The organism is Mycobacterium paraffinicum, assembly GCF_001907675.1.
Classification (GTDB): domain Bacteria; phylum Actinomycetota; class Actinomycetes; order Mycobacteriales; family Mycobacteriaceae; genus Mycobacterium; species Mycobacterium paraffinicum_A.
Genome location: NZ_MPNT01000015.1, coordinates 1 through 55,406, shown reverse-complemented (window position 1 = coordinate 55,406; position 55,406 = coordinate 1). Strand labels below are relative to the sequence as shown.

The window sequence follows — 55,406 nt, the reverse complement described above, 5'->3', positions numbered from 1 at the left end:
GTCCTGCCTCTACTGTGCGCCCACTTCGGCGGGGATGTCTATGCCGTAGAGCCGCGCGGCGTTGCGCCAGCAAACCTTTTCGCGCTGCTCGGCGGAGAGCGCCCTGGGCAACTTCGTGGCGTCGCCGAACTGCCAATGCGGGTAACTGGAGCCGAACATCACCATGTCGTCCTTGCCGGTGAAGCCGAACCATTCGCCCGCGAAATCGACGTCACCGGGACCATCGAGGCTGCCTTGGACGAAGTAGACGTGCCCCGGGAGGTAGTCGCTGGGAATGCGCGGCGCCCACGGCGTCTGCTCCAGGTGTGGCCGGCCGAACGTGTCCATCCGCCAGATGAACGGTGTCACGAAGTCGGCGGCACCGTCGGCCCAGACGAACTTGAGGCCGTCGAAGCGCTCGAACACGCCCTCGGCGATCATGTTCATCTGGTGATAGATGTAATTCAGCGCCATGAAGCTGACGTATTGCTCGTACGTGCGGGTGTTGCCGGACGGCGTGGGCGGGAACATGATGCCGTTGCCCACTTCGATGTGCGCGGCCACCGGAAGGCCCGCGTCGACCGCGGCCTCCCACAGCGGCCAGAACTGCGGCTTGCCGTAGAGCTCGCGGGATTGCAGCGGCACACCGATCTGGACGACTCGAGGATGCGCACGCCACTTCTCGATCTCTCGCAAGGCGCCTGGGATGTCGTCGGGATTTACCCGGATGGTGCCGCGGAATCGCTCGCCGAACTCGCTTGACTCCAACCAGTCCGACACCATCATCTCGTTGTGCGCAGCATGCAGCGCGCTGCCCAGGTGCCGGTCGGGCATGATGCCGCGCCCCATCGGATGCAGGACCGCTACGTCGACCCCGTGCTTCGAAAAGAGTTGCTGGGCAACGAATGCCGGGTCTGAGCCGGGGTACCGCCGGTCCGGTCCCTCGGTGTTGGGCGCGTACTCGCCGCCCGGGGCGCCGTACCAGTCCATCTCGTAGTCGGGGAAGCCGCGGCTCTTGAACGGCTCGCGCAGCACGCTCCGCAGCGCTTTGTTGGACGGGAAGAAGATGTGCACGCTCGCGTCGATCAGCGGCGTGCGGGTTCCGTCAGCGTGTTCGATCACGAAAGCCGTCCTTCGGCTCGGGCGGCCAAAGTGAGCCCGGTCGGGTCATATGATAGATAACCTAACATTCTTCTCGGTGGCCGATCAATGGGTTTCCGGTAAGCGTTTCGTTTAATCATCGTCGCTGGTAACGGGCAGTTTCGGGAGCTTCGTGCAAGTAGGGTTCTTAAATCTGGATAATACCATTCTCCGGCCGGTGGGTGAGTGCCATCCGTCCCCTTGCCGCCGGCAGGATCTACGGGTTAGGCAGCCCGATGAATCCGACCTCCTAGTCCCGCTCAAGGTCGCCGAATGCCTCGCGCGCGATGCGGAAGCTGTCCACCGCGGCCGGCACGCCCCCGTAGATGGCAACCTGCAGGAAGATCTCGCGAATCTCGTCGCGGCTGACGCCGTTGGTCAGCGCCGCCTTGACGTGCGTGCGCAGTTCGTTCGGCCGATTCAGCACCGCGATCATCGCCAGGTTGAGCATGCTGCGCGTCTTGCGGGTCAGCTCGTCGCGGCCCCACACCGCGCCCCAGCAGTATTCGGTGACGAGATCCTGCAGGGGCTTGGTGAAGTCGTCCGCGTCGGCCAGGGCGCGGTTGACGTACTCCTCGCCGAGCACCTCGGAGCGGACCTGCAGCCCGCGCTGGTAGGTTTCGCGATCCACTGGTCTTCTCCTTCGTCGTGGGAGCATCGCCTGAGCGCAGTCTCGCATCGCCGCCCGTTGGCACGGGTCTACAGGCGGCGATCAATGCGTCCCGCCGGGCTTTCGCGGGCCCACGCCGCGAACCGTCGGGGCTGCGTCGTCGCCGGAACGGGCTGTCCCGCATGGCAATCAATCCTCGACCGCTGGCATCGGCCCGCCGCTGCCCCAGGGGTAGGCCTGCGAACCCGCTCGAGCGGGCGGTCAACCCATAACCCGTTTCTGAGATTACTACTTCCGCGTGCGAGAATGATATTCTCGCACGCGACGGTGGTGACAGGAGGCGGCCTTCATGCTGTTGGAGTTCGATGCCGATCAGCGGCTGTGGCAGAAGACCGTTCGCGACGCCGTCGCCAAGCAATGCCCGCCGTCGCTGGTGCGCAGCGTGGCCGAGGATGGCGTCGACCCCACCCCCCTGTGGAAGTCGTATGTGGACCAGGGCTGGACCGAGTTGAGCGATCCGGAAAGCGCCGTCGAGCTGGCTATCGTGCTCGAAGAACTTGGCCGTGCGACCGACCCCACCCCATTCCTGGCGACGATGAGCCAGTACGCGCCGCTGGCGGCCGAACAGTTCGACCCCCACGAGTCGGGCACCGCCGTCCACACCGGGGTGGCCGCGCACCGCGACGCCGAGGGCTGGGTGTTGGACGGCACGGCCCGGCATGTCCTCGACGGCGACCGTGTCGACCGCCTGGCGGTGGTCACCGACGCCGGGGTGTTCATTATCTGGGCGAACCAGGTGTCGGCGCGGCGCGCCGCGGTCTTCGACCCCGTCCTGCACGTCGCCGACTTGTCGTTCAACGAAGTCCGCGTTCCCGACACCGTCCGGCTCACCGTCGACTCCGAGCGTGCGCACCACATCGCCCTGACGGGCATGGCTCTCACCATGGTCGGTGCCTGCCAGCGCATCCTCGACCTGGTGCTCGAACATGTCGGCAGCCGTCAGCAATTCGGGGTGCCGATCGGCTCGTTTCAGGCCGTTCAGCACAAGGCCGCCGACATGCACGTCGCGGTGGAACGCGCACGGGCGCTGGCCTACTTCGCGGCGCTGACGATCGCTGCCGACGATCCCCGCCGACGGCTGGCGGCGGCGATGGCCAAGGCGTCGGCGGGGGAGTGCCAGTCGCTGGTGTTCCGGCACGGCCTGCAGCTCCATGGCGCAATGGGATTCACGTGGGAGAACGATCTGCAGTTCGCGCTGAAACGGGCCAAGGCGGGCGAGCTGATGCTGGGCGGCGCCGCCGAGCACCGGGCCCGGATCGCGGAGGAATACCGTGCAGCTGACTTTTGATTCCGACGTCGAGGAGTTCCGCGCCGAGTTCTCCGCCTTTCTCGACGAAAACCTGCCTCCCGCAAGCGAAACGCTCGAGCGGCCCCGGTCGGTCTCGCACATGCCGCAGTGGGCGCGCCGGTGGCAGCGGCTGCTGTTCGACAACGGGTGGCTGTTACCCAGTCAGCCGCCGGAATTCGGTGGGCGCAACGCGACCGTCATCCAGCAGTTCGCCTACCTCGAGGAACTCAGCCGCCGCCGGATCTACCACAGTTTCAACCCGCAGGGCGTGAATATCGTTGCGGCGTCGCTGTTGTCGTTCGGCAGCGACGAGCAGAAGCGGCGCTGGGCGGTGCCGATCCTGCGGGCCGAAATCACCGCATCGCTGGGGATGAGCGAACCCAGCGCGGGCTCCGACCTGGCGTCGTTGCGCACCCGCGCGGTGCTCGATGGGGATCACTTCGTGGTCGACGGGCAAAAGGTGTGGACCTCGGGCGCCCACGACGCCGACGTCCTGCTGACCTTCGTGCGCACCAACCCGGATGCGCCGAAGCACAAGGGAATCAGCGCGCTGATCATCCCCACCGACACCCCCGGACTGGTGCGCCGGCCGTTCCCGTCGATCTGTGGCGCCGATGATCTGGACTTCAACGAGGTGTTCTTCACCGACGTGCGGGTGCCGGCGGAGAACCTGGTCGGTGAGATCGACCAGGGCTGGCGGGTGGCCAACGGGTCGCTGGGGCACGAGCGGACCATGATGTGGCTGGGATTCGCCGATCGACTCGAGAACATGATCGACGACTTTCATCCCAGCACCGACGTCGAGCGCGACCAGTACGCCAGCACGATCATGGACAGGCAGGCCCTGCGCCTGCTGGGTTCGGTGGCGCTGGCCCGTGCGGCGCGCGGCGAAGACGACGTGGCCGCGATCTCCGTGCTGAAGCTGCTCGGGTCCGAGGCCGAACTGCGCGGCATGGAGCTGGCGCTGACATCGGCGGGCTCCGACGGGCTCGTCCACCCCGGGCTGACCGGGCCGTACGCGCACATGAACCTGGACCACTATTTCGCCAGCTGGTTCGAGCGTTACGCCCGCAGTTTCTCCGGGACGATCGCCGGGGGCACGTCGGAAATCCAGCGCAACATCATCGCCCAGCGGATGCTCGGCCTGCCGCGCGGCTAGCCCGGGGCTCGACGACGACCGGCGAGTTGCGTTCTATCGCAGCGGCACTCGGTGTCTTAGACCGGGTCGAATTTGGTGATCAGCCACTGGCCGTTGACTCTGGTCAAGCTCACCAGCACACTGCTGGACGCCATCGCGGGGTCCGGGTTGTCCTTGCTGGTGGTGCTCTGATCGACCAACACCAGCACGACCGCCGAGCCCGGATGTAGCTCCGAGACCGCGGCCCCGATCACCCGGGCGCTGGTCTTCAACGCCTTCTGTTTGGCCGCCGGAGCGACGATCTGGTCGGTGAACTGGTTGTAATACGACAGGAAATCCCCGGACAGGTGCGATTTCGCAGCGGCGAAGTCTTTGTCGAGAGTGTCGGGCGAGTAGGACAGCAAGGCGACCGTTCCATCGGACGCCGCGCTGACGACTGCGCTCGCGACGCCGGGATCGGTTTGTTTGTCGGGCCGGTACTGCTTGAAGTACAGCCAGGTCGCCACGCCACCGGAGATCAGCAGCAGCGAAATCAGTAGGACGGGAACGGCTTTCACTCTCCGCCGCGCGGGAGGTTCGCTGCGCGCGCCGTCTTCGGCGCGCTCGGAAGATTCGTTCGCGGCGTCGCTGTCGCGGTCGTCCTCGCTCATGGAACGAACTCCAGTTTGGACATCTTGTATTGCCCGCCGTCGTCGGTGACGGTCACCTTGAGCCGCCAATTGCGTGGTTCATCTTTGGCGCCCGCGGCATTGCTGATCCGCGACGACGCCGCCACGAGCACCAGCGCGGAATTGCCATCCATGGATTGGACGGCCGCCGCGTTCACGGTGCCCTGAGTGACCACCTTGGACTGCTCGACGACGGTGGTGAAATCCTTTGCGCGCTGCTGGAAGTCGTCCCTGAACTGGCCGGTCGAGCTGTCGATCACCCGCTGGACGTCCTCCTTGGCCCGGTTGAAGTCCATCGAGAACATGTTGACGACACCCTGTCGGGCCCCGGCGATGAAGCTGGCGGTGCGCTGGTTGCGCTCGGAGGTTTCGTGGCGTTCCCACATCATGTATCCGCTGGCCGCGACGAAGGCGCAGATGAGCACGATGACGGCGGCTTTCCATGCCACCGACCACGACGGCAACCGGACGCGCCGCCGTGAGCGGGCCGACTGGGAATCCGACGCCGCGTCTTCCCGATCCTCGTCGGCGCCTTCTTCCGGGGTCTCCGCCTCGTCGGCGGCTTCGACGGTGTCGGAGACGTCGTCCTTGGTCTCCGGCTCGTCGGCGTCGGTCGTGTCCTCGTCGGCGTCCGCCGCCTCTTTCGCAGTCTCCGCCTCCGCCTCGGCCTCCTCGGCCGCGGCGGCCGCCTGGGCCTGCGCCTCACGCCGTAGCCGGGCGGCACGGGCGCGGGCGCGGGCCGCGGCGGCCAGCGCCTCGGCCTCGGCCGCTTCGGCCTCGGCCTCCTCGAGCAACGCCTGCATGTCGGCTTTCGGCGTGGCCGAATCTTGCGGTTCCTTCGCCTCAGCCATCCCGCTCGCTGCCCGCCGCCCGCATGATCGACTGACTCGCTGTGTGCCTCACGCGGCTACCATCGCACGAGCGAGAACGGCCAACTGTCGGTGCCCCCCGGTCCGCCCCCGCAGCCGGTGTCGAACGTCGAGTCGACCTGACCGGCCAGCGTCACCGGGTCCCACGAGTACACGTCGTGCGAGGGAAAGAACTGGACGACGCAGCGCACACCGTCGGGCACGTCGACGGCCATGGTGTAGCGGCCGTTGACCAGGTGGGCGTTCGCGTTCCAGAACGCCGCCTGCCCGTTGGGTTGCGCAATCGTCTGGATAGTCAGGCATTCCGGTCCTTGGTTATATCGGCACGGTCGAATCGCCCAGATCCAGCTGTGGCCGGGGTCGCGTGGCGTGTCCAGCCGGTAATTGCCAACCTGCATGTCCGCGTGGGCGGTCGGCTCGAGGGTCAACGCGGCGATGGCGAGCGCAAGGCTCAGCGCGAGGGTCTTCACCGATGCGTCTCCCATCTGTGCGCGCGGTTGCTGCAAATATAAGGCGCGGCCACGTTGAACAGGCCTACTCGTAAAAATTGGGGCGGTCAACGGCCCGCATCGGCCGGCTCACTCGCCCGGGCCGCCGGGGCTGGCTCAATCGATTACCGCGGCTTCCTTGCGTTCGGTGATCGGTCGGGCGAGTTCTTGCTCGTCGCAGATGCACTGCAGCTTCTCCACCGTCTCGTCCAGGCCGGCCCCCACTCTTTGGCCGGGGGTGAAGGTGGCCGGCAGTTTGCGCATGCCCTGGATGACGCCGATGGTCTCGTAGTGGATGGTGCCGTCGGGGTCACACCGGTAGTCGGGCATTCGATCGAGGACCGCCGTCAGCATCGATTTGAACACCGTGCGCGCGACGTTGGATCCGATGCATCGGTGGACGCCGAGACCGAAACTGAAGTGGCGGTTGCCTTTCCGGTCCAGGATGATCTCGTCGGGGTCCGTGAACACCGCTGGGTCGCGGTTGGCCATGGCCCACGAGATCCACAACCGCTCACCCTCTTTGAACTGAGTGCCGTCGAGCTCGAGGTCGTCGGAGAAGGTTCGGCCGTCGCCGGGCGCCGGCGTGAAGTACCGCAGGAATTCCTCGGTCGCGGAGTCGAGCAGGGCGTCGCGTTGCTGGCTGAGCAGCTCGCGTTGGTCGGGGTGCTCCGAAAGCCATTCCAGCGAGTGGGCGGTCAGCGCCGTCGTGGTGTCGAAGCCGCCGCCGATCACCAGCCCGAGGTTGCCGAGGATCTCGAGATCCGGGGCGGGCTCACCGTCGATGCGCATCTCGAGCAGAGCATTGACGATGCCGGGCCGCGGATTCTCGCGAATCTCGATCATGTTGTTGACCAGGTCGAGCCCCATCTGCCGGTGCATCTCCGTCACCCGCTGGATGTCCGGGGAATGCTCGGGCGTGTACACGGCCGCATGGGTCGGCTCGCTGTACATCTGCCAGTTCTTCAGGGGGATGCCGAGCATGGCCAGGGTCAGCACCGCCGGCACGACGTTGGCCAGATCGTCGACGAAGTCGATCTCGCCGCCCTCGATCTTCTCGTCGAGGCAGGCACGAGTCACGTCGTCGATGAAAGGCTTCCAACGCTTGACGGCTGCCGGTGACAGATAGGGGTTGAGCACGTTGCGGTAGATGCGGTGCTCGGGGTCGTCCATCTCCAGGATGCCGCCGCGCACCCCGTTGATCCGGCTGGCCGTCGGAATGGAGATGCCTTTGTAGCCGCGCCGTTGGTTGTTGACATCGTGATCGTTGGACACCGCGGGGCAGCGAGCGAGTTCGAACACCTCGTGGCTGCCGGCCGCCACCCAGTGGCCGCCGTAGGTGTCGCTCCAGGCCATCGGGCACTTCGCGTGCATCTCTTCGGTGATGGCCTTGAAGTTCGACCGGTATTCCGCGGAATGCCGCTCGAAGTGATACCGCTTCTTCTTGCGGTCGCTATCGCTGACCGCGTCGTCGACACTCAACGCTCTGTCTCCCTTTGCGCGTCATTCGGTGATGATGATGGCTTGCTCCGGGCACGATTGCGCCGCTTCGCGAACCTGGTCCTCCCGATCAGCCGGGACCACTTCGTCGATGGCTGACGAACTGCCGTCGATGTCGCTGAGCTCGAACGAATCCGGCGCGATCATCGAGCACAGAGTGTGACCCTGGCAGCGTTCCGGATCGACCCAGACCTTCACGGTGTCTCCTTGCGAATTGATTGCCGACAATCCTCGAGGGGCGCGACGGCTCAGGTGTTGCGACCGCCGTTGACGCCCAGGATCTGGCCGGTGATGTAGCCGGCTTCCTCGGACACCAGGAAGGCGCAGGCCGCGGCGATGTCTTCCGGCTTACCCATGCGGCGCACCGGCGTCCGGGCGATGGTCTCGTCGATGTTGCCCAAATATCCGTTCTTCTCGGCGGCGCGCAGCATCGGGGTGTCGATGAAGCCCGGCGGCACGGCGTTGACCGTGATGCCGCTGGGTCCATACTCGAGCGCCAGGGATTTGGTGAGCCCGTTGACCGCGGACTTGGCCGCCACGTAATGGCTCATGTACGGCGCGCCGGAGTGGGTGCTCGAGGACGAGATGTTGACGATGCGTCCCCAGTTCGCCTCGATCATGTCGGGCAACACCGCCTGGATGGTGTGGAAGACGCCGTTGAGGTTGACATCGATCACGCGCTGCCAGTCTTCGAACGTGATGTTGTTGAAGCGCTTGAATCCGTCCAGGCCGGCGGCGTTGACCAGAACGGTGACCGGCCCGAGCCTGGCGCGAATCGCCGCGAAGGCCGCGTCCACCTGAGCTCGGTCGGTGACGTCGGCGGTGAACGAGTGGTCGTCGTCGGACGGTCTGAGATCGATGCTGGCGACGTCCAGACCGTCGGCGCGCAGGCGTTGCGCGACGGCAAGCCCGATGCCGGATCCACCGCCGGTGACCACCGCAGTCTTCACGTTGAGGCCTCTAATTCGATAGGTGACCGTCTCAGCCATAAAGAATGTCGCTTACAATTATGAGAACCTTACTCTCACGCAAGAGCGCGTCGCAACACACTCTGGAAACCCTGTTTGGCCTGCGTCAAACTGCGGGTCCTGGCGGCCCACGGGCGCTTACGTCGCTGGTCAGCCGCCCGGCCGCATTCCTGAGAGTTTCTTGAATTATCGAGACACGAATGTAAGATTCGCCGGGGAAGAGAATGAAATTATCGTGACCGTCACCACATGAGGGGGTCGGAATGCCTGCCCAGGACACGGCAGAACCCACCGCGACTATCGCGGATGCCGCGCCTGCGTCACGCGTCGACCGTCGACTCCTGATCGCCAGCTGGCCTGCGGACGTCTTCAGCCGCGACCAGGGCCGGGCGCTGGCGGTGGCGCGCCGGATCCGCACCGGCTCTTTCTCGATCAACGGCGGCAACTACTTCGGCGCGGACAGCCCGTTCGGGGGCTTCAAGCAGTCGGGGGTCGGTCGCGGGATGGGGGTGCCCGGCCTCGAGGAATTCTTGGAGCGCAAGACGTACGCGGTGCCGTCGTTGGGGGCCCCGGCGTGAGGCCGCTCGAGGGCATCCGCGTCCTGGAGGTCGCCATGTACGGGTTCGTCCCGTCGGCGGGCGCCGTGCTCGCCGAATGGGGCGCCGACGTCGTCAAGGTCGAGCACGCGGTGACCGGTGACCCGCAACGCGGCCTGCGGCAGACCGGAATGTTGCGCGTCGAGGGGGATCCCAACCCCAACATCGAACACGCGAACCGCGGCAAGCGCAGCATCGGACTGGACATGTCGGTGCCCGAGGGCAAGGAAGTGCTCTACGAGCTGGTCCGGCGCTCGGACGTGTTCCTGACCAGTTTCCTGCCCGGTGCCCGCCAGAAGTTCGGGATCGACGTCGACGACATCCGGGCGGTGAACCCGAAGATCGTCTACGCGCGCGGAAGTGCGCTCGGCCCGCGCGGCGAGGAAGCCACCAAAGGCGGCTACGACATGACCGCCTTCTGGTGCCGGGCCGGAACCGCCGCGACCATCACCCCGGCGGGGACGCCGGGGATGATCGGGCCGCCCGGACCCGCCTACGGCGACACCATCTCCGGCACCAACCTCGCCGGGGGCATCGCGGCGGCGTTGCTCAAGCGGGAACGCACCGGCGAACCGTCCGTTGTCGACGTGTCACTGCTCGGCAGCGGTCTGTGGTCGATGGGGCACACGGTCGCGCTGACGAACCATCTGGGGCAGCGACTCGAGGCCCTGCCGCCGGGCGTGCACGGCGCACCGAACAATCCATTGGTGGGGCTGTACACGACCTCGGATGGCCGGTACATCTCTTTCGTGATGATGCAGCCGACCAAGTTCTGGGCGGACGTGTGTCGACACGTCGATCTGCCGGAGCTGGCCGACGACCCACGCTTCGCGACCGTCGAGGAGATCGCCGCCAACACCGCGGATGCTGTTGAGCTCTTGACCAAAGCCATCGCGACCCGCACGCTGGCCGAGTGGAGCGAGCGGTTCGCCACCCTGGCGGGACCGTGGGCGCCGGTGCAGGACACGCTGCAGGCGGCCGAGGACGCGCAAATCCGGGCCAACGAATACCTGGTCCGCGCGGGCGAGCTGGAACTGGTGGCCAATCCGGTCCAATTCGATGTCGCGGCGCCGAAGACCGGTCCGGCGCCCGGCTTCGCCGAGCAGACCGACGAAGTACTGCTGGAGCTCGGCCTCGATTGGGATCGCATCATCGACCTCAAGACGGCCGGCGCCGTCACTTAAGACTGGAGTTTCTTGTCTATGTTGGTATTACGGCCCGCTGTCGTTGTTGCCGGGACCCGCTCACGGCGCCCTGAGCTTGCGGTTACGGGTTGTTGCATAACGGTTAAGCGTTTTTTGCTCCACCTGGACTCGGCATGAGTCATAATCGCCGAACGCTTCAAGGCGCGGAGCACTTTGTCTTGCGGCGTCAACTCACGCGACTGAACGGAGGCACCGGCGTGAGGATCAGAAGCGCTACCACGCCGGCCGAATTTCGGCCGTCCGCTGGGCGTTTCGTCATCAGACGCATCCACTCGGCCTCGCCGGTTCAGCCGAATCTACCGCAGCTCCTGCGCGACAACAAGACTGGCAGTCTCGTAGCGTGGAAGGGAGTTGGCGCCAATGGCGACTAAGGGTGCCGACCACTGGTCAGCGGGATTGCCCCAGCTGAAACTGAAGTTCGACATCTCGGGGGCGATGCAGGCCGTCGGAGCTCTGTTCGCCATGTCCGCCGACGCGGTGAAGTTTTTGTTCCGCCGGCCGTTCCAGTGGCGGGAGTTCTTGGAGCAGTCCTGGTTTGTCGCGCGGGTGTCGCTGGCTCCCACCCTTCTGGTCGCGATTCCGTTCACCGTCCTCGTCAGTTTCACGCTCAATATCCTCTTGCGCGAACTGGGCGCGGCGGATCTGTCCGGCGCGGGTGCCGCGTTCGGAGCAGTCACCCAGCTCGGACCGCTGGTCACGGTTTTGATCGTGGCAGGCGCGGGTGCCACGGCAATGTGTGCGGACTTGGGCGCGCGAACAATTCGCGAAGAGATCGACGCGATGGAGGTCCTCGGCATCAACCCGGTGCAGCGGCTGGTCACACCGCGCATGCTGGCCTCCGGTTTGGTCGCGTTCTTGCTCAACAGCCTGGTCGTCATCATCGGCGTCCTTGGCGGCTACGTCTTTTCGGTGTTCGTCCAAGACGTCAATCCGGGCGCATTCGCCGCGGGCATCACCTTGCTCACCGGCGTGCCCGAGGTGATCATTTCGTGCGTCAAGGCAGCGCTTTTCGGCCTCATCGCCGGCTTGGTCGCGTGCTATCGCGGCCTGTCGATCTCCGGTGGGGGCGCCAAGGCCGTTGGCAACGCGGTGAACGAAACCGTGGTTTACGCCTTCATGTCCCTGTTCGTCGTCAACGTGGTCGTCACCGCGGTCGGCATCAAGATGACGGCGAAGTAAGGCTGCCCATGGCGCTGAGGGCCACGTATCCGCGACTGTTCCGTCAGCTCGAGCGGCCGATCGCCTTGATGGGCCGGATCGGCGACCACACCCTGTTCTACGGCAAAGCGCTCGCCGGGATACCCTTCGCGGCCACCCGGTACACGCGCGAAGTCATTCGACTGATCGCCGAGATCAGCATGGGCGCGGGCACTTTAGCGATGATCGGCGGAACCGTCGTGATCGTCGGTTTTCTGACGCTGGCGGCCGGTGGCACGCTGGCGATTCAGGGCTACACCTCGCTGGGCAACATCGGCATCGAGGCACTGACGGGCTTCTTGTCCGCGTTCATTAACGTGCGCATCGCGGCACCGGTGGTTGCCGGGATCGGTCTGGCGGCCACCTTCGGCGCCGGCGTGACTGCCCAGCTGGGTGCCATGCGGATCAACGAGGAAGTCGATGCGTTGGAGAGCATGGCCATTCGGCCGGTTGCGTATTTGGTGAGCACCCGCATCCTCGCGGGCATGCTGGCCATCACGCCGTTGTACGCGATCGCCGTCATCCTGTCGTTCGTGGCCAGCCAGTTCACCACTACCTTTCTGCTCGGGCAGTCGCAGGGTTTGTACCAGCACTACTTCAACACGTTCCTGAACCCGATCGACTTGCTGTGGTCGTTCCTGCAGGCCGTCTTGATGGCGCTCACCATCCTGCTGATCCACACCTATTACGGCTATTTCGCTTCGGGGGGGCCCGCCGGCGTGGGCAACGCGACCGGTAACGCGGTGCGCACCTCGCTCATCGTCGTGGTGTCGGTAACGCTGTTGGTGTCGCTGTCTATTTACGGTTCGAACGGCAACTTCAACCTGTCCGGTTAGCGAAGGAGGTGGAACGGCAGTGACGCAGGGTGTGCCAGCGGGTCGCGGCGCGGTCGCCGGGCGACCTCCACGCGCCGGCCATGCGCGACCGCCGGCCGGCAGGAATTACCTGCCGCCCCTGCTCGGGCTGGCCACGGTTCTCATCATTGGCTTGATTTTCGCCGTGGCGGTCGGTCTGTTCCAGGGCTCCTTCACCGAAACCGTGCCGGTGACCGTGATCTCGCAACGCGCGGGCCTGGTCATGAACCCGGACGCGAAGGTCAAAATGCGCGGGGTGCAGGTCGGTAAGGTCGCCTCGGTCGAATCGCTGCCCAACGGCCAAGCCGCCATCCACCTGGCGATGGATCCGTCGCAATTGCGCTTCATCCCCAGCAATGTGCTCGTCGACATCGCGTCGTCGACGGTATTCGGCGCGAAGTCCGTCCAGCTGGTGGAACCAGCCCAGCCCTCGGCCCAGCGCCTGCACGGTGGCCAGACGCTGCAAGGCCAGCACGTCATGGTCGAAATCAATACCGTGTTCCAGCAACTGGTTTCCGTGCTGGCGCAGATCGATCCGCCCAAGCTCAACGAATCACTGGGTGCGCTCGCGCAAGCGTTCAGTGGGCGGGGTCCTCAGCTCGGTCAGTCGCTGAGCGACCTGGATTCGTTTCTGGCCAAGCTGGAGCCGAGCCTGCCCGCGTTCTCCCATGACCTCTCGGTGCTACCGGTGGTGTCCAACGCCTACGCCGACGCCGCACCGGACCTGGTGAAGACCGCGGCCAACGCGACCCGGATCAGCAAGACGCTCGTCGATGAACAGCGCAACCTGGACGCGTTGCTGATCAGCGCGATCGGCCTGGCCGACATCGGCAACGACGTCTTGTCGACGAACCGCCAACCGCTGACGAACGTGATGCACCTGCTAGTGCCGACCACCGACCTGACCAACGAGTATCACGAGGCGCTCACCTGTAGTTTTGGCGGGCTGGTGACGATAGCCCACAGTCCCCCGTTGTCGGAACCGAGCATCAACATCTCGGCGAGCCTCACGTGGGGCGGCGAGCGTTACCGGTATCCGACAAACCTGCCCAAGGTTGCCGCGACGGGTGGACCGAAGTGCCTGGGACTGCCGGCAATTCCGTTCAACTCGGCTCCGCCGCAATTCATCACTGATATCGGCGCCGACCCGGTGGGTTACGGAAATCCGCAGCTGCTGATCAACTCCGATCTCCTCAAGCAGCTGTTGTACGGGCCGATCGCCGGTCCGCCCCGCAACTCCGCGATGGTGGGAATGCCTGGATGAGAACCCGCGCCACGCTGATCAAGTTCACGATCTTCGCGGTCGTGATGGCAATGCTGACCGCCTTCCTGTTCTTCATCTTCGGCCAGTACCGCACTGGTGCCACGAACGGGTATTCGGCCGTGTTCTCCGACGTGTCGCGTCTCAAGAGCGGGCAGTCGGTGCGGGTCGCCGGTATCCGGGTAGGCACCGTCAACAGCGTTTCGCTGCAGCCGGACAAGAAAGTCGTGGTGCACTTCGACGCCGACCGCAACGTCGTCCTCACCGAGGGCACCAGGGCGGCGGTCCGCTACCTCAACTTGGTGGGGGATCGCTACCTCGAACTCGTCGACGGTCCGGGCCCGACCAAGCGCCTGCCGGCCGGCGGCCAGATTCCCGTCAACCGCACGGCGCCGGCGCTCGACCTCGATCTGCTGCTCGGCGGGCTGAAACCCGTTACCCAGGGCCTGAATGCGCGCGACGTCAACGCGCTCACCTCAGCACTGCTGCAGGTCTTCCAGGGGCAAGGCGGGACTCTTGATTCGCTGTTCACCAAGACGACGTCGTTTTCGAATGCCCTGGCCGACAACGATCAAACGGTGCAGCAACTGATCGACAACCTGAACATCGTGATCGGCACGATCTCCAAGGATGGCGCGAAGTTCTCCGGCGCCATCGATCGCCTGGAGCGGCTCGTCACCGGGCTGTCGGACGACCGCGACACCATCGGCTCCGCTATCGACGCCCTGGACCGGGGAACGGCCTCGCTGGCCGACCTGCTGACCAGAGCCCGCCCGTCGCTGTCCGGCAACATCGATCAGCTCAGTCGGCTTGCGCCGATCCTCGACAACGACAAGGACCGCCTCGACGCCGCAATCGGGAAGGCGCCGAAGAACTACCGCAAACTGGTCCGACTCGGAGTGAACGGCGCCACCATCCCGTATTACCTCTGCGAGATCGAGCTCCGGGGCACGGATCTGCAGGGCAGAACGGTCAAGGCCCCCTGGTTCAGGTCAGAAGCTGGAAGGTGCACGGAACCCTGATGCTCAAGTATCGCGGAGCTGGGCTCGTCAAGGCCGGACTCATCGGCGTCATCCTGGCGGTGATGGTCATCCTGGTGGGTTTGTCGCCAGACCGGTTCATCACGTGGGCGACGATGGTCAGGTATCAGGCGTTGTTCACCGAGGCCGGCGGCCTTGCGACGGGCAACCCCGTCATCGTGTCGGGCGTGAAGGTCGGCACCGTGTCGGATGTGAAGCTGCGCCACGGCGATGCTTTGGTGACGTTCGCGATGAAGGGCGACGTCCCGCTCGGGTCGGAGACGTCCGCGCATATCCGCACCGGCACGCTGTTGGGCGAGCGGATGCTGACATTGGAGTCCGCCGGCAGCGGCACGATGCACCCGATGGCGCTCATTCCGGTCTCGCGCACCTCTTCGCCCTACTCGCTAACGGAAGCGGTCAGCGACTTTACGACCGACACTGCAGGAACCAATACCACGACACTGAACCAGTCGCTGGACACCCTGTCGGCGACGCTCGATCAGATCGCACCCCAAATGGGGCCGGCCTTCGACGCGCTCACCCGGTTGTCCCGCACACTCAATAGCCGCAACAAGAACTTGGGCGACCTGTTCAAGAGCGCCGGCGACGTCACCGGGATCCTCTCCGAACGCAGCCAGCAGGTCAACAAGCTCATCCTCAACTCCGACACCCTGCTCCAAGTCCTGGTGGCGCGCCGGCAGGAGATCGTCGACCTGCTGGCCAACACGTCGGCAGTGGCCAAGCAGCTGACTGGGTTGGTGCGCGACAACGAAAGCAAATTGGCACCGACACTGGAAAAGCTCAATTCGGTGACCGCCATGCTGGAAAAGAACCGCGACAACATCAGCAAAGCGTTACCGGGCCTGGCCAAATTCGAGATCACGGTCGGCGAGGCGATCTCCAGCATGTACGCCTATTCCGCGTTCGTCCCGAACTTCCTTGTCCCGCAACTCTTCCAGCCATTCTTCGACTATCTCTGGGGCTTCCGCACCTTCGACCCGGCTCGCGGTCCAGGCAACCCGTCGCCGGTACCCCGGTCGCTGGTTCCCTGGCCCTACAACGGCATTCCGGTGTGTCCCGGCTGCACATTGGGCGGCAGGATCGGGGGATCACAGTGATCCGCCGCAACCGACTGACGGCGGTGGCCGCGATCGTCCTGGTCGGGCTGATCGTTGCCGGAGCCGCCGTGCTCGTCCGCAACACGGTCTTCCGCCAACAGACGATCACCGCCTACTTCACCACCGCCACCGCGATCTACCCCAATGACGAGGTGCGGGTCTCGGGCGTCAAAGTCGGCAACATCAAATCCATCCAGCCGCAGGGCACACAGGCCAAGATGACCCTCAAGGTCGACCACGGCGTGCCCATCCCGGCGGACGCGAAGGCGGTCATCGTCGCCCCGAACCTGGTGGCCGCCCGCTACGTCCAACTCTCGCCTGCGTATCGAGACAGTGGACCGGTCATGCGCGATGGGGCGGTCATCCCGCTCGAACGCACCGCAGTGCCCGTCGAGTGGGACGAGGTCAAGACCCAGTTGATGCGGCTGGCAACGGATTTGGGACCCAAGAGCGGCGTGTCGGGCACGTCCGTGGGCCGGTTCATCGACAGCGCCGCCAATGCGCTGGACGGCAACGGCGACAAGCTGCGGCAAACCCTCGGTCAACTCTCAGGGGTGGGCCGCATCCTCGCCAACGGCAGCGGCAACATCGTCGACATCATCAAAAATCTGCAGACCTTCGTCGCCGCGCTGCGCGACAGCAACGTCCAGATCGTGCAGTTCAACGACCGCCTGGCCACGCTCACCAGCGTGGTCAACGACAGCAAATCCGACCTGGACGCGGCGCTGACCGATCTGTCGACGGCGGTCGGCGAGGTGCAGCGCTTCATCGCCGGGACGCGCAATCAGACCAGCGAGCAGATTGCCCGATTGGCCGACGTCACACAGGTTTTGGTCGATAAGCACATGGCTCTGGAGAATATCCTGCACACCTCGCCGAACGCGCTCGGCAACTTCTTCAACGACTACAACGCCGACACCGGGACCATCGTGGGCGGGTTCGGCATCATGAACTTCGCGAACCCCACGTTCGGGGGTCAGCTTCTGTTGAGCGTCCCCGGATGCACCCAGATCGGCGCCATCGGAAACGTCACCGCGGTCGAATCGGGCAAGTTGTGCAGCCTGTTCATCGGTCCCGGTTTGCGGCTGCTCAACTTCAACAACCTGCCGATTCCCATCAACATCTTCTTGCAGAAGTCCGTGGACCCTTCCAAGATTCTCTACAGCGAGCCCCGGCTGGCGCCCGGCGGCGAGGGTCCGAAACCCGGACCACCGGAGATCCCGCCCGCGGTGTCGGCCTACACCGGCTTGCCCGGTGATCCGGTCGGACCGCCGGGGGCGGTGCCGCCGGCGCGGATACCGGGTGCGGCGATGCCGCTGCCGCCCCCGCCGTCCACCCCGATGCCGCCGCCTCCGCCTCCAGCGCAGAGCACGTCAGACATGCTGCTGCCGGCCGATGGGCCACAACAATGATCACCCGGGTGGCGGCGCGGCGCGTGTTCGCCGTCGGTTGTTGCGTGGTGCTGACCGCAACCGGATGCGCGTTCCACGGCCTGAATTCGCTACCGCTGCCCGGCGCGGTCGGACGTGGTCCGGGCGCGAACATCTACCACGTCGAGCTCCCGAATGTCGGCACGATGGAGTCGAATTCGCCGGTGATGATCGACGATGTCGTCGTCGGCAGTGTCGGCAAGATGCGGGTGCAGGGCTGGCACGCCGACGTCGAGATTTCGGTAAAGCGCGATGTCGTCGTCCCCGCCAACGTGGTCGCCACGGTTGGTCAGACCAGCCTGCTCGGGTCGATGCATGTGGAGCTCAATACGCCGCTGGGCCAGCAGGGGAGCGGACGTCTGCAGCCGGGCGCCACCATCCCGTTGAGCCGGTCGTCCGCCTACCCGTCGACGGAACAGACGCTGTCGTCGCTGGGCGCGGTCGTCAACGGCGGCGGATTGGGCCAGATCGGGGAGATCATCCACAATTTCTCCGCCGCCCTATCCGGGCGCGAGGGCGCGGTACGTGACTTGATCACTCGTCTCGACACGTTCGTCGGAACGCTGGACGATCAGCGAAACAACCTCGTCGACTCCATCCAGGCGCTGAACCGGCTCGCGGGGACGTTCGCCGACCAACGCGACGTAATCACCCAGGCGCTGCAGAAGATACCGCCCGCGCTCGATGTGCTGGTCAAGGAGCGCCCGCGGCTGACGGCCGCCCTGGACAAACTTCGCGTCTTCAGCAACACCGCCACCCGATTGGTCAACGACAGTGAGGACGACCTGGTCAAGAACCTCAAAAACTTGGAGCCGACCATTCGCGCACTCGCGGACGTCGGACCGGAGTTCGGCACGGCGATCGCGGCCGGGTTCGTGTTCCCGTTCACCCAGAACTTCGTCGACCGAGCGGTCCGGGGCGACTACTTCAATCTGCACGTCGATCTGGACCTGTCGATTCCACGGCTCAAGCGAGGACTGATGTTGGGCACCCACTGGGGGCAGCTCGACCAGCCGGAGCCGCCGGCGCCCGGAGAGCCGTATTACTTGAATTACACCCGCGATCCGATGCATACGCCCCTGCGGCCGCCGTGGGTGGACCCGGCCAGCCCTCCTCCGTTGCCGGGTCCGCCGCCGGGCGCGGTTCCGTTGCCCGGGCCGCCGCCGGGTGCAGCCCAGGCACCTGAAGCCGGTCAGACCGCGCCGCCCGCAGCGGCGCCCGGGACGGGAGCGGGTGGATAGATGCTGACGCGCTTCGTCCGAATCCAGTTGGCGGTCTTCGCGATTGCCGGGACCGTTGGTGTGATCGCGATGGTCCTCTTCTACATCCAAGCGCCGACGCTGCTGGGCATCGGCAGGATGACGGTGACGCTCGAGCTGCCGGCCACCGGCGGCCTGTACCGGTTCTCCAACGTGACCTACCGTGGCGTTCAGCTCGGCAAGGTCACGTCGGTGGGCCTGACGCCGACCGGGGCGAAAGCGACGCTGTCGCTGAGCACTTCACCGAAGGTTCCCGCGGACCTGACGGCGCAGGTGCTCAGTGTGTCCGCGGTGGGTGAACAATACGTGGACCTGCGACCCAAGACCGACTCGCCGCCCTACCTGCACGACGGTTCGGTAATCTCGGTGCGCGATACGACGATTCCGCAGCCCGTCGGCCCCGTGCTCGATCAGGTCAATGCCCTCGTTCAAAGCATCCCGAAGACCAAACTGGGTCAGTTGCTCGACGAGTCCTTTCAAGGTTTCAACGGTTCGGGTTACGACCTGGGGTCACTGATCGATTCCTCAAAGACGTTGTCCCGTGACGCCAACGGCGTCGTCGATCGCACCCGGGCCTTGACCGAAGACTCCGGGCCGCTACTGGACACCCAGGCGCAGACCACCGATTCGATCAGGACGTGGGCGCGTAGCCTCGCCGGCATCTCGAATGTGCTGGTGAACGACGATTCCAACTTTCGTACCATCTTGCAGCAAGGCCCTGAGGCTGCTAACGAAGCGTCCCGACTTCTCGAACAGATCAAACCGACGCTGCCGGTGTTGTTGGCCAATCTGACCACCATCGGGCAGATCGGCGTCACCTACCACCCCTCCCTGGAGCAGTTGCTCGTGTTGCTGCCCTCGGCGGTCGCGATCGAGCAGGCCGCTTCGCCCACAAACGATCCCGACGGTCTGGCCAAGGGCGACTTCGCACTCACGATCGACGATCCGCCGATTTGCACGGTCGGCTTCATGCCACCAAACACCTGGCGATCCCCGGACGACCTCACCGACGTCGACACCCCGGACGGGCTGTATTGCAAACTCCCGCAAGATTCGCCGCTTGCGGTTCGCGGTGCCCGCAACTATCCCTGCATGGGTCACCCGGGCAAGCGCGCGCCCACCGTTGAAATCTGCAACAGCGACAAACCGTTCATGCCCCTGGCGATGCGCCAGCACGTCCTTGGTCCCTACCCGTTGGACCCGAACCTGCTCGCCCAGGGCGTCCCGCCCGACGACCGGACCACTTCCAACGACAGGATATTCGGCCCCGTGGAGGGGACACCGCTGCCGCCGGGGGCGGTGCCACGCGGCACACCGGCGGGGCCGCGCGGAGAAAATCCGCCAGCGGGCACGGCCGGGGCGGCCGTGCCGCCGGTCCCGTCGTCGGGGCCACCTCCGCTGGCGCCCATGTCGCGAATGTCGGCTGATCTTCCGCCCTTCGCGCCACTCGACGTCCCTGCCCCCGGGGAACTTCCGCCGCCAGCGCCGCCCGCGCCGCCGGCGGGTCCCGATGCCGCACCGCCCGACGCGACCGGCGGCGCGGGGCCGCAGGCCGCGCCCAGTTCATTCGGGGGCGGGTCCGGGAAGCAGGTGCCGGCCGTCACGATCGCCCGGTACGACCCGCGCACGGGTCGCTATATCGGTCCCGACGGGAAGCTGTACCAGCAGTCGAATCTCGTTGCCCCGAAAGCACCCAAGACGTGGCAGGACATGCTTCCCACCTGAGGCCGGGGCGGAGCGATGTAGGGCGCCGAAGGCGGGGCCAGTGGGAAGGCCGGTCAGCCGATTTTGTCCAGGCGCAACGGCATTGTGATGTCAAGCCACTGGTTTTGCCCGCAGGCACCCGACGGGCCGACCGTCTTGTCCTTGCCGGCGTATGTCGACGAGCCGAGTTGATATCCGCCGTAGTCGTTGACCGGGTAGAAATAGAAGGTCTGCTGGCCGGTGAATGCGGTGCCGTCCTCGCACCGCTCCCAGTCGGGCACTTCGCGTTTGGCCTTCCACATCTCCCCGTCGTTCATATAAACGGGCGTGCTCCATCCCTGGTCACTGGTGAGCGTGCCGTGGCATTCCTGAAACGTGACGCACGACGAGGTGATGGTCCACGTCTGAACGACGGTCGGCTCGCCGAAGTACTGATCGTTGCGCTGGGCCCAGTCGCCGATGGACGTGGCGCGGAACGTCCCGTTGACGGCCACTTCCTCCTTGGTTGTTGCCCGGGCCACGGAGGGCGTCGCCAAACCGCCGAATACGGTGGCAGCGACCAGCGTTGCGGTGGTGAATGCTCGAAATGAACGCATCAGACGCTCCTCCAGCCGCCTCGATTAACCGTCATTGTCACGCGGTTTTCGACACTGCTTGCGGCGTTTCGTGTAATGAGATTAACACCGCTTCGGCTCCGACAAAATGGCGATCGAATGGAAATTGGCAGCGCTCACAACAGCGGGTCCAACTTCGAGATCAGCCAGGTACCCTTGACTTTCGTCAATGTCACCAGGGCGATGCTGGCGGTTGTCTGGGGTTGCGGCTTCTCCTTGCTTGTGGCGGTCTGGTTGATGAACACCAGCACGACGGCTGAGTCCGGATGCAACTCCGATACGGCGGCCCGAACCGCCTGGGCCGTCTCGGTGACGTGTTTCTGCTGTGCCATTGCCGCGATCTGTTCGGTGAATTTGGTGTAGTAGGCGAGAAAATCACCGGTGAGATATGACTTCGCCTTGGCGAAGTCACGGTCGAGGTTGTCGGGACCGTATGACAGCACCGCGACGGCACCGTCGGACGCCGCCTGAACCGCCCGGTGCGCCGCGGCGTCGCCGACCTGCTGATCCGGCCGATAGAGATGAAAGTACAAGCCGATGGGGGCGCCCACCGCGGTGACAACCAACAGTGTCGCCACCACCGATCGCCACCTCGCCACACACCGCCGGAGCCAGCGCTTGGCCGTGGCCAGTCGGCCGGCGGGTGCCGGTCCGGGCGAAGCCGATGGCGATCCGTCGGAAGGTGTGGCTTGCGCGCTGTCCAGCGCCGAACCATGTTCGAGAGTCATTGCAGGAAATCGACTTTCGACATTTTGAGCCGACCCCCGTCGCGCGTCAGGCCCACGCTGACCCGCCACACGACGGGCGGCGGATGTGTGTTGTCTGGATTGCTGACATCGGATCTCGCCGCGACGAGCACGACCGCCGAATCGTCGCTCAACGACTCGACCGCGACGGCTTCCACGGTGGCCTTGCTGCTGACCTTTGATTCCTCCGTCTGCTTGGCCATCAGGCCTGACATCACTGACAGTTGGCTCTTGAAGTCGCCCGTGGAGTCGTCGATGACGCGCTGGATGTCCTCCTTGGCATGGTTGGCGTCGACCGACATCAGCTCGGTGACGCCTTGCCGGGCCGCTGCGGCGACCTCGGCGGCGAGCCGCTGTTTGTGCACGGTGGCCCGGTGCTGCCACACCATGTAGCCGCTCGCTGCCAGCGAAGCGGAGGCAAGCACGATGCCGACGCCGGCGGCGATGGCCTTGCGCCCCGGGCGGCGAAGCCAATGTGGCCGCCCCGGCCGCCGCGGCAACCGCAGTCGGAGCCGGGGCTGCCTGGCGGTGTGCTGCTTGGCATCGTCGGGAGCCGCGTCACCGTCGGCGTCCTCGGTTCCGGCTTCCTCGCGCAGCCTTTTCAGGCGTGCCCGAGCCGCCGCGGCGCGCGCTTCGGCCTTGGCAACTTCGTCGTCCTGGTCTGCTTCCGCGACGGGCAGCACGGCGCCGGAGTCATCCCAAGGCTCGGGGCCAGGGCCCTCCGGATCGTGCACGGAGAAGGAGCTTATCACTCCGGCCCGGGCTCAACGGCCGCATCGGCGGCCGCTTTCGGACCTCTCACATGCGGAAATGCTCGACCGCTGGGTCGCGGCACGGCGCCCCGTCGGGGCGGCCCCGGCCCCGACGACCGTTCGCCTCGTGCGATCTTCTCCAAGGATGAGAATTTTCTTTTCCGGTGTGGCAAAGTAATTGGGTGCGATTGATCGTGGCGATGGCGGCCGCGTTGGTGGGCGCCGGTCTGCTGGCGGCGCCGCCATCCTTTGCGGGGCCGACGGTCTGCGACTACCCCGCCTGCACCCCGGGGATCATGCCGCATCAGGTTTTGGGCGCGCCGTGTGAGAACACCACCTATTACGCCTTCGGTGTCGCCGACGGTTACGTTTCGTTCGCCTCGGAGCCTGGACGCTTGATGTTCTGCGGCTCGCCGAGGAGGTACCAGCCGCGTTGGTTCCGGTCACCGCCGATGGCGGGGGTCAAGGATGAGGGCGCCGCCTGCCAGAATTACGAGAACTACGTCGCGCAGGCTCCCGATGGCCTGTTTCTGATTTGTATAGCCCACGACGGTGTCGCGACCTGGGTCCGCGCCGACACGTAGCCATGGGGTTTCCGTTCAGGCGTAGCCTTCCCGGGGCAGACCGAGCAGGCGTCGGCTCAAATCGGTGACCCTGGCGAGCAACGTCTCGTCGTCGATGTCGGCAACCAGCGGATGCATGACGGCGGTGCTGAGCGCGCCGGAGAACATGGCCGCCTCGATCCGCCCGTCCAGCCCCGCATCGCTCAGCAGCACCCGGTACAGACGGTCCATGAAGACTTGAAACGGTTCGTGCTCGGCCAGCAATCGGACGACCACCGGATCGAATTGCAGCGTGCGCACCAGCCGGCGGTCACGAACGGCCATCTCAATCACGCGCACCAGCAAGGCATCTCGTGCTTGCGGGCCGTCGTCGTACGCCTCGGCCTCCTCGAGTGCCGGCTCGAGCCGGCCGAGTTCCCGTTCGGTCACCGCGATGACGATTTGCTCTTTAGTCCGGAATTGGTGGTAGACAGCAGCTTTCGTGACGCCGACGGCGTCGGCGATCATCTGCAGCGACGTGCCGCTGACGCCGTGCGTGGCGAACAGGTCCAGCGCGGCATCGAGCACCCGCGTCCGGGCCGGGCTGTGCTCGATCAGCCAGAATCGCTCACCGGTGACCGGTTGCCGTGCTGTTCCCACGCACCGAGACTAGACGACTCTATTGACGGAGGCTAGCCGATCGGCTAGCTTCGCTGAGTATTCGTGTTCGGCCAGGCGATCTCGTAGGGGAGGGCCGATGTCTAACGTCGAGGTTGGCGACGCACGGCGTCCGGGGTTGACGGGGGCCGCGCCGCGGCGGACCGACGGCGAGCTGATCCTGCTCTGGACGTTGCCGGCGGCGCTTGTCCTCTGGATCGCCGCGTTCTTCCTGTTCCCGGGCTTCAATCCGCCGATGTCGCCGACGATGTCGGCGGAACAGGTGGCCGCGTTCTATCGCGATCCGGCTCACCTGCCGGAGATCCGCTACAGCATGATCCTGTTCAACTGGTTCGGTGTGTGCCTGGTGCCGATCCTGGCTTTGATCGTCTTGCAGATCCGCCGGATGGCGCATCGAACGCCGATTTTCTCCTATGCGATGTTGGGCTGTGTCGCCGGCGGTCCGGCGCTTTTCCTCGTTGCGAACGTGTGCTGGCTGCTGGCCGCCTTTCGTACCGAACGCAGCCCCGAGCTGACCCAGTTGCTCAACGACTTCGGCTGGATCACCTTCACGATCCTGGTTCCGTTCCTGATCGGACAGAGCGTGATCCTTGCCCTGGCAATCTATTTCGACGATCAGCCGCGCCCGGTCTTCAACCGGTGGGTGGCCCACTTCAACCTGCTGGTGGCCGCCGCGCTGGTGCCCGCGGCGTTCGTCGGCGTGACCCTGACGGGCCCCCTGGCCTGGGACGGCTTGTTGTCGTTCTGGCTGAAGAACCTCGCCATCGCCGTCTGGATCGGCGTGATGGGCGTTGCGTTGGGCCAGGCGATTTACCGCGAGCGGTCCGAAAACCCCAGGTGCGGCACAGAATTGGTGGGCGCGTGAGTGCGGTGATGCCGCCGTCGGCCTCGCCGGCGACGCCCCCTGCGGGGCCGCTGCATCGGCGCATCGGTTGGCACCTGCGGCGCGGGCCTAAGCGCGAATTGTGGCTGGCCTGGGTGGTACTCATCGTCTTTTACAACCTCTTCTTCCCGGTGTTCTTCATCGTGGCGCAAGTTCAGCCGCCGCCGCAGCCCACCTGGGACCTCGCGACGCAGGTCCACTGGTTCCACGAACGTCACCTCGGGATACCCGTCGGTTTCGGCGTCGTCTTCGCCATCAGCGGCATGATCGCGGTCAACAACGCCCTCATCGCGTATTCGATGCGGCGGATGTCGGTCAGCCCGGCGTTCGCGTACTCGTATCTGGTCATCTACTCGCTCAGCGCTATTCCCGGCATGCTGCTGCTCAACATCGCGCTGATCGTCGGAACGCTCCGCCCCGAGCGCGACCCCCAAGCGGTCGGCTGGCTCTACGACTTCGCCTTCTTATCCTTCGACGGAACCATGGGCGTCTTCCTGATCGGCTCGCTGATCTGGATGGTCGCGATCCTGCTCGACAAGAATCGCGTCTTTCCCAAGTGGTTCGGCTATCTCAACCTGTGCAACGCGCTCACCGAGGTCGTCGTGGCGCCCTGCTGGATCTTCCAGCGCGGCGTGCTGGCATGGAACGGTCAAATCGCGTGGTGGCTGGACATGGTCGTGTTCGGTGTCTACCAAGTCACTTTCATCGTCATGCTGTTCCGGATGATCCGGCGCGAGGACTTCGGCACCGGGCCCCTCCCAGAACTCAATCGGCAAAAGGTGGCCGCGTGATGACCGACATGGCCGAGAAGCAACGGGCCAGATTCGTGCCCGGGCAGCCGGACATGTGGGCATTCGTGCTGTTCGAAACATCGGTATTCACGGGCTACTTCGGCTTCTACCTGTTCTATCGTGCCCGTAACCCCGAGCTGTTCCTGCATGCACAGTCGCAGCTCGACCTGCGGGTAGGGGTGGTCAACACCCTGGTCTTGCTGCTGAGCTCCTGGTCGGTGGCGCGGTGTGTCCAGTCGGCCCGGGCGGGTGCCTTTCGTGCGGCCCTGCGGGACGTGTTCATCACCGCTGCGTTCGCCGCGATCTTCCTCTTCTTCAAGGTGTTCGAGTGGGCCCGCTTGGTGCGCACGGGCAATGGATTGGACAGCAACGACTTCTTCACCTACTACTTCTTCCTCACCGGCATCCACTTCGTGCACCTGCTGATCGGCTTCGTCGCCCTCGGCGTAATCGTCTACCAACTTCGCGCCAAGGCGCGAAAGGACCACGAAGCCAAGGAGACCCAGCAGCTCGTCGAAACCTGCGCTACCTACTGGCACACCGTCGATTTCCTGTGGGTGCTCATCTTCGCGCTGCTCTACGTGGTGAGGTGATCTCCGATCAAGTTCAACAAACGACTGCTGGTGGTGTGGGCGATCCTGGCGGGTCTGACCCTCGGCTATCTCTGGCTGGACCACTCCGCAGGCCATGCCGGGACGCTGAGATCCAGCGCGGTGGTGACGTCGAGCGTCATCGTGATCGCACTGGTCAAGGTGCGCATCATCTTTCGCGAGTTCATGGAGGTGCGCGACGCTCCCGTACCGCTATGCCGGCTGACGGACGCATGGGTGCTGCTGATGGCCGTGGCCCTGCTCAGCTGCTACTTCGTCGGCATGAACCTTTGATTCAGCCCGCGACCGCGACCGCGTCGGCGGTGGTGAACGTGAGGTGGAGTTCGCTCAGTCCGCGCAGGATGTACGTCGGCTCGTAGGTGTAGCGACGTTCGGCCGCCGGCCCGTGATGGGCTTCGTTGATCTCGATGTGGGGCATCCGGTCCAGGATGCGCTCGATCGAGACGCGGCCCTCGACGCGGGCGAGCGGACCGCCCGGGCAGGAGTGGACACCACGGGCGAAGGCCATGTGCTCGCGAACGTTCTTGCGGCGCAAGTCGAATTCGTGCGGGTTCTCGAACCGACGCGGGTCACGGTTCGCGGCGCCCGGCAGGACCATCACCACGGTGCCGGCGGGGATGTCAACACCTCCGACGGTGGTAGCTTTGCGGGCCAGCCGTGAGTCGCTCTTGACGGGGCTGTCCATCCGCAGCGATTCCTCGATGAACCCGGGGATCAAGCTGCGGTCCTCGCGCAGCTCCCGCTGGATGTCCGGCCGGTCGCCGAGCACCTGCAGGGCGGCGCTGAGCAGCTTGGCGGTGGTCTCCTGGCCGGCGGCGAAGAGGAACGTCGCCGAGCGGACCACCTCGATCACGGGGGGCGTCGACCCGTCCGGATACTTCGCCGACGCAAGGGAGGTCAGCACGTCGTTGCGGGGCTCCCTTCGCCGGTCCTCGATGTAGGTGCAGAACTTGTCATCGAGCCACTCCAGCGGGTTGATGCCCACCGACTCGTGGTCCAGGGCGCCCACCCGCGCCTCGGGGCGGTCGGCGCCCAGGACCTTGCGGAATTCCTTGTGGTCGGATTCCGGGACGCCCAGTAGGTCGGCGATCACCAAGGTGGCGAAGGGCTTCGAGTACTCGGCGATGAATTCGCATTCGCCGTTTTGGAGGAACTCGTCGAGCTGGCGGTCGGCGAGGCGCCACATGAATTCCTCGTTCTGTTTCAGCCGGCTCGGGGTCAACAGCTTGGCCAGCACGGACCGGGCCTTGGTGTGGTCCGGCGGATCCATGGTGACCATGTGTTCGTACATCGGAAAAGAGCTGCGGTGCGCATCGATCTGGGCGCTGATGTCGTCGCCTTCGGGCGTGAACGGCAGCGGCGGGAACGGGCCGCCCAGCGCGACGATGTTCGAGAACGTGTCGGGGTCTTTGTAGATCTCGCAGGCTTCGTCGTAGCCCGTGACCGCGATGACGCCATAGTGTGGCAGCCGCAGCACCGGGTTCTGACTGCGCAGGTAGTCGAAGTAGGGGTGCGGATCGGGTACCAGAGACGGGTCGGTGAAGAAGTCGATCGACTCGTAATCGCTCATCGGATTGCGTCTCCCTGGGGCTGTGTTCGGCGGCAGGCTGCGGCGCCGGGCGATTCGAAAACCGAAAATGTGCTGAGCACCTGCTTAGCATGGCGGTAATGTCAGGGTCAAGGTCGCAACGCCGCACCGCGATACGATCCGTGTGGTCGGACGGCAGACAGTACGGAGCAGGGACATGACATCGGCTCGCAGAATCGGGGCGCCGGACGCGAAGAACCGCGGCCTGCTGCTCGACGCGGCCGAACAGCTGATGCTCGAAGAGGGCTATGCCGCCGTGACCTCGCGCCGCCTCGCCGGCAAGGCAGGACTGAAGCCGCAGTTGGTGCACTATTACTTCCGCACCATGGAGGACCTGTTCCTCGAAGTCTTCCGGCGCCGTGCCGAGGAGGGCCTGCGGTTTCAGGCCGCGGCGCTGCAGTCGCCTCAGCCGTTGTGGGCGCTGTGGAGATTCGGCACGGATCCAGGATTCACCCGCATCTCCATGGAATTCATGGCGCTGGCGAACCATCGCAAGGAGATGCGAGCCGAAATTGCTTACTACGCCGAGCGTTTCCGTGAGGTACAGCGCGAAGCGGTGGCGGCCGCTCTAGAACGCTACGGCGAGGACACCTCCGAGATGCCGCCGGTGGTCTGGACGGTGCTGATGACCAGCCTGTCGCGGATGCTGGTGCTCGAGCAGGCGATCGGCATGTCCGGCGGGCACGCCGAGACCATGGCGCTGGTCGAGAGCCACCTCCGCCGCCTGGAAGGCGAGCCGCAACCCATCGCGGGTATGCCGCGTGCCTGGACGGTTCACCAGTTGCGCAGTGAGCAGAGCACGCCTTTGGGGCCGTCTTTGGATACGACGACCGCTCCGTCCACCGCCAGATCACAGTGAAGCCCTGGCGTGCCGGGCTCGGTGCCCGTGCTCGCCACGACCATCGCGTAGTCATCGGGGTTCGACATGTCCAGGTCGAAGCTCCACGGTTTGCCCGGGGCGATATCGACATCGACGTGCGGGGTGAACGAGTAGGGGTTGTGGCTGTAGTCGGAGAACCTCTCCGGCTGGTGGTCCAGGTAGTAGATGTCGGTGTAGATCGGATTCTGCGCCGTGACGGTGTACGTCACGTGGTGCATCACCGGGTCGGCCAGGGCGCGGCCTGCGCTCACGACCGAACCGGTCGCACCGACCAGCAACGCCGACAGGGTCGCGGCTCCCACGCCCAACCGTCTGCCCGTCATCTCGCTCCTCCGGCTGCCCGTCCCGCACTCGTGGTGCGGTTCATGACTCGCTCCGCGGCCCGCCAGTGTGCGTCGGCAACCCACAGCCGCGCAAAGGATGCTATCGCTTCGTCGGCCGAAACCCCGCTGATTACGCGCTTTATCTCGGTCGCCGGGTGACGGGCCAGCGACCTCGCGACCGATCGCCATCCTTCGTCGAACTCCGCGCGCGGCAGCACCCGATCGACCAGGCCGACTCGCTGCGCCTCCGCCGCCGTGAGGGCGGTTCCCGTGCCGGCCAGCAACAGCGCCCTGCTCTTCCCGACGAGCGCGGCCAGCCGCTCGGCGCCGCCCCAGGCCGGCATGATCTCCAGCTCCACCTGATTGAAGGCGATCTTGATGTCGTCGGCGGCCAGCCGGATGTCGGCGGCGACCGCGACCTCGGCGCCGCCGCCGAAGGCGTGGCCGTTCAGCGCGGCGATCACCGGCGCCGAGAAGCTGGCCAGTTGGTCGCATATCGCTCGCATCCGCTTGGCCATCGCCGCCGCGTCCTCTTCCGTCCGCAGCGCGCGCAGCTCCTTGAGGTCGCCGCCGGATACGAAGGCCCGATCACCGGCGCCCTTGATCACCAAGGCTTTGGCGCCCGCCGCCGCATCGAGCGCCTTTTCCAACTGCTGCATGGTGTCCAGCGCGATGGCATTGCGCGCTTGCGGGCGATCGATGGTCAGCACCGCCAACCCGTCGTCGATCTCCAGGTCCACCATGCGTTATTCGCTCCTCGGATGAGAACGCACGATATTGGCATTCTCTCGGTGCGACAATAACATCGTCGTCGCAGGCCGAAGGGCTATCGTCAACGAAGACAGGGGTGCTCGGTGCTGGATCGAAGCGTAGCCAGGGTGGCGGCGGCGCTGGCCGTCGCATTACTTGCGGGGTGCGCGTCGCGACCGCCGGCCCAGATCTCCAGCACGGCATCGGTGACCGTCGACGGTAACGACCGGGCCTTCCACATCGTCAAGTGCGGTCAGCTGCAGTGGACCCGGACGATCGATATCGGCGGCAATTTCGCCGGAGCCAAGGTCGTCATCGACGAAAACGCGCAACCCGCGACGGCCGAGTCCGTGCGCATCCAGAACCTGGGCGGGTTCAGCGGGATGTACTCCCGCGGCGACGGCGGCAACGCCGACCTGAGCGTGACCGGTGACAAATTCACCCTCAGTGGCACCGCCAACGGCTACAAGACCGACAAACCCGGTGAGCCGGCCACCGCGACTTTCAAAATCGTCGTGACCTGCTGACCGCTTAGAACCGCAATCGGTGGGCGGCGTTGCGATTCGACGTCCGTAGAGAATAATATTCTCGTAATTAAAGAAGGAGGATTCCATGGGCCAGTTGTCGCATCGTGAAGACGTCCCGTTTCCGATCTTTGACGCGGACAATCACCTCTACGAGCCGCCGGAGGCGCTGACCAAGTACCTGCCCAAGGCGTACAAGGATTACGTCCAGTACGTGCAGGTCAACGGGCGGACGAAGATCGCCATCCGCGGCCACATCAGCAACTACATCCCCAACCCGACCTTCGAGGTCGTCGCCCGGCCGGGCGCCTGGGAGGAGTACTTCAAGTACGGCAATCCGGAGGGCAAATCCAAGCGCGAGCTGTTCGGCGAGCCGATGCGCGCGATCCCCGCGTTCTTCGAGCCCGGCCCGCGTCTGGAAAAGATGAACGAGCTGGGTCTGGACCGCACCCTGATGTTCCCGACGCTGGCCAGCCTGCTCGAGGAGCGGTTACGCGACGATCCGGTCGCCATCCATGTCCTGGTCCACGCGCTGAACGAGTGGCTCGATGACGTCTGGGGCTTCAACTACCAGAACCGCATCTTCACCACCCCGGTCATCACCCTGCCGATCGTCGACAAGGCGATCGAGGAACTGGAATGGGCGGTCAAGCGCGGTGCGCGCTGCATCCTGGTTCGCCCCGCGCCGGTCCCGGGATTCCGCGGCCCCCGATCGTTCGCGCTGCCCGAGTTCGACCCGTTCTGGGAGCGGGTCGTCGAGCACGACGTGCTGGTCGGCATGCACTCGTCCGACAGCGGCTACTCCCGCTACACCTCCGAGTGGGACGGCGCCGAACAGGAGATGCTGCCGTTCCAAACCAACGCGATGGGCATCCTCAACGAGTGGCGCCCGATCCAGGACGCGGTGGGCTCGTGGGTGATCCACGGCGCGCTCTACCGCCACCCGAAGCTGAAGGTCGCGATCGTCGAGGCCGGGTCGAAGTGGATGACCCCGCTGCTCGACGGCCTGGCCGAGGTCTTCCGCAAGGCCCCGGAGGCCTTCCCGAGCGACCCGGTCGAGGTGGTCAAGAACCGCGTCCACGTCAGCCCGTTCTTCGAGGACGGCATCGACGACCTGATCAACCTCGTCGGTGTGGATCAGGTCTTGTACGGCTCGGACTGGCCGCACCCGGAGGGGCTGGCGGAGCCGACGTTCTACGTCAACGCGCTCTCGCACCTGTCCGTCGACGACCAGGCCAAGATCATGGGCGGCAACCTCGGTCGGCTCGTCACGGTGTGACAAGCCGACCGAATCAGGTATGGCAAACCATCCCCGAGATGGTCTTGAGCGCGGCGGACCGCTTCGGCGACGCGGAAGCGGTCGTCGACGGCCCGCTGCGCTTCACCTTCACCCAGATCGTCGACCGAATCCGTTGCGCGGCGGGCGCTTTCGCCGAGCTGGGCGTCGACCGAGGTGATCGCGTCGCGGTCTGGGCGCCGAATTCCGCGGAGTGGATCATCGCGGCCTTCGGGCTGCTCACCGCGGGCGGCGTGCTGGTGCCGGTCAACACTCGGTTCAAGGCGCAGGAAGCGGGCGACATCATCGCCCGCAGCAAGGTCAAGGCCGTCCTGGTCCAGAAGGGCTTTCTGGGCCAGGACTACACCGCGCCCGCCGGCACACCCGTCATCGACCTGAAGTCCGACTTCCTCTCCAGCGGTTCACCGTTCGAGCGAGTGGTGAGCGGCAGCGACATCTCCGACATCATCTTCACCTCGGGCACGACCGGCCGCCCGAAGGGCGCGATGATGAACCATCGGCAGACGCTGCGGATGTACCAGGAGTGGGCGACGCTCGCCGACCTGCGCCAGGGTGACCGCTACCTCCAGATCAACCCCTACTTCCACACGTTCGGCCTCAAGGCCGGGCTGATCACGTCGTTCCTGCGGGGCGCGACGATGCTGCCGGTGCCGGTGTTCGACGTCGAAACGGTGGTGGAATTAATTGCGCGCGAACGCATCACGATGCTTCCCGGGCCGCCGACGCTCTACCACTCGCTGCTCACCGTCGCCGACAAGTCCAAGCTGTCCACGCTGCGGGCCGGCGTGACCGGCGCCGCCGACATCCCCGTCGAACTGGTCCGTCGCATTCATGACGAATTGCCGTTCCAGACGCTGATGACCGGATACGGCCTCACCGAGGCCGGCAACGTCACGCTGTCCCTGCCGGGGGATTCGTTCGAGGACGTCGCCACCACCGCGGGCGTGCCCTGCGAAGGGGTCGAGGTGCGCATCGCCGACGATGGCGAGGTGCTGGTCCGCGGCTACGGCGTCATGCAGGGATACCTCGACGATCCGGAGGGCACCGCCGCGGCGATCGATACCGACGGGTGGCTGCACACCGGCGACCTGGGCCGCCTCGACGCGACGGGTCGGCTGCGGATCGACGGGCGTAAGAAGGACATGTTCATCGTGGGCGGGTTCAACGCCTACCCGGCGGAGATCGAGGGTTACCTGCTGGAGCATCCGGCCGTGGCGCAGGCCGCCGTGGTCGGGGTTCCCGACGACCGCCTCGGCCAGGTCGGCAAGGCCTTCGTGGTGGCGAAAACCCAGGTTTCCGAGGATGAGCTGCTGATATGGTGCCGTGAGCGGATGGCTGGTTTCAAAGCGCCGAGATCCGTCGCGTTTCTGGACGAGCTGCCGCTCAATGCGACCGGCAAAGTGATGAAGGATCAACTCCGTTGAGCGACGGCGACATTCATTCGATGGTCCTCGCGTCGGACTACCGGGTCCCCGACCCGAGCCGGGTATGGCCGCTGCTCGAGCGCAGGAAGGCGGCCCTGGCCGACATCGGCGCCCACCACGTCCTGGTCTACACCTCGACGCACGACCAGGGCCGGGTGCTGGTGCTGATCGGGGTCCACAGTCGCGAGCCGATCGTCGAGCTGCTGCGCTCGCGGGTGTTCTTCGAGTGGTTCGATGCGGCCGGTGTCGACGACATTCCCGCGGTCTTCGCCGGCGAGATCGTCGACAGGTTCATCCCGGAACCTTCGGTGACTCCCGAGGCGCCCGGGGTCGTGGTCGCCACCATCGCCTCCGTGCACGACGTGTCGGCGCTCACCGCCGAAGTCGCTTCGGCCAGGGACAGATTCGTCGCGGCCGGCATCCGCAAGACCTGGATCTTCCAGGCTTTCGACGATGAGCACGAGGTGCTGATCATGTCGGAATTGCCAGACGAAGAGAGAGCCCAGCGGTGGATCGAGCACCCAGATACCGCGGCCGAGTGGATGAGAGGCGCAGGCATGGGCCCCTACCCACCGGTTTTCGTCGGGCGGTTCTCCAACATGATGCGCATCGGGGCGGACTGAGCGGCCCTGGAATGTTCGTGTGCCTGTGCAACGGAGTCACCAGCCAAACGGTGGCCGAGGCGGTGGAAGCCGGGGCCTGCACCACCAAGGATGTCGCCCAGGCCTGCGGCGCGGGCGCCGACTGCGGTCGCTGCCGGCGAACCGTACAGGCCATGCTGCGATCAGCGGATCCGAACGGCGCAGCCACTCGTTCCGGGCCGGGATGATCCTAGCGGCGAACGCTGCCGTCGGGCGATGTCGGCTGGACGAGTTCGACTAGCAGCGGCGGGATTTCGAGCCGCGGCAGCACCACCTCGACGAGCACCATGCTGTCACGGTGCTGTGCGGCGGCGGTCAGGGCATCGTCGAGCTCTCCGTAGGTCTGCACCCGAAACGCCAGGTGATCGGCGACGCCTAGCGCGTTGGGGATCTCGGTCCACTTCCAGTTCACGATGTCGTTGTAGGGCGCCGTTTCTCCGTGGATCGCGCGTTCGACGGTGTAGCCATCGTTGTTGACCACCACGATGACCGGGGACAGCCCTTCCCGACAGAAGCTGCCGAGCTCTTGGACGGTCAACTGTGCGGCGCCGTCACCGATCAGCAACACCGTCCGCCGGTCCGGATGTGCCACCCCGGCCCCCAGCGCCGCGGGCAGCGTGTATCCGATTGAGCCCCAAAGCGGTTGGCCGATGAACGTCACGCCCCGGGGCAGGCGGTGGTCGGCCATGCCGTAGAACGAGGTGCCCTGGTCGGCGAGGACCACGTTGCCCGGTGTGAGGGCCACGCAGAGGCGGTCCCACAGCATCTCTTGCGTCAGCGCTTGATCGCGCGGCGGAGGCGGGGGCAGCGCCTCGGCGGGCGGCGACGCCACGGGCGGCGATGTGATCGCGCGCCGGGTCAGGATGGTGGCCAGCGCCTCGAGCGCGGCGCCCATCTCGAGCGGGGCGAAGACCTCGCCGGCCACGGTGCTTTGGTACTGCCCGACGTCGATGGTGCGCGCCGGGTCGATCCGCTGGCTGAAGAAGCCGCTGACCATGTCGGTGAACACCACGCCGGCGGTCACCAACACCGGCGCCTCTTCGATCGCGCTGCGCACCGCAGGGGCGCTGGCCGACCCGGCGTAGATCCCCAAGTAGTGGGGCGAGCTTTCGTCGAGCAGGCTCTTGCCCCACATCAGCGTCGCGTAGGGCACCACGTCGGCCGCGAGCAACGCCTCGAGTTCTTTGACCACCTGCAACCGGTGCACCAGCAAGTCGGCCAGCACGGTCAGTTGGTGGTCGCCGATGAGTTGGGCGGCGGCCTCGACGAACGTCGAGAGCGCGCGGGGGCTGGTACCCCCGGTGTAGCGGGGCAATGGGTCCCCGGGCGGTTCGGTGGGAAACCGGGCCACGTCGATGGACAGCAGGATGTAGCCGGGCCGCTTCTGCTCGCGCACCTCGGACAGCACCCGGTCGATCTCGCGACGGGCGGTCGCGGGCATCAAGTTGGCCTGGGCGCAAGTGATCTCGCGACTGACGCGGAAGAAGTGTTCGAAGTCGCCGTCACCGAGCGAGTGGTGCAGCGCGCGCCGGGTGCCCTGCGCGTCCTTGGACGGGCCGCCGACGATATGCACGACGGGCACCTGCTCGGCATAGCTGCCCGCGATCGCGTTGGCCGCCGACAGTTCGCCCACACCGAAAGTCGTTACCACCGCGGACATTCCGCGAAGCCGGCCGTACCCGTCGGCGGCGTAGCCGGCGTTCAGCTCGTTGGCGTTGCCCACCCAGCGGATGGTCGGGTGGGCGACGATGTGGTCGAGGAACTCCAGGTTGTAGTCGCCGGGAACGCCGAAGATCTCGGTGACGCCGAGTTCGGCGAGGCGGTCCAACAGGTAGTCACCGACGGTGTAGACGGGCTGGTTGTCAGGCACAAGCACGACGGTACCTCGGTCGAATTCATTCCGGGTGCCACGCCGTTTCAGTATCCTGCGGGCCATGGCACTCAAAGAATCCCCGACATCGTCATCGAAGCCAGTCCGGAGGAAATCCTGGACGTCATCGCCGATTTCGAGGCGATGCCCGAGTGGTCCGAGCCCCACCAGAGTGCTCAGGTTCTCTCGACCGGCGACGACGGGCGGCCCAACCAAGTGAAGATGAAGGTGAAGGTCGCGGGGATCACCGACGAACAGGTGGTCGCCTACACCTGGGCAGCCGACGCGGTGAGCTGGAAGCTGGTCAGCTCCTCGCGGCAGAAGGCGCAGGACGGGAAGTACACCCTGGTACCGCAGGGCGACGCGACCCTGGTCAAGTTCGAGCTTCTCGCGGATCCGAATGTGCCACTGCCGGGTTTCGTCCTCAAACGCGCCGTGAAGGGGACGATCGATTCCGCGACCAAGGCGCTGCGCGAGCGGGTGCTGGACGTGAAGAAGGGCAAGTAACCGGGGTGGGCGACGCCGGGCCCCTGGCCGGGGTGAGGGTGATCGAGCTCGGCGGGATAGGGCCGGGGCCGCACGCGGGGATGATGCTCGCCGACCTGGGCGCGGACGTGGTGCGGGTGCGACGGCCCGGCGTGGCGATCGCAAGCGCGGCGAAGCCGGGCGAAGTCCCCCGCAAGCGGGAGGTGCCCCCAGGTCGCCACCAGGGGGGCGGCGTGAAGATGCCGGCCGAGGACCGCGATCTGCTGCATCGCGGGAAGCGGATCGTCGACCTGGACGTCAAGACGCAGCCCGCGGCGCTGCTCGGTCTCGCCGCCAAAGCCGACGTGCTGCTGGATTGTTTCCGGCCCGGCACGTGCGAGCGGCTCGGCATCGGTCCCGACGAGTGTGCGGCGGTCAATCCGCGCCTGATCTTCGCGCGGATCACCGGCTGGGGGCAGGACGGGCCGCTGGCCCGGACGGCCGGCCACGACATCAACTATTTGTCGCAGACCGGCGCGCTCTCCGCGCTGGGTTACGCCGACCGGCCCCCGATGCCGCCGCTGAACCTGGTCGCCGACTTCGGGGGCGGCTCGATGCTGGTGCTGCTCGGCATCGCCGTCGCGCTCTACGAACGCGAACGTTCGGGCCAGGGGCAGGTCATCGACGCGGCGATGGTGGACGGCGTCAGCCTGCTCGCCCAGATGATGTGGACCATGAAGTCGACCGGGGCGCTGCGAGACCGGCGCGAGTCGTTTCTGCTCGACGGGGGCGCCCCCTTCTATCGCTGCTATGAGACCGCCGACGGTAAGTACATGGCCGTCGGCGCCATCGAACCGCAGTTCTTCGCGGCCTTGCTGACCGGGCTCGGCCTGTCGGCCGACGAGGTGCCCGGCCAGCTCGAGGTCGGCTCCTACCCGCAGATGTTCGACGCCTTCGCGAAACGCTTCGCCAGCCGGACCCGTGATGAGTGGACGGCCACCTTCGCCGGCACCGATGCATGCGTCACCCCGGTGCTGACGTGGAGCGAAGCGGCGGCCGACGATCACCTGAGGGCACGCTCCACGGTGATCACCGCCGACGGAGTCGACCAGGCCGCGCCCGGCCCGCGCTTCTCGCGCACCCCGGCGGCACCGGTCGGGCGGCCGCCGACGGCCACTACGCCCCTGACCGAAATCGACTGGTAGCCCGCGTTTTAGGTCGAATCGATCCGCTCGCGGACGCACGTTGCTAGGTTGAGCTCAGTGGCCGTAAAAGCATCACGTGAATTTGTCGTCGACGCGCCGCCCGAAGTGGTCATGCAGGCGCTGACAGATGTCGGCGTGCTGGCAGAGTGGTCGCCGCTGCACAAGAGCATCGAAGTGATCGACCGTTATCCCGACGGTCGGCCCCACCACGTCAAGACCACCATCAAGATTCTGGGTCTCGTCGACAAAGAGATCCTGGAATATCACTGGGGACCCGACTGGGTCGTCTACGACGCCAAAGGGACTTCCCAGCAGCACGGTCAGCACGTCGAGTACAACCTCATCCCCGAGGGCGTCGACAAGACCCGGGTCCGCTTCGACGTGACGGTCGAACCCGGTAGACCGATGCCCGCCTTCATCGTCCGTCGGGCCAGCGAAAGCGTCCTCGACTCGGCGGTAAAGGGATTGTGCGAATTGGTAAAGCACGTCAACGACGCGGCAGAGTCGGAATAGTCGGCGGCTCGCATTTTTTGCCTTCGGGACCGCCTGAACGGTTGCTAGCTTATTAGCAGTGGCCGTTCAAGCATCGTCGGAAATTGTGATCGATGCGCCTCCGGAGGTGATCCTCGAGGCGCTGGCCGACATGGACGCCGTGCCGACATGGTCGTCGGTGCACAAGCGGGTCGAGGTCGTCGACAAATATCCCGACGGGCGGCCCCATCACGTGAAAGTGACCATCGCGGTGACGGGCATTCACGACACCGAATTGCTCGAATACCACTGGGGCCCGGACTGGATGGTGTGGGACGCCGCCAAGACCGCCCAGCAACGCGGTCAGCACGGAGAGTACAACCTGAGCCGCGTGAGCGACGACAAGACGCGGGTGCGATTCACCATCACGGTCGAACCGTGGGCGCCGCTGCCCGAGTTCTGGGTCAACCGGGCGCGCAAGAAGATCCTCCACGCCGCGCTGGAGGGCCTGCGAAAGCGGGTAACCGAGGGCTACGGCCCGGCCGGATAGCCGGCCCGGTCACCGAAGGACGGCCAACCGCCTGATCGCCTCGTCGAGGGTGTCTTCGCGTTTGCAGAAGGTGAAGCGCACCAAGTGATTCCACACCTTGGCTTGGGCCGAGGCGTGCGCGGCGGCCGGGTCGCAGAACGGCGACAGCGGGATGGCGGCCACCCCCGCCTTTTCCGGAAGGGCCGCGCAGAACGCGGCGCTGTCGTCGTAGCCCAGGGGGCGCGGATCGGCGCACACGAAGTACGTGCCTGCGCTGTCGTGCACCTCGAAGCCGATCTCGGAGAGCCCGGCGGCCAGCCGGTCGCGGCGGGCCTGCAACGAGCCGCGCAGCTCGGCGACCCACGCGTCCTCGGTGTCGAGCGCGAGGGCGACCGCCGGCTGGAACGGCGCGCCGCCGACGTAGCTCAGGTATTGTTTGGCCGCCCGCACCCCGGCAATGAGTTGCGCTGGGCCGCAAGCCCATCCGATCTTCCAGCCGGTGCAGTTGAACATCTTGGCCGCGCTGGAGATGGTGACCGTGCGCTCGGCCATGCCGTCGAACCCGGCCAGCGGCAGGTGCCGGTGGTGGTCGAACACCAGGTGTTCGTACACCTCGTCGGTGATCACCAGGAGGTCGGCGGCGACCGCGACCTCCGCGATGGCGGTCAGCTCGGCGGCGCTGAGCACCGTGCCGGTCGGGTTGTGCGGGGAGTTGACGATCAGCGCGCGGGTGCGCGGCGTCACCGCCCGGCGCAGCGCGTCGGCGTCCAGGGCGAAGCCGCGGCCGTGGGGGACCAGGGGGACGGCCACCCGGTGCGCGCCCGCCATCGCCAGTACCGGCGAGTAGGAGTCGTAGAACGGCTCGACGAGCAGCACCTCCGAGCCGGGTTCGATCAGGCCCAGTACCGCGGACGCGATGGCCTCGGTCGCCCCGACCGTCACCAGCACCTCGGTGTCGGGGTCGTACTCGATGCCGAAGTGCCGCCGCCGCTGGGCGGCGATGGCGTGCCGTAGCGACTGAACGCCGATGCCCGGCGGGTACTGGTTGTTCCCCTCGGCGATGGCATCTTGGGCGGCCTTCAACATGGCCGCGGGCCCGTCCTCGTCGGGGAAACCCTGGCCGAGGTTGACCGCACCGACCCGCGCGGCCAGCGCCGACATCTCGGCGAACACCGTCGTCGCGTACGGACGCAGTCGCGACACCGTCATGTTGGTCGAGCTTAGGGGTCGCTGAGCCTCGAGTGTCACGCCAGGGTGGCGCCCGCCCGCCGCGGCCACGCTGGCGTGACGCTCGCGGGCGGGCATGGCCCGCTCTCCACTGACCAGCGGTGATCGGCCCAACCAACAGGTTGGCCGGGCACTTTGTTAGGGTGCGGTATCTGGACCTACCTTTAATACGGATCCGAAACCCAATTGTGAAGAGGAACTCGACATGTCCGAAGAAGCCTTCATCTACGAGGCCATCCGCACGCCGCGCGGCAAGCAAAAGAACGGCTCGCTGAACGAGGTCAAGCCGGTGAACCTGGTCGTCGGGCTGGTCGACGAGCTGCGCCGGCGCAACCCCGACCTCGACGAGAACCTGATCAGCGACCTGATCCTCGGCGTGGTGTCCCCGGTGGGGGACCAGGGCGGCGACATCGCCCGGACCGCGGCGCTGGTCGCCGGGCTGCCCGAGACCACCGGCGGGGTGCAGCTCAACCGGTTCTGCGCTTCGGGCCTCGAGGCCGTCAACACCGCCGCGCAGAAGGTGCGCTCGGGCTGGGACGACCTGGTGCTGGCCGGCGGCGTCGAGTCGATGAGCCGCGTGCCGATGGGTTCCGACGGCGGCGCCTGGGCGACCGACCCCGAGACCAACTACCGGCTCGGCTTCGTGCCGCAGGGCATCGGCGCCGACCTGATCGCCACCATCGAGGGCTTCTCCCGCGAGGACGTCGACGCCTACGCGCTGCGGTCGCAGCAGAAGGCCGCCGAGGCCTGGTCGGGCGGCTACTTCGCCAAGTCGGTGGTGCCGGTGCGTGACCAGAACGGTCTGGTCATCCTGGACCACGACGAGCACATGCGGCCCGACACCACCATGGAGGGCCTGGCCAAACTGAAGACCGCGTTCGACGGCATCGGCGAAATGGGCGGCTTCGACGACGTGGCGCTGCAGAAGTACCACTACGTCGAGAAGATCAACCACGTCCACACCGGCGGCAACAGCTCGGGCATCGTGGACGGCGCCGCGCTGGTGCTGGTCGGCTCCGAGGCCGCCGGCAAGTCGCAGGGCCTCACCCCGCGAGCGCGCATCGTGGCGACCGCGACCAGCGGCGCCGACCCGGTGATCATGCTGACCGGCCCGACCCCGGCCACCCGGAAGGTTCTCGACCGTGCCGGGCTGAGCGTCGATGACATCGACCTGTTCGAGCTGAACGAGGCGTTCGCATCGGTGGTGCTGAAGTTCCAGAAGGACCTCAACATCCCCGACGAGAAGCTGAACGTCAACGGTGGCGCCATCGCGATGGGCCACCCGCTGGGCGCCACCGGCGCCATGATCACCGGCACCATGGTCGACGAGCTCGAGCGCCGCAACGCGCGACGGGCGCTGATCACGCTGTGCATCGGCGGCGGCATGGGCGTCGCCACCATCATCGAGAGGGTTTAAGACCATGGCAGAGAACACCATTCAACTTGAGAACACCATCGCTTGGGACAAGGATGCCGACGGCATCGTCACGCTGACGCTCGACGACCCCACCGGCTCGGCGAACGTGATGAACCAGCACTACAAGGAATCGATGCATAAGGCAGTCGAACGCCTTGTGGCGGAGAAGGATTCGGTCACCGGCGTGGTGATCACCAGCGCCAAGAAGACGTTCTTCGCCGGCGGCGACCTCAAGAGCATGATCAACGCCGGCCCCGAAAACGCCGGTGACGTCTTCACCGAGGTCGAGGACATCAAGCGCGACCTGCGCACCCTCGAGACCCTGGGCAAGCCGGTCGTAGCCGCGATCAACGGCGCCGCGCTCGGCGGCGGCCTGGAGATCGCGCTGGCCTGTCACCACCGCATCGCCGCGGACGCCAAGGGCAGCCAGCTGGGCCTGCCGGAAGTGACGCTGGGCCTGCTGCCCGGCGGTGGCGGGGTGACCCGCACCGTGCGGATGTTCGGCATCCAGAACGCGTTCATGAACATCCTGTCGCAGGGCACCCGCTTCAAGCCGGCGAAGGCGAAGGAGATGGGACTGGTCGACGAGCTCGTCGGCTCGGTCGAGGAACTGGTGCCGGCCGCCAAGGCGTGGATCAAGGCCAACCCCGACTCGCACACCCAGCCGTGGGATGCCAAGGGTTACAAGATGCCTGGCGGCACCCCGTCCAGCCCAGCGCTGGCAGGCATCCTGCCGTCGTTCCCGGCGCTGCTGAAAAAGCAGCTCAAGGGTGCGCCGATGCCCGCTCCGCGGGCCATCCTGGACGCGGCCGTTGAGGGCGCGCAGGTGGACTTCGACACCGCGACCCGCATCGAGAGCCGCTACTTCACCCAGCTGGTCACCGGTCAGGTCGCCAAGAACATGATCCAGGCGTTCTTCTTCGACCTGCAACACATCAACGGCGGCGGCTCGCGACCGGAGGGCATCGAGCCGGTCAAGATCAACAAGATCGGCGTGCTGGGCGCCGGCATGATGGGCGCGGGCATCGCGTACGTGTCGGCCAAGGCCGGTTTCGACGTGGTGCTCAAGGACGTCAGCATCGAGGCCGCCGAGAAGGGTAAGGGCTACTCGGAAAAGCTTGAGGCCAAGGCGCTTCAGCGGGGCAAGACCACCGAGGAGAAATCCAAGGCGCTGCTGGACCGCATCACGCCGGCCGCCGACCCCGAGGCCTTCAAGGGCGTCGACTTCGTCATCGAGGCGGTCTTCGAGAACCAGGAACTCAAGCACAAGGTGTTCCAGGAGATCGAGGACATCGTCGAGCCGAACGCGCTACTGGGATCAAACACCTCGACGCTGCCGATCACCGGTCTGGCGACCGGCGTCAAGCGCCAGGAGGACTTCATCGGTATCCACTTCTTCTCTCCGGTGGACAAGATGCCGCTGGTCGAAATCATCAAGGGCGAGAAGACTTCTGACGAGGCGCTGGCCCGCGTGTTCGACTACACCCTGGCCATCGGCAAGACCCCGATCGTCGTCAACGACAGCCGCGGGTTCTTCACCAGCCGCGTCATCGGCACCTTCGTCAACGAGGCCCTGGCGATGCTGGGCGAAGGCGTCGAGCCGGCGAGCATCGAGCATGCCGGCTCGCAGGCCGGCTACCCGGCGCCGCCGCTGCAACTCTCGGACGAGCTCAACCTGGAGTTGATGCACAAGATCGCCACGGCCACCCGCAAGGGTGTCGAGGACGCCGGCGGCACCTACGAGCCGCACCCCGCGGAGGCGGTCGTGGAGAAGATGATCGAGATCGGCCGCCCGTCGCGGCTGAAGGGTGCGGGCTTCTACGAGTACGTCGACGGCAAGCGCACGCGCCTGTGGCCGGGCCTGCGGGAGACGTTCAAATCCGGCAGCGCGGAGATTCCGTTGCAGGACATGATCGACCGGATGCTGTTCGCCGAGGCGCTGGAAACCCAGAAGTGCCTCGACGAGGGCGTGTTGACCTCGACCGCCGACGCCAACATCGGCTCGATCATGGGCATCGGCTTCCCGCCGTACACCGGTGGCAGCGCGCAGTTCATCGTCGGCTACGAGGGTCCGGGCGGTATCGGCAAGGAAGCCTTCGTGGCGCGGGCCCGCGAGCTGGCCGCCAAGTACGGCGACCGGTTCTCCCCGCCGGACTCCCTGACGTAGGGTTACCGGTCGCGGAAGCCCCCGAAGCGCGTGTCTTCGGGGCTTTTGCGGTGTCGGTGAAGGGAGGCGGTCCTCCGCGAGACGTAAACCAGGGCGACGTGCCACGGCGTGTCGTCGCCATGGTTTACGTGTCGCGGCGCTGAAGGAGTCACCCCCGGAGGGCGGCGGCGATCCGGCGCCATTGCTCACGCGGGAACGCCACACCGGCTAGTTCCATCGGCGGTTGTTCCGTTCGTTCGCTTGTAAGTCGGTCGCGCTGTAGTCGGGCACCCGCATCGAGTCGTGCATTCGGACGCCCTTGGCGTTCAGTTTGGCCAGCGACCGCGACAACGACCCGGGCATCGTCGAGACCAGCTGCGCTCCCCGGGTCAACGCCCACACCCCGAGCCGCGACCCGGGGATGATGCCCTTGGCGGCGCCGCGGGCGAACGCGCGGCTCTGGTGTACCGGCTCGCGCATCTGCAATTCGTAGGCGGAGAACGCGCGCAGGAGGTCGCCGTCGGCCTGGGCGAGCTCGCCGGCCAGCACGTAGGCGCCGAGCACCGCGAGGCTGGTGCTGCCGCCCACCGCCGGGCCCGGGCAGTATCCGGCGTCGCCGACGAGGGTGACCCGCCGGCGCGACCATCGGTCCAGTCGCAGTTGGCTGATGGAATCGAAATAGAAGGCGGGCGTGCGGTCGACTTCGCCGAGCCAATCGTCTACCTGCTCGTGCATGTTCGCGAGCGCCGCCCGCAATAACTCCTTCTGCCGCAACGCATCCCGGTGGCCATAGTCGAGTTCGCGGTTGCTGCGGAACAGGAAGACGGCGCGTGCGTCGTCGAGGTGCTCGGCGGTGTAGATGGCCGCGAGGCGCCCGACGCCGACGTGGCAGGTCATCTCACCGCGGCTGGCAAGCGCCTTGGGTGCCGACACCACCGCCAGATAGCCGCCGAGGAACCGGGTGAGGTTGGCTTCGTCGCCGAAGGTCAGTTGCCGGACGTTGGAGTGCAGCCCGTCGGCGCCGACGACGACGTCGAACCGGCGGGCGGGGGCATGCTCGAACGTCACTTCGCCGTCGAGGTCGATCGAGGTGATCGTGTCACCGAACAGGTACTCGACGTCGTCTCGACCTGCGGCGTAATAGATTTCGCTGAGGTCGTCGCGCATGATCTCCACGTGCCGGTCCGACGTGGCGGCGTAGACCTTGGTCAGATCGATCTCGAACGGCCGCGCGCGGCCTTCCCGATGCATGATCATCCGGTTTGTCCCGGTGGCGAGCGCTTCGATCCGGGGCAGCACGCCCATCTCGGCCGAGATCTCCATCGCGGGACGGAACAGGTCGACGGCGTGGCCGCCGGTCTTGCGCAGGCTGGGGGCGCGCTCGACGACGGTGACGTCGAAGCCGTGCCGGGTAAGCCAGTAGGCCAGCACCGGGCCGGCAATGCTGGCGCCGGAGATCAGAACGCGCATGCCCACCTCCCGCTCACTCAACGAGGGGTAAGCCTAGCGGCGTTACGCTCCGCTCTGGTCTTGGGCGTTCTGGGTAAAGATGTCGCCGGAGGTCTGACCGTTGTCGTTGACGAAGTTGGTGTCATCCGTGGCGAAGGCGAGGGCGGCGACGATCGCGGCGCACGCGAGGACGACCCGGAATGTGGGCGCGACGGTTCTCATGCATCAGGTCTACGGCTGCGACGTCAGCGGCCGCTGGGCGCCACTTGTCGATCTGCTGTGAGCCGCTGCGGGCTAAAGTCCATTGCCATGCGCTTCGGTCTCTTCATCCCGCAAGGCTGGCGAATGGATCTGGTCGACATCGAACCGGAGCAGCACTGGGCGGTGATGCGCGACCTGGCGACCTACGCCGACAACGGCGCGTGGGATTCGCTATGGGTCTACGACCACTTCCACACCGTCCCGATGCCGACCGGCGAAGCCACCCACGAGGCGTGGTCGCTGATGGCCGCGTACGCGGCGGTCACGTCGCGGATCAAACTCGGCCAGATGTGTACCGCGATGAGCTACCGCAATCCGGTGTACCTGGCCAAGGTGGCGGCGACCGCCGACATCATCTCCGGCGGGCGGATCCAGATGGGAATAGGCGGCGGCTGGTACGAACACGAGTGGCGCGCTTACGGTTACGGTTTTCCGTCGGCCGGCGTCCGGCTGGGCCGGCTGGACGAGGGAGTGCAGATCATGCGGGATGCCTGGCGGGACGGTAAGGTCAGCTTCGACGGTAAGCACTACCAGGTCGACGGCGCTATCGTTTCCCCTAAACCGCTGCAGCGCAACGGAATTCCGCTGTGGATCGCCGGCGGCGGCGAGAAGGTGACGTTGCGCATCGCCGCGAAATACGCGCAGTACACCAACTTCACACCGGAACCCGAGGCGTTCGCGCACAAGTCGGAAGTGCTGGCACAGCATTGTCGGCAGTTGGGTACCGACTTCGATGCCATCGTGCGTTCGGCCAACGTCAACGCCGTTGTCGGGACGTCGGACGCCGACGTCAAGGACCGGCTCCAGCGGGTCCGCGACCGCCTTGTCCGCTATGTGCCGGAGGCGGCCGCGGATGCGATGCTCGCCGCCGGCGGAGGACCCGATTCGGCGACGGGCACGCCGGAACAGGTGATCGAGCGGATGGCCAAGCTGCGCGACCTCGGCTGTGAATACGCGATCTGCTATTTCCCTGAGGCCGCCTACGACCGCTCTGGCATCGAGCTGTTCGAGCGCGAGGTCATTCCCGCCCTGACTTAGCCCGTCACACGTCTGAAGTGACGTACCGCTTCTTGACCGGGGGCGCGGCGAGCAGCGGCGGCAACTCGGTCAGTCGGCCGTCGCCGGCGCGGAAGGCGCGGTAGGCCTCGTCGTGCTCGACCGTGTCCCACAGCTCGTAGATCAGCCAGTGAGCCTCGTCGTCCTCGTCGACCAGCACGTCGGTACCAAGATTCCCGGCGAAGGCCCGGGTGTCCCGCAACGCCCGGCCCATGACGTCGCGGGCCTGCGCCACCGCGTCGGGCTTGAACTGCAGTTCGAGTATCACCGTGACTGGCATGGTCGTCTCCTTGGTCGCGACGGCGATCCCAACATATATGTGCCGGGCAGGAACCCGGGTCGGCCACCAAAAATGAGAATGTGGTTTCCACTTTTCGGAAAGCTATTATACGGTTCAGTGAGCAACATTCTGTTGGCCGCACCATCGACGCTTCTGGAGGATCGCCCGATGCAAACGGCGCTCGCCCCCGAGATCTCTACCTGGCCCGACGAGAGCCCGCAGCTGATCGGCAGTCGGTGCGGCAGTTGCGGCGCCACCACGTTCCCGGTGCAGCAGTGGTGCCCGCGTTGCAGCCTGGGTGAGATGAGCGACGTGTTGCTGCCGCGCCGCGGGACCCTGGTCGCGTGGACCACCCAGGGCTTTCCGCCCGGGGCGCCGTACGCGGGCCCGACCGGCAAGGACTTCGTCCCGTTCGGCGTCGGGCTGGTCCAGCTCGACGACGTGATCCGAGTCGAGGGGCGGCTGACCGAGAACGACCCCGCCAAGCTGCAGTTCGGTCAGGAGGTCGAGCTGACCATGGTCCCGCTCACCACCGACGAAGAGGGCACCGAAATCATGACGTTTGCCTTCCGGCCGGTCTAGAGGCGATCAAACCCAGAGGAGGTTGACATGACAAACGATGTCGCCATCATCGGTGTGGGCCTGCACCCGTTCGGCCGGTTCGACAAGACCGCGATGCAGATGGGCGCCGAGGCCATCCAGGCCGCACTGGCCGACGCCCGGGTCGACTGGAAGGACATCCAGTTCGGCTTCGGCGGCAGTCACGAGGTGTCCAACCCTGACGCGGTCACCCGCCTGGTCGGGCTGACCGGCATCACGTTCACCAACGTGTTCAACGCGTGCGCCACGGCGGCCAGCGCCATTCAGCAGACGGCCGACACCATCCGCCTGGGCAAGTACGACATCGGCATCGCCATCGGGCTGGACAAGCACCCGCGCGGCGCGTTCACCGACGACCCCGCCAAGCTGGCGCTGCCGCAGTGGTATGCCCAGAACGGGCAGTTCGTCACCACCAAGTTCTTCGGGATGAAGGCCAACAAGTACCTGCACGACCACAACATCTCGCAGGCCACCCTGGCCAAGGTGGCGGCCAAGAACTTCCGCAACGGTGCGCTGAATCCGAATGCGTTCCGCCGCAAGCCGATTCCCGAGGACGAGATCCTCAACTCGCCGGTGCTCAACTACCCGCTGACGCAGTACATGTTCTGCGCGCCCGACGAAGGGGCCGCCGCGGTAGTCATGTGCCGGGCCGACCTCGCGCACAAGTACACCGACAAGCCGGTGTATGTGCGCGCCTGCGAAATCCGTACGCGCCGCTACGGCGCCTACGAGGTGCACGCTACCTTCGCCCCGTTGGACGGCGACGTCTCCCCGACGGTGTACGCGGCGAAGGCGGCCTACGAGGCGGCGGGCATCGGGCCCGAGGACGTCGACGTGGCCCAACTGCAGGACACCGACGCCGGCAACGAGGTGATCCACATGGCGGAGACGGGCCTGTGCGCCGACGGCGAGCAGGAGAAGCTGCTGGCCGACGGCGCCACCGAGATCCACGGCTCGATGCCGGTCAACACCGACGGCGGGTTGATCGCCAACGGCGAGCCGATCGGCGCGTCGGGGCTGCGGCAGATGCACGAGCTGGTGCGTCAGCTGCGCGGCGAGGCGGGGGAGCGTCAGGTGCCCGGCAATCCGCGCGTCGGGCTGGCGCAGGTCTACGGCGCACCCGGAACCGCGTCGGCGACCATTCTGTCGCTTTGAATTCCGCTGCCGGGTCGGCTATGCGACGTATTCGGGTATCGGTATGTCGTCACGGAATTCGCTGCGGACTACCCAGTCGGCCAGTCGCGGGATGTTGAGCAATCTGGACGCCTGATTGCGGGTCCACAGACCCAGAGCCGTCTTCGGCGCGAATGTCGTGGCGAATGCGCGCGCCGAGCGCTGCCTGGCCTCGACAATCGGACGCAGCTTGCCCTCATAACGACGAAACGCATCCTGGTGATCGGCTCCCGCGCGATTGAGCTCGCCCGCCAGCGTGTAGGCCTCCGCCATCGCTAGGCCCGTCCCCTCACCCGCGAGCAGGGACACCCCGGCCGCGGCGTCGCCGATGAGCGCCACCCGCCCGTCCGACCAGCGGTCCATGACGATTTGGCTGGTGCGGTCGAAGTACACGTCGGAGGCCCCGTCGAGGTGGCGCAGGATCTCCGGGCACTCCCAGCCGGCGTTGCCGAAGACCTGATGCAGGGTCGCTTTGGCCTCTGGCCCATCTTTCGGGTCGGGATCGCTCATGTGGTCAGGGGTGAAGATGAAGAGAAACATGGTCTTTTCGTCGCGCATTGCGAACCGGGCGATCATGCGACCCGGCATGGTGTAGGCGAGGTACACCAGTTCGTCACGCGGCTGGTAGCCCTCGGTCTCGAAGGCCGCAACTCGATAGCCCAGATCTCTCTCGAATCTGTTTTGGGGGCCGAATACCAAGCCGCGCACGGGACAATGGATGCCGCCCGCACCGATGAACAGGTCGAAGTGGCGTGACCCGCCGCCCTCGAGCGTGACCCGCACGCCGGAGTCGTGTTGCTCGACGGCCGAAACGCTTTCACCGAACAGCGTTTCAGTATGGTCTTCGATGGAGCGATAGATCAGGGCCGACAGGTCGCCGCGGGGCACAGTGGTGAATCGGCCATCGAGGTTGCGCCGGAACGGTTCAGTCGAAAAGCCGCCCGCCCGTCGCGAATTGCGATCGACGAGTCGCACCTCGCGCACCTCGTATCCCGCGGCGTGCAGCTCGGCGGTCAGCCCCATGCGTTCGGCGACGGCATAGCCGCCACCCCAGAAGTCCACCACATAGCCGCCGGTGCGCAGGCGCGGCGCCTTCTCGATCAGGGTTGGCTCGTGACCATAACGTGCGAGCCAGTACGCGAGCGTTGGGCCGGCGATGCCGGCGCCGACAATGCCGATTTTCATGCGCCCACCTCTTCCAGGGATGACCTTCCGATTATCATAGCTCTATGCAATAGTTGCAATAGGCAATAAACTCGCCATTGTAGAGACCGGCGAAGCGCGTCGATCTCCCCGTCGACAGCGGAGCGGAGACGGCTGTGTTGAAGAAACTTTCGGGCATGCCCGCGGGCATTGAGGCTTTGGAGGCCGTCGGGACAGTGACCGCAGCGGATTACGAACGGGTCTTTGCGCCGACGATCGAACGGACGCGGAATGCTGGCGGGCGGATGCGGCTCCTGTACCAGTTCGGCCCGGAATTCCGGCGCATCACCGCGGGAGCGCTCTGGGCGGAAGCCCGGCTCGGATCGGGCTATGTGCGATTGCTCGACGGATGTGCCGTGGTGAGCGACATCGGCTGGATCCGGGCGCCAAGCCGTGCCGTCGGCGCCTGGATGCCGTGTCCACTTCGGTTGTACGACAACGACGGACGCGATGACGCGGTCAGCTGGCTGACCTCGCTACCGGTACGCGCTGACGTGTCCGGCTGCGAAATGGCCAAGGCCTACATCGGCGGAGTCGGCGCCGCTCTGGCGAGCCTCGGGCGGCTGGCTTTCGCACCGCCTAAATCGCGGGCCCCAGCAGGTCGTCCGCGTCGCGGATGATGTAGCCGTAGCCCTGCTCGGCGAGGAAACGCTGCCGGTGCGCGGCGTACTCCGCGTCCAGGCTGTCGCGCGCCACCACGGAGTAGAAGATGGCGCCACCGCCGTCGGCCTTGGGACGCAGTAATCGGCCCAGCCGCTGCGCCTCCTCCTGACGCGAGCCGAAGGTCCCCGAAACCTGCACCGCCACAGAGGCTTCCGGCAGGTCGATGGAGAAGTTGGCGACCTTGGACACCACCAGTGTGGACACCTCGCCCCGCCTGAACGCGTCGAACAGTTCCTCGCGTTCCTTGGTTCGCGTCGACCCCTGGATCACCGGGGCGTTCAGCTCGGCGCCCAACTCGTCGAGCTGGTCGAGGTAGGCGCCGATCACCAGGGTCTGCTCGCCGGGGTGCCGGCTGAGCACCGACTTCACCACCGCGATCTTCGAATGCGCCGTCGAGCAAAGCTTGTAGCGCTCTTCGGGTTCGGCGGTGGCGTACATCATCCGCTCGTTGTCGGTCATGGTCACCCGCACCTCGACGCACTCGGCGGGCGCGATCCAGCCCTGGGCCTCGATGTCCTTCCATGGCGCGTCGTAACGCTTCGGGCCGATCAGGGAGAACACGTCGCCCTCGCGGCCGTCCTCGCGGACCAGCGTGGCGGTCAGGCCCAGGCGTCGCTTGGACTGCAGGTCGGCGGTCATCCGAAAGACGGGCGCGGGCAGCAGGTGGACCTCGTCGTAGATGATCAGGCCCCAGTCGCGACTGTCGAAAAGCTCCAGGTGTCGGTACTCGCCCTTGGTGCGCCGGGTGATCATCTGATACGTCGAGATGGTGACGGGCCGAATCTCCTTGCGTTCTCCCGAATACTCGCCGATCTCGTCCTCGGTCAGCGAGGTGCGCGCCACCAGTTCGCGCTTCCACTGCCGCGCCGCGACAATGTTGGTGACCAGGATCAGCGTCGTCGCGCTGGCCTTCGCCATCGCGGCGGCGCCCACCAGCGTCTTGCCCGCCCCGCAGGGGAGGACGACCACCCCAGACCCGCCGGCCCAGAACGAATCGGTGGCCATCTGCTGGTAGTCGCGCAGGTGCCAGCCGTCCTGCGCCAGGCTGATCGCATGTGCCTCGCCGTCCACGTAGCCCGCGAGATCCTCTGCGGGCCAACCGATCTTGAGCAGCATCTGCTTGACGCGGCCGCGTTCGCTGGGGTGGACGACGACGGTGTCGTCGTCGATGCGAGCGCCGAGCATGGGAGCGATCTTCTTGTTGCGCAGCACCTCCTCGAGCACCGCGCGGTCCAGGCTGATCAGCGTGAGGCCGTGCGCCGGGTGTTTGACCAATTGCAGGCGGCCGTAGCGGGCCATGGTGTCGACGATGTCGACCAGCAGCGGCTGGGGCACCGCGTAGCGGGAGAAGCTGACCAGCGCGTCGACGACCTGTTCGGCGTCGTGGCCGGCGGCGCGGGCATTCCACAGCGCCAACGGCGTGATGCGGTAGGTGTGCACGTGCTCGGGAGCGCGTTCCAGCTCGGCGAACGGCGCGATGGCGGCACGTGCCGCCCCGGCCTGCTCGTGGTCGACCTCGAGCAGCACCGTCTTGTCGGACTGCACAATCAAGGGGCCGTCAGTCAATGGCCCAACTCCTTCTCATCGTCTCGCGGGCGCGCCTGGCGCAATCCATTATCGGCCGTTGGCCGACACCACCGACGTGATGCGATGGATGGCGAAGTCGCGCAGCCGCCCCGACCCCGAGTCGAATGCGGTCAGCTGCCCGCCCCGAACGGTGATCGGCGCCACAACCCGCTGGGTGGCGACACCCGCGGCATCCAAATAACCGATCACCAGCGTGTCTTGTTCCTTGGCCGCGCGCTGCAATAACGACATGGTGACCGCCGGATCGGCGCGGTTGGTGCCGAACGGCGCGGCGGTCACCTTGCGCAGCACCGCGACCACGGCGTTGAGGCTTTCGCTGTTGGGGCGTGGCATCGGGCGGTAGGGCCGGCGCTGCTGCGGCGTGGGGACCCGTGCGCCGCGAGGGCGGACGTCGACGATGGCGCCGGTGGAGTCCTCGGCCGCCGGGGCGAAGCCCGCCGCGCGCAGTGCGGTCAGCACCTCCGCGATCGGCGCCGGAGACACCGCGACCGTCGGGGCCAGGGCGCGCAGTTGCACCCCTTCCGTCGCGGGTGCGGCGACGGCCTGGGCGAGCAGCGCCGGGTCCTCGCACCGCACGAACGAAGCGGCCATGCCGATCCGCAGCTGACCATGCCGTCGCGCGACGTCGTCGATCAGGTAGGTGAGCCCTTGTGGGACAGGCGCTTTGGAATGCCTGGCGAACAGTCCATGCATCCAGTCGCTGGTCTTTCCCACGTCGAGCGCGTGCCGGATCGACTGTTCGCTGATGCGGTAGACCATCGCGGCGCCGGCTGATTCGACCGTGGCCACCGCGGCCAGGTCCTCGGCGAGATCGCGTTCCAATGGCCCGGGCACGACGACGGTCAGGTCGGCCTGCACCAAGAAGTAATCGATCGGTTTCGGCAGGGCCCGCGCCATGGCGTCGACCGCGGCCTGGGGGTCGGCGTCGTCGAGCAGGGCGCGGCCGGGGGTGCTGAGTGCCCCGCGACCCACCAGGCCCAGCGCATGACTCTCGGCCAGCAGATCACCCACGGGACCGGGCTGTAGCCGCTTGGCCCAGCGCGGGCGCCGCCAGATCAGTGTCGCCGACGCGGAGACCGCGTTGACACCGGCACCCGGGGGCAATTGGGCCAGCGTGCCCAGCAGCAGCCGGCGATCCAGCGGTGCGGCCGTCGAATACAGCGCATCGGTCAGGGCGCCATAGGGTTTGCCGTCGGGACCGCGGCTGCCGATCAAGGCGGGGCGGCTCGGCAGGTCCAGCCAGCTGCTGGCCAGCAGCTGCCAGCGCTCGGCGGTGGGCATCGCCGTGAACCGGTCGGTGGCCGCCGTCGGCGCCCAGTACGGTCCCTCGCCGGTGGCCGGTTCCGGGTCGGGCATCCCGCTGGCGATCAAGCCGGCCGCGGCCGCCAGCTCGAGGATCAGGCCCAGTCGCGATTCGTCGATGCCCGTCGTCTTGCTGAGCCGCTTGACGTCACGGATTCCCAGTCCGCCGCTGCGCAGCTCGGAAACCGGTGCGGCAGCCAGCGTTTCGATCAGGACGTCGAGTTCTCGCAGCAGGTCGATGGTGGCCCCGGCCGCCGCCGCGTCGGCGTCGTCGGCCGTGGTGGTCGATACCACCGGATCGGGTGCGGTCAACTGCATCGGGCCGGGTTGTTCGCCGCGCAGCACCTGGCCGACGTGGCGGGGCAGGATCACGGTCTCGGCGTCGACGCGCCGCAGCAGTCCCATCGTGAGCAGTTGGGGGACCGGCCGGTCCGCGGGGGCGCCCGGCGCGGCGTCACGGGTGCGGCCCATCGGCGAACCCTCGAGGAGCTTCTCCAGCACGTCGAGCTGGGCCTGGTTCAGGTCGTCGATGAGGCCCGCGATTTCTTCACCCGTGCGGGAGGCATCCTCGAGGGTGACTTGGCCCGGGTACCACGGCAGCGCCGTGCCGGCGTCCGGCGCGATGCGCAGCGCGGTGTCGCCCCAGACCAACGCCCGCTCGCGGAGGTCGTCCAGGGCGCCCACCACGTCGGCCTCGCGAGCGCGCTCACCGATCAACGCCAGCAGTTTCGTCGTCGGCACGGGCGCGGTGTCGGCCTGCAGCACCAGCAGCGCGTCGAGCACCGCCAGCCGCAGGAAGTCGAGCTCGTCGGTGGCGGCCTTGACCGACTGGCGGGCTTGAGCGCGCGCGGCGAGCGCGGCGATGCTGCCGGGCGGGGGCTGGGCGAGGTCCGGCCTCAGCTCTAGCAGTCGGATCAGCCGCTCGTCGGGCAAGTCGGCCAGCCACGACCCCAGCGGGATGTCCGGGGTGTTGTCGGTCATTGCTGACCAGCGTAAAACAGTCGGCGGGTCGCAGTAGGCAACGAATGTCGACGGCTCCTCGATCGAACTGCCGGTCTTGCACGACACGCGCAAGAGCGACCTGTCAGAATGGACGGCGTGGCTGACACTGCTGAGGGCAAGGCCCGCAAAACCAGGTATGTCGACAACGGGTGGCCGACGACGGACCCGGACGACCACGCGGTGAGCGAACTCGTGACCGACCGCACGGGCGCGTTGTCGCCGTTCGGCGAGCTGGTGTTCCCGCTGCCCTCCACGGACCTGCCCTACCTGCACCCGGTCACCGTCGTTAACCGGTAGGCGCCAGGATGGCGAAGGCCTCTGAGGCCGCCAAGCCCCCGGCGACCTGGGCATCGGAAGAATCCGGCCCGGGCGCGCTGTCACACCTGGACGACCGCGGCGCGGCGCACATGGTCGATGTCAGCGGGAAGGGAACCACGAAGCGGACCGCCGTGGCCGCGGGTGCTTTACATACTTCCCCGCACGTGGTGGAGCTGATCTCGGCCGGTGGTCTGCCCAAGGGCGATGCGCTGGCCACCGCCCGCGTGGCGGGCATCCTCGCGGCGAAGCGCACCAGTGAGCTGATCCCGCTCTGCCACCAGTTGGCCCTCACGGGAGTCGACGTGGATTTCACCGTCGGGTCCGCCGACATCGCGATCACCGCGACCGTCCGCAGCACCGACCGCACGGGGGTGGAGATGGAGGCGCTGACCGCGGTCAGTGTGGCCGGTCTGACGCTCTACGACATGATCAAAGCTGTGGATCCCGCCGCGCGCCTCGACGACATCCGGGTGCTGCGCAAGGAAGGCGGCAAGACCGGAACGTGGGTGCGGTGATGGGCACCCGATCCGCCCGCGTCATCATCGCCTCGACCCGCGCATCGGCGGGAGTGTACGACGATCGCTGCGGGCCGATCATCGCGGAATGGCTTGGAGAGCGCGGGTTTTCGTTCGCCGAGCCCGACGTGGTCGCCGACGGCGAGCCGGTCGGCGAGGCCCTGCGCAAGGCGGTCGATGACGGCGTGGAGGTCGTCATCACGTCGGGCGGCACCGGCATCTCTCCCAGTGACAGCACGCCCGACCAGACCGTGGCGGTGCTGGACTACATGATCCCGGGTCTGGCCGACGCCATCCGCCGGTCGGGCCTGCCCAAGGTGCCCACGTCGGTGTTGTCGCGCGGGGTGTGTGGCGTGGCGGGACGGACCCTGATCGTCAACCTGCCGGGTTCGCCCGGTGGGGTGCGCGACGGCCTGGGCGTGCTCTCCGACGTGCTCGATCACGCGCTCGATCAACTCGCCGGGGGAGACCACCAGCGATGACGCTCGTCGTCCGCGCGGCCATGACCGATCACCCGATCTTCCTGGCCGAGCACGAAGAGCTCGTGGCCCATCAGTCGGCCGGGGCCGTCGTCGGCTTCGTCGGCATGATTCGCGACCACGACGGCGGGCGCCGCGTGGTTCGGTTGGAATACTCCGCGCATCCGTCGGCTGAACAGGTATTGGCCAAGGTCGTCTCCGACGTCGCGGAGCAGTCGAGCGGGGTGCGCGCCGTCGCGGCCAGCCACCGGATCGGCGTGCTGCGCATCGGGGAGGGCGCGCTGGTGGCCGCCGTCGCGGCCGACCACCGTCAGGCCGCGTTCGCCACCTGTGCCCTGCTGGTCGACGAGATCAAAGCGCGGCTACCGGTATGGAAGCACCAGTTCTTCGACGATGGAACCGAAGAATGGGTGGGCTCGGCGTAGCGATTGGAGTGCCGGCACGCCCCGAAGCGTAAAGGATCGAGGCGTGCCGGGCAGTCTGACGTGCGGGCCTCAGGTGGCCGGCGACGGCTGGGCGATCGCGTCGAGCGCGTCGTTGCCCTGGATGTCCTGAGCCCGGATGGCGTCCCACAGCTGCTTCGTGTAGCCGGCCGAGGAAACATCCTGCGGCATGCCGGCCGGGACGAAGCCGCGGAAGTCGGTGTCCACGACCGGCGCGTCGGCCGGGGGCGCCGGGGGGAGGTCCGCCGGGGGCGCCGGGGGCACGTCGGCGGGAGGCGCCGGGGGCATGGCGTCGGCCGGGGGTGCCGGCGGCAGGTCCGCCGGAGGAGCGGGCTGATCGAAGCCGG

At 66.5% G+C, this 55,406-nt stretch carries 58 protein-coding genes and 3 pseudogenes; 37 read left to right on the top strand and 24 right to left on the bottom strand.

What is annotated here, in order from left to right; all coding sequences use genetic code 11:
- Positions 1-9: 9 nt before the first annotated feature.
- Both BRW65_RS17345 and BRW65_RS17340 read right to left on the bottom strand, forming a co-directional pair.
- Entirely contained in the window at positions 10-1,101 is a 1,092-nt protein-coding gene (locus BRW65_RS17345) for an amidohydrolase family protein (RefSeq protein WP_073876667.1), read from the bottom strand.
- A 268-nt stretch (positions 1,102-1,369) separates the two neighbouring features.
- Positions 1,370-1,750 (bottom strand): carboxymuconolactone decarboxylase family protein, encoded by a 381-nt coding sequence (locus BRW65_RS17340; RefSeq protein ID WP_073876666.1) that lies wholly within the window; start codon positions 1,748-1,750, stop codon positions 1,370-1,372.
- 328 nt (positions 1,751-2,078) lie between these two features.
- On the opposite strand from BRW65_RS17340, the gene BRW65_RS17335 reads away from it, so the two are divergent.
- A complete protein-coding gene (locus BRW65_RS17335) occupies positions 2,079-3,077 on the top strand; it encodes an acyl-CoA dehydrogenase family protein (protein WP_073876664.1) in 999 nt (332 codons plus the stop codon).
- On the top strand, positions 3,061-4,236 hold the full coding sequence (locus BRW65_RS17330; protein WP_073876662.1) for an acyl-CoA dehydrogenase family protein: 1,176 nt from the start codon (positions 3,061-3,063) through the stop codon (positions 4,234-4,236). Before BRW65_RS17335 ends, BRW65_RS17330 begins: the two co-directional genes overlap by 17 nt.
- 56 nt (positions 4,237-4,292) lie before the next feature.
- Here BRW65_RS17330 and BRW65_RS17325 read toward each other — a convergent pair whose 3' ends face one another.
- The 6 genes from BRW65_RS17325 to BRW65_RS17300 form a co-directional block, all read right to left on the bottom strand.
- Entirely contained in the window at positions 4,293-4,865 is a 573-nt protein-coding gene (locus BRW65_RS17325) for a hypothetical protein (protein ID WP_073876660.1), read from the bottom strand.
- Positions 4,862-5,734, bottom strand: coding sequence for a hypothetical protein (locus BRW65_RS17320; RefSeq protein WP_073876658.1), 873 nt, complete (start codon positions 5,732-5,734; stop codon positions 4,862-4,864). Before BRW65_RS17320 ends, BRW65_RS17325 begins: the two co-directional genes overlap by 4 nt.
- 56 nt (positions 5,735-5,790) lie before the next feature.
- Positions 5,791-6,237: a hypothetical protein gene (locus BRW65_RS17315; RefSeq protein WP_073876656.1), complete on the bottom strand. Its 447-nt coding sequence runs from the start codon at positions 6,235-6,237 to the stop codon at positions 5,791-5,793.
- 120 nt (positions 6,238-6,357) lie between these two features.
- Positions 6,358-7,722: a cytochrome P450 gene (locus BRW65_RS17310; protein WP_073876654.1), complete on the bottom strand. Its 1,365-nt coding sequence runs from the start codon at positions 7,720-7,722 to the stop codon at positions 6,358-6,360.
- A 21-nt stretch (positions 7,723-7,743) separates the two neighbouring features.
- Positions 7,744-7,938 carry a ferredoxin gene (locus tag BRW65_RS17305; protein ID WP_067273711.1) on the bottom strand — a complete coding sequence of 65 codons (195 nt, stop codon included), beginning with the start codon at positions 7,936-7,938 and terminating at the stop codon, positions 7,744-7,746.
- A gap of 50 nt (positions 7,939-7,988) precedes the next feature.
- Complete coding sequence (locus BRW65_RS17300; protein WP_073876652.1) at positions 7,989-8,690, bottom strand: SDR family NAD(P)-dependent oxidoreductase; 702 nt, start codon at positions 8,688-8,690, stop codon at positions 7,989-7,991.
- Positions 8,691-9,073: 383 nt separating this feature from the next.
- Here BRW65_RS17300 and BRW65_RS17295 point away from each other — a divergent pair.
- The 10 genes and pseudogenes from BRW65_RS17295 to BRW65_RS17250 all read left to right on the top strand — a co-directional run.
- Positions 9,074-9,286, top strand: a pseudogene (locus BRW65_RS17295) (aldehyde dehydrogenase family protein); the annotation flags it as partial.
- Positions 9,283-10,488, top strand: a complete 1,206-nt coding sequence (locus BRW65_RS17290; protein WP_073876651.1) for a CaiB/BaiF CoA transferase family protein — start codon at positions 9,283-9,285, stop codon at positions 10,486-10,488. The pseudogene BRW65_RS17295 and the gene BRW65_RS17290, both read left to right, overlap by 4 nt.
- Before the next feature lie 381 nt (positions 10,489-10,869).
- Positions 10,870-11,688, top strand: a complete 819-nt coding sequence (locus tag BRW65_RS17285; protein WP_073876649.1) for an MlaE family ABC transporter permease — start codon at positions 10,870-10,872, stop codon at positions 11,686-11,688.
- Between the two features lie 8 nt (positions 11,689-11,696).
- Positions 11,697-12,542, top strand: coding sequence for an MlaE family ABC transporter permease (locus tag BRW65_RS17280; RefSeq protein ID WP_073876647.1), 846 nt, complete (start codon positions 11,697-11,699; stop codon positions 12,540-12,542).
- Between the two features lie 19 nt (positions 12,543-12,561).
- On the top strand, positions 12,562-13,824 hold the full coding sequence (locus BRW65_RS17275) for an MCE family protein (protein WP_073876646.1): 1,263 nt from the start codon (positions 12,562-12,564) through the stop codon (positions 13,822-13,824).
- Positions 13,821-14,843: an MCE family protein gene (locus BRW65_RS17270; RefSeq protein ID WP_073876644.1), complete on the top strand. Its 1,023-nt coding sequence runs from the start codon at positions 13,821-13,823 to the stop codon at positions 14,841-14,843. The genes BRW65_RS17275 and BRW65_RS17270 overlap by 4 nt, the downstream gene beginning before the upstream one ends.
- Positions 14,843-15,961 carry an MCE family protein gene (locus tag BRW65_RS17265; RefSeq protein ID WP_073876819.1) on the top strand — a complete coding sequence of 373 codons (1,119 nt, stop codon included), beginning with the start codon at positions 14,843-14,845 and terminating at the stop codon, positions 15,959-15,961. The genes BRW65_RS17270 and BRW65_RS17265 overlap by 1 nt, the downstream gene beginning before the upstream one ends.
- Complete coding sequence (locus BRW65_RS17260; RefSeq protein WP_208611841.1) at positions 15,958-17,373, top strand: MCE family protein; 1,416 nt, start codon at positions 15,958-15,960, stop codon at positions 17,371-17,373. The genes BRW65_RS17265 and BRW65_RS17260 overlap by 4 nt, the downstream gene beginning before the upstream one ends.
- On the top strand, positions 17,370-18,632 hold the full coding sequence (locus tag BRW65_RS17255; protein ID WP_073876642.1) for an MCE family protein: 1,263 nt from the start codon (positions 17,370-17,372) through the stop codon (positions 18,630-18,632). Before BRW65_RS17260 ends, BRW65_RS17255 begins: the two co-directional genes overlap by 4 nt.
- A complete protein-coding gene (locus BRW65_RS17250; RefSeq protein ID WP_073876640.1) occupies positions 18,633-20,375 on the top strand; it encodes an MCE family protein in 1,743 nt (580 codons plus the stop codon).
- Between the two features lie 53 nt (positions 20,376-20,428).
- Here the strand turns inward: BRW65_RS17250 and BRW65_RS17245 are convergent, their stop codons facing one another.
- The 3 genes from BRW65_RS17245 to BRW65_RS17235 all read right to left on the bottom strand — a co-directional run bounded on the left by BRW65_RS17245 (position 20,429) and on the right by BRW65_RS17235 (position 22,448).
- Positions 20,429-20,950: a hypothetical protein gene (locus tag BRW65_RS17245; protein WP_073876637.1), complete on the bottom strand. Its 522-nt coding sequence runs from the start codon at positions 20,948-20,950 to the stop codon at positions 20,429-20,431.
- Between the two features lie 134 nt (positions 20,951-21,084).
- Positions 21,085-21,696, bottom strand: coding sequence for a hypothetical protein (locus tag BRW65_RS17240; protein WP_073876635.1), 612 nt, complete (start codon positions 21,694-21,696; stop codon positions 21,085-21,087).
- Positions 21,693-22,448: a hypothetical protein gene (locus BRW65_RS17235; RefSeq protein WP_073876634.1), complete on the bottom strand. Its 756-nt coding sequence runs from the start codon at positions 22,446-22,448 to the stop codon at positions 21,693-21,695. The genes BRW65_RS17240 and BRW65_RS17235 overlap by 4 nt, the downstream gene beginning before the upstream one ends.
- A gap of 218 nt (positions 22,449-22,666) precedes the next feature.
- Between BRW65_RS17235 and BRW65_RS17230 the strand changes: the two genes are divergently transcribed.
- Positions 22,667-23,050 (top strand): hypothetical protein, encoded by a 384-nt coding sequence (locus BRW65_RS17230; RefSeq protein ID WP_208611848.1) that lies wholly within the window; start codon positions 22,667-22,669, stop codon positions 23,048-23,050.
- Between the two features lie 15 nt (positions 23,051-23,065).
- Here BRW65_RS17230 and BRW65_RS17225 read toward each other — a convergent pair whose 3' ends face one another.
- Positions 23,066-23,668 (bottom strand): TetR/AcrR family transcriptional regulator, encoded by a 603-nt coding sequence (locus tag BRW65_RS17225; protein ID WP_073876630.1) that lies wholly within the window; start codon positions 23,666-23,668, stop codon positions 23,066-23,068.
- Positions 23,669-23,765: 97 nt separating this feature from the next.
- Between BRW65_RS17225 and BRW65_RS17220 the strand changes: the two genes are divergently transcribed.
- From BRW65_RS17220 to BRW65_RS17205, 4 genes are read left to right on the top strand one after another with little or no spacing between them, the layout of a single operon-like run.
- A complete protein-coding gene (locus tag BRW65_RS17220; protein WP_073876628.1) occupies positions 23,766-24,551 on the top strand; it encodes a hypothetical protein in 786 nt (261 codons plus the stop codon).
- Positions 24,548-25,360, top strand: a complete 813-nt coding sequence (locus BRW65_RS17215; protein ID WP_073876626.1) for a hypothetical protein — start codon at positions 24,548-24,550, stop codon at positions 25,358-25,360. The genes BRW65_RS17220 and BRW65_RS17215 overlap by 4 nt, the downstream gene beginning before the upstream one ends.
- Positions 25,360-25,953 (top strand): cytochrome c oxidase subunit 3 family protein, encoded by a 594-nt coding sequence (locus BRW65_RS17210; RefSeq protein WP_073876624.1) that lies wholly within the window; start codon positions 25,360-25,362, stop codon positions 25,951-25,953. The genes BRW65_RS17215 and BRW65_RS17210 overlap by 1 nt, the downstream gene beginning before the upstream one ends.
- A gap of 6 nt (positions 25,954-25,959) precedes the next feature.
- The gene (locus tag BRW65_RS17205) at positions 25,960-26,244 is read left to right on the top strand and encodes a cytochrome C oxidase subunit IV family protein (protein WP_073876622.1); all 285 of its coding nucleotides are present in this window, start codon (positions 25,960-25,962) and stop codon (positions 26,242-26,244) included.
- 1 nt (position 26,245) lies between these two features.
- Here the strand turns inward: BRW65_RS17205 and BRW65_RS17200 are convergent, their stop codons facing one another.
- Complete coding sequence (locus BRW65_RS17200) at positions 26,246-27,541, bottom strand: cytochrome P450 (RefSeq protein ID WP_073876620.1); 1,296 nt, start codon at positions 27,539-27,541, stop codon at positions 26,246-26,248.
- Positions 27,542-27,716: 175 nt separating this feature from the next.
- Between BRW65_RS17200 and BRW65_RS17195 the strand changes: the two genes are divergently transcribed.
- A complete protein-coding gene (locus tag BRW65_RS17195) occupies positions 27,717-28,418 on the top strand; it encodes a TetR/AcrR family transcriptional regulator (protein ID WP_073876618.1) in 702 nt (233 codons plus the stop codon).
- Here BRW65_RS17195 and BRW65_RS17190 read toward each other — a convergent pair.
- Together BRW65_RS17190 and BRW65_RS17185 are read right to left on the bottom strand one after the other, a co-directional pair.
- Positions 28,334-28,762 carry a hypothetical protein gene (locus BRW65_RS17190; protein WP_073876616.1) on the bottom strand — a complete coding sequence of 143 codons (429 nt, stop codon included), beginning with the start codon at positions 28,760-28,762 and terminating at the stop codon, positions 28,334-28,336. The two genes, BRW65_RS17195 and BRW65_RS17190, sit on opposite strands and share 85 nt — an antisense overlap.
- The gene (locus tag BRW65_RS17185) at positions 28,759-29,505 is read right to left on the bottom strand and encodes an enoyl-CoA hydratase/isomerase family protein (RefSeq protein ID WP_073876614.1); all 747 of its coding nucleotides are present in this window, start codon (positions 29,503-29,505) and stop codon (positions 28,759-28,761) included. The genes BRW65_RS17190 and BRW65_RS17185 overlap by 4 nt, the downstream gene beginning before the upstream one ends.
- 111 nt (positions 29,506-29,616) lie before the next feature.
- On the opposite strand from BRW65_RS17185, the gene BRW65_RS17180 reads away from it, so the two are divergent.
- The 5 genes from BRW65_RS17180 to BRW65_RS17160 all read left to right on the top strand — a co-directional run bounded on the left by BRW65_RS17180 (position 29,617) and on the right by BRW65_RS17160 (position 33,586).
- Positions 29,617-30,039 (top strand): lipoprotein LpqH, encoded by a 423-nt coding sequence (locus BRW65_RS17180; RefSeq protein ID WP_073876612.1) that lies wholly within the window; start codon positions 29,617-29,619, stop codon positions 30,037-30,039.
- Positions 30,040-30,124: 85 nt separating this feature from the next.
- Positions 30,125-31,315, top strand: a complete 1,191-nt coding sequence (locus BRW65_RS17175; protein ID WP_073876610.1) for an amidohydrolase family protein — start codon at positions 30,125-30,127, stop codon at positions 31,313-31,315.
- Positions 31,316-31,353: 38 nt separating this feature from the next.
- Positions 31,354-32,757: a FadD3 family acyl-CoA ligase gene (locus BRW65_RS17170; protein ID WP_208611839.1), complete on the top strand. Its 1,404-nt coding sequence runs from the start codon at positions 31,354-31,356 to the stop codon at positions 32,755-32,757.
- The gene (locus BRW65_RS17165; RefSeq protein WP_073876606.1) at positions 32,754-33,380 is read left to right on the top strand and encodes a fatty-acid--CoA ligase; all 627 of its coding nucleotides are present in this window, start codon (positions 32,754-32,756) and stop codon (positions 33,378-33,380) included. Before BRW65_RS17170 ends, BRW65_RS17165 begins: the two co-directional genes overlap by 4 nt.
- A gap of 11 nt (positions 33,381-33,391) precedes the next feature.
- Positions 33,392-33,586 (top strand): (2Fe-2S)-binding protein, encoded by a 195-nt coding sequence (locus BRW65_RS17160; protein ID WP_073876604.1) that lies wholly within the window; start codon positions 33,392-33,394, stop codon positions 33,584-33,586.
- A gap of 2 nt (positions 33,587-33,588) precedes the next feature.
- On the opposite strand, the gene BRW65_RS17155 is transcribed toward BRW65_RS17160, so the two are convergent.
- Positions 33,589-35,334 carry an alpha-keto acid decarboxylase family protein gene (locus tag BRW65_RS17155; protein WP_432206432.1) on the bottom strand — a complete coding sequence of 582 codons (1,746 nt, stop codon included), beginning with the start codon at positions 35,332-35,334 and terminating at the stop codon, positions 33,589-33,591.
- On the opposite strand from BRW65_RS17155, the pseudogene BRW65_RS17150 reads away from it, so the two are divergent.
- From BRW65_RS17150 to BRW65_RS17135, 4 genes and pseudogenes are all read left to right on the top strand, one after another.
- Positions 35,333-35,775, top strand: a pseudogene (locus tag BRW65_RS17150) (SRPBCC family protein). The gene BRW65_RS17155 and the pseudogene BRW65_RS17150 sit on opposite strands and share 2 nt — an antisense overlap.
- Positions 35,776-35,780: 5 nt before the next feature.
- On the top strand, positions 35,781-36,938 hold the full coding sequence (locus BRW65_RS17145) for a CaiB/BaiF CoA transferase family protein (protein WP_073876602.1): 1,158 nt from the start codon (positions 35,781-35,783) through the stop codon (positions 36,936-36,938).
- A gap of 57 nt (positions 36,939-36,995) precedes the next feature.
- Entirely contained in the window at positions 36,996-37,451 is a 456-nt protein-coding gene (locus BRW65_RS17140) for an SRPBCC family protein (RefSeq protein ID WP_073876600.1), read from the top strand.
- A gap of 58 nt (positions 37,452-37,509) precedes the next feature.
- On the top strand, positions 37,510-37,959 hold the full coding sequence (locus BRW65_RS17135; RefSeq protein WP_073876598.1) for an SRPBCC family protein: 450 nt from the start codon (positions 37,510-37,512) through the stop codon (positions 37,957-37,959).
- 9 nt (positions 37,960-37,968) lie between these two features.
- On the opposite strand, the gene BRW65_RS17130 is transcribed toward BRW65_RS17135, so the two are convergent.
- Positions 37,969-39,147, bottom strand: coding sequence for a pyridoxal phosphate-dependent aminotransferase (locus BRW65_RS17130; RefSeq protein ID WP_073876596.1), 1,179 nt, complete (start codon positions 39,145-39,147; stop codon positions 37,969-37,971).
- A gap of 223 nt (positions 39,148-39,370) precedes the next feature.
- Here BRW65_RS17130 and BRW65_RS17125 point away from each other — a divergent pair, with 223 nt between their 5' ends.
- Positions 39,371-40,582 (top strand): acetyl-CoA C-acetyltransferase, encoded by a 1,212-nt coding sequence (locus BRW65_RS17125; protein ID WP_073876594.1) that lies wholly within the window; start codon positions 39,371-39,373, stop codon positions 40,580-40,582.
- A 4-nt stretch (positions 40,583-40,586) separates the two neighbouring features.
- Entirely contained in the window at positions 40,587-42,749 is a 2,163-nt protein-coding gene (locus tag BRW65_RS17120) for a 3-hydroxyacyl-CoA dehydrogenase NAD-binding domain-containing protein (RefSeq protein WP_073876592.1), read from the top strand.
- Between the two features lie 207 nt (positions 42,750-42,956).
- On the opposite strand, the gene BRW65_RS17115 is transcribed toward BRW65_RS17120, so the two are convergent.
- Complete coding sequence (locus BRW65_RS17115; protein ID WP_073876590.1) at positions 42,957-44,198, bottom strand: FAD-dependent monooxygenase; 1,242 nt, start codon at positions 44,196-44,198, stop codon at positions 42,957-42,959.
- A gap of 42 nt (positions 44,199-44,240) precedes the next feature.
- Positions 44,241-44,399: a hypothetical protein gene (locus tag BRW65_RS31765; protein WP_167374058.1), complete on the bottom strand. Its 159-nt coding sequence runs from the start codon at positions 44,397-44,399 to the stop codon at positions 44,241-44,243.
- Positions 44,400-44,486: 87 nt separating this feature from the next.
- Between BRW65_RS31765 and BRW65_RS17110 the strand changes: the two genes are divergently transcribed.
- Positions 44,487-45,476: an LLM class F420-dependent oxidoreductase gene (locus BRW65_RS17110; RefSeq protein ID WP_073876588.1), complete on the top strand. Its 990-nt coding sequence runs from the start codon at positions 44,487-44,489 to the stop codon at positions 45,474-45,476.
- Between the two features lie 4 nt (positions 45,477-45,480).
- Here the strand turns inward: BRW65_RS17110 and BRW65_RS17105 are convergent, their stop codons facing one another.
- Complete coding sequence (locus BRW65_RS17105; protein WP_073876586.1) at positions 45,481-45,774, bottom strand: putative quinol monooxygenase; 294 nt, start codon at positions 45,772-45,774, stop codon at positions 45,481-45,483.
- Between the two features lie 168 nt (positions 45,775-45,942).
- On the opposite strand from BRW65_RS17105, the gene BRW65_RS17100 reads away from it, so the two are divergent.
- Positions 45,943-46,356: a Zn-ribbon domain-containing OB-fold protein gene (locus BRW65_RS17100; RefSeq protein ID WP_073876584.1), complete on the top strand. Its 414-nt coding sequence runs from the start codon at positions 45,943-45,945 to the stop codon at positions 46,354-46,356.
- 27 nt (positions 46,357-46,383) lie between these two features.
- Positions 46,384-47,529, top strand: coding sequence for a thiolase family protein (locus BRW65_RS17095; protein ID WP_073876582.1), 1,146 nt, complete (start codon positions 46,384-46,386; stop codon positions 47,527-47,529).
- Positions 47,530-47,547: 18 nt separating this feature from the next.
- On the opposite strand, the gene BRW65_RS17090 is transcribed toward BRW65_RS17095, so the two are convergent.
- The gene (locus tag BRW65_RS17090) at positions 47,548-48,732 is read right to left on the bottom strand and encodes an FAD-binding domain (RefSeq protein ID WP_073876580.1); all 1,185 of its coding nucleotides are present in this window, start codon (positions 48,730-48,732) and stop codon (positions 47,548-47,550) included.
- Positions 48,733-48,887: 155 nt separating this feature from the next.
- Here BRW65_RS17090 and BRW65_RS17085 point away from each other — a divergent pair, with 155 nt between their 5' ends.
- The gene (locus BRW65_RS17085; protein ID WP_073876814.1) at positions 48,888-49,370 is read left to right on the top strand and encodes an STAS/SEC14 domain-containing protein; all 483 of its coding nucleotides are present in this window, start codon (positions 48,888-48,890) and stop codon (positions 49,368-49,370) included.
- Here the strand turns inward: BRW65_RS17085 and BRW65_RS17080 are convergent.
- Both BRW65_RS17080 and BRW65_RS17075 read right to left on the bottom strand, forming a co-directional pair.
- Complete coding sequence (locus tag BRW65_RS17080; RefSeq protein WP_073876578.1) at positions 49,330-50,979, bottom strand: DNA repair helicase XPB; 1,650 nt, start codon at positions 50,977-50,979, stop codon at positions 49,330-49,332. The two genes, BRW65_RS17085 and BRW65_RS17080, sit on opposite strands and share 41 nt — an antisense overlap.
- Before the next feature lie 48 nt (positions 50,980-51,027).
- Positions 51,028-53,283: a helicase-associated domain-containing protein gene (locus BRW65_RS17075; protein ID WP_073876576.1), complete on the bottom strand. Its 2,256-nt coding sequence runs from the start codon at positions 53,281-53,283 to the stop codon at positions 51,028-51,030.
- A 117-nt stretch (positions 53,284-53,400) separates the two neighbouring features.
- Here BRW65_RS17075 and BRW65_RS17070 point away from each other — a divergent pair, with 117 nt between their 5' ends.
- The 4 genes from BRW65_RS17070 to BRW65_RS17055 all read left to right on the top strand — a co-directional run bounded on the left by BRW65_RS17070 (position 53,401) and on the right by BRW65_RS17055 (position 55,041).
- Complete coding sequence (locus BRW65_RS17070; protein ID WP_139273158.1) at positions 53,401-53,601, top strand: hypothetical protein; 201 nt, start codon at positions 53,401-53,403, stop codon at positions 53,599-53,601.
- Between the two features lie 110 nt (positions 53,602-53,711).
- Complete coding sequence (moaC, locus tag BRW65_RS17065) at positions 53,712-54,137, top strand: cyclic pyranopterin monophosphate synthase MoaC (protein ID WP_244168123.1); 426 nt, start codon at positions 53,712-53,714, stop codon at positions 54,135-54,137.
- On the top strand, positions 54,137-54,619 hold the full coding sequence (locus tag BRW65_RS17060) for a MogA/MoaB family molybdenum cofactor biosynthesis protein (protein WP_073876812.1): 483 nt from the start codon (positions 54,137-54,139) through the stop codon (positions 54,617-54,619). Before moaC ends, BRW65_RS17060 begins: the two co-directional genes overlap by 1 nt.
- A complete protein-coding gene (locus BRW65_RS17055) occupies positions 54,616-55,041 on the top strand; it encodes a molybdenum cofactor biosynthesis protein MoaE (RefSeq protein ID WP_073876572.1) in 426 nt (141 codons plus the stop codon). The genes BRW65_RS17060 and BRW65_RS17055 overlap by 4 nt, the downstream gene beginning before the upstream one ends.
- Before the next feature lie 69 nt (positions 55,042-55,110).
- On the opposite strand, the pseudogene BRW65_RS31760 reads toward BRW65_RS17055, so the two are convergent.
- A pseudogene (locus tag BRW65_RS31760) lies at positions 55,111-55,406 on the bottom strand (transglycosylase family protein); the annotation flags it as partial.

Bases quoted from the DNA above. Each gene is read 5' to 3' on its own strand.
- BRW65_RS17250 (WP_073876640.1), top strand. From the start codon at position 18,633: ATGCTGACGCGCTTCGTCCGAATCCAGTTGGCGGTCTTCGCGATTGCC.
- BRW65_RS17085 (WP_073876814.1), top strand. From the start codon at position 48,888: ATGCCCGCGGGCATTGAGGCTTTGGAGGCCGTCGGGACAGTGACCGCA.
- BRW65_RS17125 (WP_073876594.1), top strand. From the start codon at position 39,371: ATGTCCGAAGAAGCCTTCATCTACGAGGCCATCCGCACGCCGCGCGGC.
- BRW65_RS17325 (WP_073876660.1), bottom strand. From the start codon at position 4,865: ATGAGCGAGGACGACCGCGACAGCGACGCCGCGAACGAATCTTCCGAG.
- BRW65_RS17075 (WP_073876576.1), bottom strand. From the start codon at position 53,283: ATGACCGACAACACCCCGGACATCCCGCTGGGGTCGTGGCTGGCCGAC.
- BRW65_RS17100 (WP_073876584.1), top strand. From the start codon at position 45,943: ATGCAAACGGCGCTCGCCCCCGAGATCTCTACCTGGCCCGACGAGAGC.
- BRW65_RS17200 (WP_073876620.1), bottom strand. From the start codon at position 27,541: ATGAGCGATTACGAGTCGATCGACTTCTTCACCGACCCGTCTCTGGTA.
- BRW65_RS17185 (WP_073876614.1), bottom strand. From the start codon at position 29,505: ATGGTGGACCTGGAGATCGACGACGGGTTGGCGGTGCTGACCATCGAT.
- BRW65_RS17130 (WP_073876596.1), bottom strand. From the start codon at position 39,147: ATGACGGTGTCGCGACTGCGTCCGTACGCGACGACGGTGTTCGCCGAG.
- BRW65_RS17170 (WP_208611839.1), top strand. From the start codon at position 31,354: ATGGTCTTGAGCGCGGCGGACCGCTTCGGCGACGCGGAAGCGGTCGTC.
- BRW65_RS17230 (WP_208611848.1), top strand. From the start codon at position 22,667: ATGGCGGCCGCGTTGGTGGGCGCCGGTCTGCTGGCGGCGCCGCCATCC.
- BRW65_RS17105 (WP_073876586.1), bottom strand. From the start codon at position 45,774: ATGCCAGTCACGGTGATACTCGAACTGCAGTTCAAGCCCGACGCGGTG.
- BRW65_RS17175 (WP_073876610.1), top strand. From the start codon at position 30,125: ATGGGCCAGTTGTCGCATCGTGAAGACGTCCCGTTTCCGATCTTTGAC.
- BRW65_RS17090 (WP_073876580.1), bottom strand. From the start codon at position 48,732: ATGAAAATCGGCATTGTCGGCGCCGGCATCGCCGGCCCAACGCTCGCG.
- BRW65_RS17155 (WP_432206432.1), bottom strand. From the start codon at position 35,334: ATGGCCCGCAGGATACTGAAACGGCGTGGCACCCGGAATGAATTCGAC.
- BRW65_RS17270 (WP_073876644.1), top strand. From the start codon at position 13,821: ATGAGAACCCGCGCCACGCTGATCAAGTTCACGATCTTCGCGGTCGTG.
- BRW65_RS17265 (WP_073876819.1), top strand. From the start codon at position 14,843: ATGCTCAAGTATCGCGGAGCTGGGCTCGTCAAGGCCGGACTCATCGGC.
- BRW65_RS17245 (WP_073876637.1), bottom strand. From the start codon at position 20,950: ATGCGTTCATTTCGAGCATTCACCACCGCAACGCTGGTCGCTGCCACC.
- moaC (WP_244168123.1), top strand. From the start codon at position 53,712: ATGGTCGATGTCAGCGGGAAGGGAACCACGAAGCGGACCGCCGTGGCC.
- BRW65_RS17110 (WP_073876588.1), top strand. From the start codon at position 44,487: ATGCGCTTCGGTCTCTTCATCCCGCAAGGCTGGCGAATGGATCTGGTC.
- BRW65_RS17210 (WP_073876624.1), top strand. From the start codon at position 25,360: ATGACCGACATGGCCGAGAAGCAACGGGCCAGATTCGTGCCCGGGCAG.
- BRW65_RS17060 (WP_073876812.1), top strand. From the start codon at position 54,137: ATGGGCACCCGATCCGCCCGCGTCATCATCGCCTCGACCCGCGCATCG.
- BRW65_RS17240 (WP_073876635.1), bottom strand. From the start codon at position 21,696: ATGACTCTCGAACATGGTTCGGCGCTGGACAGCGCGCAAGCCACACCT.
- BRW65_RS17195 (WP_073876618.1), top strand. From the start codon at position 27,717: ATGACATCGGCTCGCAGAATCGGGGCGCCGGACGCGAAGAACCGCGGC.
- BRW65_RS17255 (WP_073876642.1), top strand. From the start codon at position 17,370: ATGATCACCCGGGTGGCGGCGCGGCGCGTGTTCGCCGTCGGTTGTTGC.
- BRW65_RS17315 (WP_073876656.1), bottom strand. From the start codon at position 6,237: ATGGGAGACGCATCGGTGAAGACCCTCGCGCTGAGCCTTGCGCTCGCC.
- BRW65_RS17095 (WP_073876582.1), top strand. From the start codon at position 46,384: ATGACAAACGATGTCGCCATCATCGGTGTGGGCCTGCACCCGTTCGGC.
- BRW65_RS17220 (WP_073876628.1), top strand. From the start codon at position 23,766: ATGTCTAACGTCGAGGTTGGCGACGCACGGCGTCCGGGGTTGACGGGG.
- BRW65_RS17115 (WP_073876590.1), bottom strand. From the start codon at position 44,198: ATGCGCGTTCTGATCTCCGGCGCCAGCATTGCCGGCCCGGTGCTGGCC.
- BRW65_RS17280 (WP_073876647.1), top strand. From the start codon at position 11,697: ATGGCGCTGAGGGCCACGTATCCGCGACTGTTCCGTCAGCTCGAGCGG.
- BRW65_RS17120 (WP_073876592.1), top strand. From the start codon at position 40,587: ATGGCAGAGAACACCATTCAACTTGAGAACACCATCGCTTGGGACAAG.
- BRW65_RS17320 (WP_073876658.1), bottom strand. From the start codon at position 5,734: ATGGCTGAGGCGAAGGAACCGCAAGATTCGGCCACGCCGAAAGCCGAC.
- BRW65_RS17055 (WP_073876572.1), top strand. From the start codon at position 54,616: ATGACGCTCGTCGTCCGCGCGGCCATGACCGATCACCCGATCTTCCTG.
- BRW65_RS17160 (WP_073876604.1), top strand. From the start codon at position 33,392: ATGTTCGTGTGCCTGTGCAACGGAGTCACCAGCCAAACGGTGGCCGAG.
- BRW65_RS17190 (WP_073876616.1), bottom strand. From the start codon at position 28,762: ATGACGGGCAGACGGTTGGGCGTGGGAGCCGCGACCCTGTCGGCGTTG.
- BRW65_RS17285 (WP_073876649.1), top strand. From the start codon at position 10,870: ATGGCGACTAAGGGTGCCGACCACTGGTCAGCGGGATTGCCCCAGCTG.
- BRW65_RS31765 (WP_167374058.1), bottom strand. From the start codon at position 44,399: ATGAGAACCGTCGCGCCCACATTCCGGGTCGTCCTCGCGTGCGCCGCG.
- BRW65_RS17335 (WP_073876664.1), top strand. From the start codon at position 2,079: ATGCTGTTGGAGTTCGATGCCGATCAGCGGCTGTGGCAGAAGACCGTT.